Genomic DNA, 57,671 nt, shown 5'->3' with positions numbered 1-57,671 from the left:
TGCGTAATCATTATTTCAAAGTTACGATCAAGGATGTGCGTGTGAAGGGGTATGCCACCCCCGAGCTGGCTCTTGCCGGAGCAGCTGCCAACAATATCGCTCTCTCGGACGAGGTGCAGATGTATCCCTCATTCTCAGATGGGCTAGGTCGCCTAGAAATAGACAAGACATTCTTTGCTCTTGCCAATAATGAGCGTGAGGCCACTTTCAACGCCCGCTACTTCCCCAACCAGGCTACCTCCACTCAAGATAATAGTAAGCTCACGGTAAGGTCTACAGGAGACGCCGTTACAAGTGCAACTGTAGACGCGAGTGGTAAGATTACGCTCCATTTTGCGCCTCAGCCTGGGGAAGGAGGGGGAGTCCTTACCTCAGATGTGGTTGTAGGGGTGAGTGATAATGAAGACCTCAAACGCCTTGTACGCGTAGAGGTTCGTAGGCATTACGAGTATAAGAGCTTTAAGGCAAATGATCAAACGAACCTCTCAAACGTAAGGGTCACTAAGACGCAAGGAGCTAGCCTAAAGATTGAGTTCGTTCTCCCGGATGAGTTTAGCGAAGCATTGCTCCCCATTACTTTCAGAGTGTTTACCGATCATTTCTATCCATCTAATGGGCAAGGCTTTTCTTTCCAACGAGTAGAGGGAAGGACTTGCTATGAGTATACTCTCTCCAAGCCTATGCCTGCAGGGCGACGTATAGAGTGCAATCTCAAGTCGAATAAGTCAGGCTCGGCAGAGACTATAGAGGTACGTTCTGTTGAGAGGTATTTTGCCCCCAAAGAAATTCATGTCACGAATTAATGGTATTCGTTTTAGAGTGTTTCTGAAGTTCCCCCTCCCTTTCTATATGAAAGAAGGAGGGGGCTTCTTTTTGGGAGACTGCCCTTATCCATTTTCTTTTTAGCCTGAAACCTATTCCCATTACAGGCTATAAAATATTTCTCTGCTGCCTGAAAAATAAAAAGTTTCTGACCTGTATCCCTACTGGATATTAGCCTGTTTCCTTTACCCTTTCTCGTGAAGAAATTTTTGATTTTCTTGTCGTTCTGCACACAAGTGCGCTTTACGTAAAATCTTTTTGTAACTTTGGGTGGAATGAGAAGTCTCTGTTTAGCAGTGCTCTTCTTATTTGAAATCTCTCCTCATTATAGCCGTTTTGAGTCGAAAGAAGTTATTAGAACTCTATGAAAAGAAGAACTACAATTATGAGCCTCGTGGTTGCGATGATGGCTCTTTTTTCCTCTGCTTTTGGGCAGCCACTCTCTCAGCAGACTAAAGCAAAAACTCCATTTCTTGTTTCCCTCAGGACGAAACATCTTCTCCCCATGGGGGATAAAGATAAGAATGTAGAGCCTCGGAGGTCTCCTCTACGAGCTTCGAAGGCGGGAGTTATTACGATGGAGCACAACAAGCCTAAAGGGCAGACTGTCGTTATTGCCGCATCTATCCCCGACGGGCAGATGGACGGAGTAGAATTTGACCACAGCGAGTGGGATGAGTATCATATTAATGAAACTCGTTACTACAAATTCACCTCGGACAAGGTCACCTTTAAGGGATCGGATACCTACCCTCTTTCCATGCTCTCTGTGGAGAATTGTGCCATCACCAAAATCGACCTTACGAAGTGTCCTGAGTTAGCGGAGCTCTACATCAATAATAATCCGGATTTGCAAGAACTTGATTTCAGCAAGAATGCCGAGATGAAGACCATTGGAGCCGGATTTACGGGGCTTACTTCCGTAAACATTGCCAACCTAAAGAACCTGTCGGTGGCCTCTTTTGCTCCGGCTGCTCTAGAGGGAATTGATGTTACGGGTTGCGAAGGATTGAGATTTCTTCTCCTCTTTGGGAATAAAATCAAGGGAGAGAAAATGACCAAGTTGATGAATGATCTCCCCGATCGTAACAAAGATGGAATGGAAGAGGGTTGGGTCTTTATCACAGGCGATAATCCCAAGTATACTGAAGGGAATGTGTGTCTCGTGAGCGATGTGAAAATTGCACGAAAGAAGCATTGGAGAACAAAGACCGAAGACCGCAAAGACTACAAGGGACAAGACTACGTGCCGTCTTATACAGAAGATAAGATCACCTTTACCACCGAGATCCCCGTTCGTAAGGAGATCCATATGCGTATTAAGGGCGTAGATGATGCCGATTTTAATGTCGAAGGTGCCGAGTTTTGGCAATATCACTATAGGCGTGATGAGTATGTCTTGACGAGCCAAACTGTTACCATAACAGGTAAGGTAGGCTACCTCGATCTCACTGAGTGCCAGATTTCCTCTCTCAACATTTCCGGCAACAAGGAGCTGGAAGTGCTTATTTGTGCGGATAATCCAAAGATCAATTCTCTCGACCTTTCTCAGCATGTAAAGCTAAAGCGAGTGGACGTATCTCGCTGTCCTGTTACGGAATTGGATCTAAAGAATGCAAAAGACCTCGAAGCCTTTGTTGCCCTCTCAACCAAAATCAACAAAATAGATGTTGCTCCCTCGGATAAGCTTATAGAGTTACAATGTAGCAATACTTCGCTTTTTGGCGTAGACCCTTCTAAATGGAAAAATCTTGAAAACTTGACCTTGGCAGGGTGCAACTTGTCTCAAATCAATCTTTCTGAGAACAAGAAGCTGGAGATGGTGCAGCTACATGCCAATGAACTTGATAAGGTTGTTTTTGCAAGTCCTATGCTGTATAGTGCCACCGTATTCCTCAATAAGATACAGGGGGCCGATATGACGCGCATGATGCAGTCTCTCCCTCGTCGTTATGAAGGCGCTAATCCCCAAGCTGCTATTGTAGTGTATGGTACGGGGCTAGAAGATGAGAAAAATGAATGCTTAGACACCGACGTAAAGATTGCTCTGGATGCATTCTGGAAAGTCTATCAGGTAGATGCAGACTTCAAAGAATCCCCTTACAACGGCATTCCCACCGCCAATGCTCCTAAGATTTCGGGAGAGACCCCCATTGCAGTGTACCCCAATCCTACGAGTGATTTCATTTTCATTTCGGGGTTAACTGTCCAAGAGCCTGTCCAATTGTATGGTTTGGATGGGCAGATATTGCTCCAAACCCGGGCTATAGAGGGCTTTGCTCGCTTAGATGTACGAGCCCTTCCCTCGGGAGCCTACATTGTACGTTGCGGTAAAAATGCCTATTCGGTACAAATCTCTCATCGCTAATGCTCTTGGTGTAGCAAGATAAATTTGATAGAGAGAGGGGGATGCTCTGTTGTGGAGTGTCCCCCTTTCCTGTAAGAAGGAGATATACAGAGCTTCTCGTTCGGCCTAATCACAATAGGCAGAGCCCCTCATGCGTTATATTTATATGATTGCCTATATAGAAGGAAAAATAGATCGACTCTCCCCAACAAATGCCCTGCTTGATGTGGGAGGTGTGGGGTACGATATAAACATAACACTCACAGATTACACCGCTTTGCAGGGGAAACCCTCTGCTCGTCTGTGGATAACCGAGATCATTCGAGAGGATGCCCATCTCCTCTATGGCTTTGTGCGGGAGGAGAGTAGAGCTTTTTTTGAGAAACTCTGTTCTGTTTCGGGGGTGGGGCCTAGTATCGCTCGCCTTATTCTCTCCTCGTATACGCCCAACGATTTGGCAAGTATTATCGGTAACGGAGCCGTGGATTTGCTCAAGAATGTAAAGGGGATTGGGCTCAAAACAGCGCAACGTATTGTGGTGGATCTCAAAGGAAAGATCGACCTGAGTGCCTACGACCTCTCGGAGGGGGTGCCCGAGGGAGGAAATGCTCCCGAGGTCGCGGCTGTGAGCGACGAGGCTCAACGCGCCCTCAAGATGCTGGGATTCCCCGAGGCAGCTATCCGCAAGGCGGTAAAGGCTGTGCTTGGGGCGGATGCTCATCTCCCTGTGGAGGAGGTGATCAAGCAGGCTCTAAAGCGTCTTTGATTACCCTTTTTGCTAGCCGGTTCCCCATATGTCGCAGCAACAGAGACGTTGGTTTTTGGCTGTCCTAGCCCTAGCTCTCCTCGCTTTCTCTTCGTGGTGGGGAGGGGGAGCCTTGGTGCGTTCTCCTAGAGTGCCCTACCGCATTGCCTCTGTTGCAGATACTACCCATCGTCCCAAAGTACAGAAGACGCATCCCCAAACTGCCGAAGATATTGCTCGGAAGCATCCCATGGATTTGCGCAATCCATCCCAGCTAAAGAGCGAATTTATCTACGATGGAGCCACGGGCTGCTACCTATACGTGACCACTCTCAATGGAAAGCGCATCGGCACTCCCATTATTTACACCACAGAACAATACCTCGCTTACCTCAAGCGACGCGATGCCACAAGTTACTTTGCACAGCGCGATCGGGAGGGAGCCAAGGAAGAGGGGAAGCAGCAGTTCAATCCCTTCGATTTTGGTTTTGAGCTGGGACCTGCCGAAAAAATCTTTGGTCCCGGAGGGGTGAAATTGCGTACTCAGGGATCGGCAGAGCTACTATTTGGTGTAAAAACCAACGCAACGGACAATCCCTCCCTCCCTCAGAATGCTCGCAGTCATACCTTCTTCGACTTTGACGAGAAGATACAAGCCAATGTACAGGCTTCGGTAGGTACGAAGCTCAATTTTGGTTTGAATTACAACACAGAAACGACCTTCGATACCGATGCTCGTAAGCTCAAACTTGCTTATGAGGGAGAAGAAGACGATATTATTAAGCTTGTGGAGGCAGGGAGCGTTTCGCTACAACCCAAAAATTCGCTCATCCAAGGCGGAGCCTCTCTCTTTGGGATTCATACCAAAATGCAGTTTGGCAAGCTCCAACTCAGCATGGTGGTGAGTCAGCAAGAGGCAGAGACCAAGCGAGTGAGTTCGGAGCGTGGAGCACAAACCACACCATTTGAGTTTTCTGCAAACAATTACGACGAAAACCGCCACTTCTTCCTCGGGCATTACTTCCGCGATGGCTACGATCATGCCCTCTCTACCCTTCCGTTTGTTTCGTCGGGGGTGGTGATCAATCGTGTAGAAGTGTGGATTACCAACAAACGCGCACGCTTTGAGGAGGCGCGCAATATTGTTGCCTTTACGGATTTAGGGGAGCCTGAGAAGCTTACGGCGCCCGGGGTAATTGCCACGCATAAGACGGGAGGTGCGCCCGACAATAGTGCCAATTCGCTCTACGAGGAGTTGCTCTCTAAGCCGGATCTCCGCCGCATCGATCGCGTGGGGCAGCTATTGCAGGGGCATTTTGTGGGAGGAACCGATTACGAGAAGCTCGAGAGTGCTCGCCGCCTGACGCCTAATGAGTACACGCTCAACGCTTCGCTCGGTTACATCTCACTCAATACGCGCTTGAATGCTGACGAAGTGCTCGGTATCGCTTACGAGTATACCTATCAAGGGAAGGTCTACCAAGTGGGAGAGTTCAGTACAGACCGAAGTGAAAACAGCAGCGACAATCTTTATGTAAAGCTTATCAAAGGATCGGCCATGACCCCATCGGCTCCCTATTGGTACTTTATGATGCGCAACGTCTACACCCTAGGCTCCAATGTAAGTGACCTGCAACAAGATCGCTTCAAACTCGATATATACTATCGTAATGACGAGGCCGGGACGGCTCTTCCCTATCTTGATGAGGGGAATGCAAAGGGGAAACTTCTCCTACAATACCTTGGTATGGACCGCCTCGATAGCCGAGGAGAGGCCTATCCCGATGGGGTTTTCGACTTTGTGGAGGGCTACACTGTGCAGGCGCGCCGCGGATTGATTTTCTTTACCACGGTAGAGCCTTTTGGTAAAGCCCTGCGGAAGCGACTCGGGGATGATGCCATTGCCGATAAGTATGTATACCAAGAGATCTACGACAACACCTCCGTGGTGGCGCGACAGGCTGCCGAGCGCGATAAGTTTATCCTGCGAGGGGAGTACAAGGCGGCCTCCTCGGGGCAGATTAGTCTTGGTGCCGGTATTGCCAACGTTACGCCCGGTTCGGTGCGAGTTACAGCCGGGGGAGCTCTCCTTACGGAGAATGTAGATTACACCGTCAACTACGCTATGGGTACCGTGACTATCATCAACGAATCGATCTTGAATAGCGGTACACGCATTGATGTTTCCCTCGAAAATAAGGGACTCATGAACATGCAACGCAAAACGGTGGTGGGCTTCGATGCCAATTATAGCTTCAGCAAAGACCTCACCGTTGGAGCCTCTTTTATGCACCTCTCGGAGCTGCCTCTTACCACCAAGAGCGCCATAGGGGCGGAATCGATGAGCAACACTCTCTGGGGAGCCAACCTGAGCTATCGCACCGAGTGGCAGGGACTTACCAATTTGATAGACAAATTGCCCTTCCTCGATCTCACAAAACCGAGTGAATTGAAGCTGAATGCCGAGTTCGCCCACCTCATCCCGGGGCATTACGAAGGGCGATATGCCAAGGGGTACAGCTACATCGATGACTTCGAATCTTCCCAAGGGTATATAGATTTGATGAATCCCTATGCTTGGATGCTGGCCTCCACTCCGTATCAGGACGGAGCTTCGGCTTTGTTCCCCGAGGCGGCTCTTAGCAACGACCTTCGCTACGGCAATAGGCGCGCTAGGTTGTCGTGGTTTTATATCGACCCCATGTTCAATCGCGCCAATTCGTCTTTAACGCCTAGTTATATCCGCAATAATCCCGAATTCCTTAGCAATCACTATGTGCGAGAGGTAAGTATGCAAGAGCTCTTCCCCTACCGCGATTACGGGCAGAGTTATTTGAGTTATTTGCAGACTTTTAGCCTGTCGTACTATCCCCAAGAGCGTGGCCCCTACAACCTAAACGCCAATGCCCTATTGCCCGATGGCACACTCTCTAATCCGCAAGACAACTGGGGTGGGATTATGCGTAAGGTAGACCAGAGTGACTTTGAGGCCGCAAACATAGAGTATGTAGAGTTTTGGTTGCTCGATCCCTTCATCTACAATCGCGATGGGCAGGGAGGAGACTTGTACATCAACCTGGGAGAAGTGAGCGAAGAGGTACTCAAGGATGAAAAGAAATTCTTTGAGAATGGGATGCCCATCAACGACGATCCGCAAGCTACGGAGCGTACCATTTGGGGTAAAGTACCCCTAAGGCAGGGGGCAGGTTATGCCTTCGACAATTCGCCCGGGGCACGTGCAAAGCAGGATGTTGGGTTCAATGGACTTAACGACGAAGAGGAGAAGACTTGGCCGGCTTACGTAGATTACCTCAACGCGATCCGCAGCAAGGTGGGAGGAGCCGTGCTATCTCAGTGGGAGAGAGACCCCATGAGTCCCCTATCCGACCCCGCAGGGGATAACTTTATGCACTTCCGCAATGCCGCCTTTGATGCGGCTCAAGCTCCTATCCTCGACCGCTACAAGTACTACAATGGCGTGCAGGGCAATAGTGCCGAGGCGACCGACAACAACGACCCCTATAGCACGGCCAGCCGCTCCGTACCCGATGCGGAAGATATAAATCAAGACAATACTCTCAACGAAAATGAGAAGTATTTTGAGTACAAAATCTCGCTCAAACCTGCCGATATGGTGGTGGGCAAAAATCATATCGTAGACGTACGTCCGGCCACAGTCTCCCTAGCGAATGGCTCGAGAGAGACGGTCAATTGGTATCAGTTTAAGGTGCCGGTGCGAGGGTTTGACCGCAAGATTGGCGGTATTGCAGACTTCAAGACGGTGCGCTTTATGCGTATGTACCTAACGGGGTTCCGCGAAGCTACGTTCCTTCGCTTTGGTACCCTCAAATTGGTACGGGGGGATTGGCGTCAATACGATAGAGAGTTGCACGACCCCTCGCTACTGCCTGCCACTAAGGCGACGATGGAAGTCAGCGCCGTTAATATCGAAGAAAATGGGGACCGTCAGCCTATTAATTATGTGCTTCCTCCCGGAGTGTTGCGCAGTATCGACCCCTCACAGTCGCAGGCTACACAGCAAAATGAGCAATCGCTAAGCATGAAAATCCGAGATCTAGCCCCCGGGGATGCGCGCGCAGTGTACCGCAATACAGGGCTGGATCTCCGTCGATACAAAAAGCTAGAGCTCTTTACGCATGCCGAGCGCATACAGGATGCCGCCGATGCCGTTGGGGATGGAGACCTCTCCGTTTTCATCCGTTTGGGAAGCGATTATCGCAATAATTACTACGAGTATTCCATACCTCTCAAGCTCTCTCCCTATGGGCTTTATAGCTCCGATGTAGCCGCAGACAGGCGTACTGTGTGGCCGGACGAAAATAAAATGACCATCCTCTTTTCGCACCTTACCGACCTTAAGGGCGAGCGAAATATGGAGAAAAGCAAGGGTAATCCCAAGGCAGACTTCTCTCTGCGCTACGCCGCTCCCGACCCTGAGAACCCCCGTAATACCATCACCGTAGTGGGTAATCCCTCGCTCTCCAATGTGAAAACCATCATGATAGGGGTGCGCAATGGAGGGCAAGGTAGCAAGAGTGCGGAGGTATGGGTCAACGAATTGCGTTTGAGCGACTACCTCGAACAGGGCGGTTGGGCAGCCAATGCCGATATGCAGTTGCAGGTAAGTGACTGGGGAAGTGTGACGGCAAGAGGGATGATACAAACCGCCGGATTTGGTGCATTAGACCAGTCTCTCTCTCAGCGTCGGCTCGAAGATTTACAGCAAATCAACGTCTCCTCTAATTTCGAAATGGGGCGTTTCTTCCCCGAGAAGGCACACGTATCTATCCCCCTCTACTATGCATACAGCAATGAGGTGATAACTCCGCGCTATAATCCTCTTGACCAAGACGTCTTACTCTCGGAGGCTCTCAAAGCCACCACAAACAAGTCGCAGAGAGACTCGATACGGCGCATGGCGATAACAGAGACACGTACGCACTCTCTTTCTCTGAACAACATACGGGTGGATGTAAAAAGCAAAACCCCGATGCCCTACGACCCTGCCAACTTCTCTTTTAGCTATAACTACAACCAACGTAATCACCAGACGCCCGATCTTGTTTACGACTCGAGGCGCGATTGGCAAGCGGGGCTTACCTATGACTATTCGCCCATAGTCCCCCCCCTCAAACCCTTTGGTTGGATCAAGTCGGGGAGCAATCTCGTCTCCTCACTCAAGAGCTATCAGATCAATTGGTTGCCTTCGAAGATTGCTCTCTCTTCTCAGATGGTGCGCAACTACAGCGAGCAGCAAGTGCGCAACTACATACCGGGGGTAGCCAATGCACCCTCTTTGCCGGCTACATTTGTGCAAAACTTTTTGTGGAACCGAGCTCTCACACTCAATTGGGCACTGACTTCGGATATTCAATTCTCCTTCCGCTCGGGTACCAATGCACGTATCGAAGAGCCTCATGTACAGGTCAATCGTCAGTTAGAGCCCGACCTTTACAAGATTTGGCGTGACTCGGTTAATCGCAGCATTGCCGAGCTGGGGCGTCCTCTAAAGTACGATCAAACGGCAACCCTTACCTGGAAGCTGCCCTTTGCGCTCATCCCATACATGAGTTGGATTAACGGCTCTTTAAGTTATACCGGTACTTACAATTGGGATTTGGGAGCGCAGCGAGCCGATGGCGTTTCTTTTGGTAATATTATCCGCAATGAGGCACGTATCGACGGATCTTTGGTGCTGGGCTTTATGCAACTCTACAGACAAATTCCCTTCTTAGCCCAAGCCGAGAAGGCGTTGAACGCTACCCCGTCCAATACAACAATCCGCAGACGGCAGCCCGAAGCTCAAAAACCCGAAAAAGCTTCGGCTCCTCTCCGATATACTCAGGACATTACGCTCCGTGCCGATAGTGCCATTGTGGTGCGTCACAACCTGGGGAGCCGTAACCTAAAGGTCTCTGCTCGCACCGCTTCCGGCAAAACGTACAAACTCAAGACGCGCACGATAGACAACAATTCGCTGGAAATCCAAAACCTCGATACGGTACAGATTGCCCTCTCGATAGAGAACGAAAAGGCGCGCAAGAAGGCAACCCAACCGGACGAACCCTCTCGCTTTGTGCAGCATCTTGCCTACACTCTTATGATGGTGCGCGACATAAACATTACCTACAACCACACCAATAATCTCAACCTACCGGGCTTCATGCCACAGATAGGCAGCGTAGGAGGGCAATCGCGGCAGGGTGATCTCCTTGCTCCGGGGCTTGCTTTTGCCTTTGGGCTCACGGACAATAGTTTTGTAGAGGAGGCGGCTCGTCGTGGATGGCTTACGCAGTTGCAGGAGAATGTAAGGCCCTCCGCCTATTCGCAAACCGACAACCTTGGGATACGTGTTACGCTAGAACCGATCAAAGATCTCCGTATTACCCTCAATGCCAACCGCAACAGTACGCAACGCGAGGAGACCCAATTTGTTTTTGAAGGCATGCCACGCACTTGGGGCGGATCCTTTATGATGACCACCATCGGGCTCGGAGACTTTTTTGCTACAGCTCAGGCGAGTGACGGATACGCCTCTGCTGCCTTTAGCCAATTCCTCGCGTTCCGCTCCATTATTGCGGAGCGACTGCGAGAGCGTTACGAGGCTCATGCTCCTTCTTCCTCCTTTACGGTACGAGAGAATAGTGCAGATGTACTGATACCGGCCTTCCTTGCCGCCTATACGGCGAGCGCACCGGGCTCTGTCTCTCTCTCTCCCTTCCCCTCCCTCAAGAGTCTGCTCCCTAACTGGAGTATCACCTATACAGGATTGAATAAATCCCCTCTCTTCTCGGAGCTCTTCCGCAACTTCTCCCTCTCGCATACCTATACTTCTACCTACACCGTGGGTAACTATGCTTCCCTCCTAGGTTGGAATGCCATTGGTGAGGACGAAACTCCTCTCGGCTTTTTGAGGAAAACTGCAGCCGATGACCTCTCTTCTGGCTCCTCAACTGCGGGACAACGTATTGCAGCTATGCCCTACGATATTCCCTCCGTTGCCCTACAAGAGGGTTTTAATCCTCTCATCGGGTTGGAGATTACCTTCAAGAGTGGGATGACGCTCTCCTCACGTTGGAATAAACGTCGCGCCCTTAACCTCAATATCACAGCATCCCAGTTGATTGAGTCGTCGTCTAACGAGATTTCTGCCGGGATTGGTTACAAGGTCGACGACTTCTTTAAGTGGCTAGGGATTAAGCGCAAGAGGCCCTCTGGTCGCAAAGCTAAAGATGCCCTCTTGACCTCGGGCGGCTCCATGACGTTGCGTCTGGACTACAGTTACAGCCGCACCTCTATGCTGATTCGTAAGATACAAGAGAACTTCTCGCAAGCCACCAATGGCAATATCGCTCACACCCTAAAGTTTAGTGCGGACTATGCCCTCAGCCGTATGCTTACCCTGCGCGCCTTCTATGATTGGAACATGAATTATCCGCTCGTAAGTACAGCCTCGTTCCCCACACGTAACAGGAACTTTGGTGTCTCACTCCGCATCAATCTAACGCAATAGCTTGGTTATAACCTCCTCTTCTCCTCGGAGAAGTCCTAAAAGAAAGATCGTCAATGAACTCTACCTTTACCGGCAAAAGACTTTTTCTTCTCGATGCCAGTATGCTCATTTATCGAGCTTACTTTGCCTTTATTCGTACCCCCCGATTCGATAGCAAGGGAAACAATACAAGTGCTCTTTTGGGCTTTGCCAATAGCCTCATAGAGATTATTAAAAAGGAGAAGCCCGACTACTTGGCAGTGGTCTTCGACCCTGCCGGAGGATCCTTTCGTCACCGAGAGTATGCTGATTATAAAGCACAACGCGATGCAACGCCGGAAGGAATCCTCTGGGCATTCCCCCAAGTGAAGCGTTTGCTCGAAGCCCTACGAATCCCGGCCATAGAGGTACCCGACTATGAGGCAGACGACGTGGTAGGCACCCTCTCTCAGCGTGCCGAGAAAGAGGGCTTTGAGGTCTATATGGTTACTGCGGACAAGGATTATGGGCAGCTTGTTACCAAGCATTCTCTCATGTATCGTCCGGGGACTAAAGGGGCTGAGGTGTGGGGCGAGGCCGAAGTTTGTGAGAAGTTTGGCCTTGTGCACTGCTCGCAAATGGTCGATTACCTTGCCTTGGTGGGGGATGCTAGCGACAATATCCCCGGATGTAAGGGTATCGGGCCGAAAAAAGCATCGGAGCTACTTACCCAGTTTGGAAGTATTGATGCCATTTACGAGCACCTCGACGAGCTATCCCCTTCCCTCAAAAAGAAACTTGAGGAGGGGCGGGAGAATACCCTTTTATCGCGCTATTTGGCCAAGATTTGTACCGAGGTACCCATGGAGGTGGAGTGGGAGACCTTCCGCCATTTAGAGCCGAATGTGCCCCAGCTCCAGGCTCTGCTCGCAGAGTTTGAGATGCACACGCTAGCCAAGCGTTTGCTCCCAAGCGAGGGCGATACAGCCGATTGGGGAGGGGGGCTCTTCTCCTCTAGCTCTACCAGTCAAGACGAGGGGAAGGAGCCATCAGAGGCTAATTCTCTTTTCTCTCCTGAGCAAACAGCCTCTCTACAAGGGCTTACGACATTGAAAGATACAGCGCACACCTACCACGTGGTACGCACAAGGGAGGAGCAGAAGCAGCTTTGGGCGCGCCTTGCCGAGAGCAAACAATTTGCTTTCGATACCGAGACGGATGGGCTCAATCCGCTCACCGCCTCTATTGTGGCAGCCTCATTTGCTCCCGAAGAGGGCGAAGCCTACTATCTTCCCCTTCCCCAAGACTTTGATGAGGCTTGCACCATCCTCCAGCCGCTCGATGCCCTCATGCGTAACACTGAGATACTCAAGATGGCTCAGAATGCGAAGTTCGACCAAAAACTTTTGGCTCGCTATGGGGTCTCGTCCGCCACTCCGCTCTTCGATACGCTTGTGGCGCATTATCTTATCGCTCCCGATCAGAGGCATAACCTAGATACCCTAGCGCAGCAGTATCTAGGCTATCGTACTATTGCTTATAGTGACCTGTCGGAGAAAAAGAACTTCGACTTGCGCCGAGATGTTGCAGAGGAGCTTTTGGTGGATTATGCCGCCGAAGATGCCGATGTGGTACGCAGGCTCTACCCCCTTCTTCGGGAGAAGCTAGAGCAAGAGCAGCAAGAAAAACTTTTTTGGGAGGTAGAGATGCCCCTCGTCGGAGTGCTGGAGCGCATGGAGCGTGAGGGCGTACAATTGGATGTACAGAGACTGCATGAGGTCTCCGAGAAGCTCACGAATGACCTCCGCGAGACGGAAGACGCGATATTCCACTGGGCTGGTCACTCTTTCAATGTCAGTAGCCCTAAGCAGGTGGGAGTGGTCTTGTTTGAAGAACTGGGCTTGCACGCCAAGGGTAAGAAAACAAAGACAAACACCTACTCTACAAGCGAAGAAGTGCTCTCCAAATGTGTGGATCAGCACCCTATTGTGCAGAAGATCTTGGATTATAGAGGGCTGAAAAAACTCATTGGCACCTATACGGAGGCTCTTCCCGAATTGGTCTATCCTGATGGTCGCTTGCGTACCTCGTACAACCAAGCCGTGACCGTAACGGGGCGGCTCTCCTCGAGTGATCCTAATCTCCAAAACATCCCCATTCGCTCCGCTATGGGGCAAGAAATTCGCTCTGCTTTCGTGCCTCGCAGCTCGGAGTTTACTTTTTTGAGTGCCGATTATTCGCAAATAGAACTTCGCCTCATGGCTCACTTTAGTCAAGACGAGCATTTGATAAAGGCTTTTGTGGAGGGGGAAGATGTACACCGCTCTACCGCCGCACGGATCTACAACGTGGCTCCGGAGGAGGTTACGCCCCTGCAGCGATCCCATGCCAAGACTGCCAATTTTGGTATTATCTACGGCATATCTGCCTACGGATTGAGTCAGCGTCTCAATATCGATCCTTCCGAGGCTTCTGCCCTTATCTCCAGCTACTTCGAGAACTATCCCGCTGTGCGTGCCTATATGGATGAGTGCGTGCAAAAGGCAAGAAAGCTCGGCTATACCGAAACTCTTTTGGGGCGCAGACGTTACCTGCCTGACATCAATAGTCGCTCGGCCACTGTGCGTCAATTTGCTGAGCGCAACGCTGTAAACGCACCTATTCAAGGGACGGCTGCCGATCTTATCAAGGTGGCTATGATACGTATAGACGCAAAAATGCGTGAGCGAAACATGAAGAGTAGAATGATAATGCAGGTACACGACGAACTTAACTTCGATGCCTATTTGCCCGAAGTAGACGAGTTGCGAGCCTTAGTGCACCAAGAGATGTGCCAAGCCATCCCCAATCTTAGAGTACCCCTTGAGGTGGAAATCGGGGTAGGGAGTAGTTGGCTCGAAGCTCATTAAAGACTTGTTTTATGTCAGAAAATAGAGAGGAGGGTGCCACGTAGAGGGTGCTCTTCTCTTTTTTGTACCTATCGACTCCCTTAATTGCCGGCTGGAAAAGAAACATCTTTAGGGTGGAAATCCGGCCGCTCTAGGGCAAGAAACTTTCTGCTGCTGCCTGAAAAATAAAAAAATTTAGGCTGCCATTCTTTTTATTTCCAGGCAGTGTTTTTGAGAGGGTTTCACAGAAAAAAATATCCCTCTGCTCTAGGCGGAAAGGGATCTCTGGTGTGTAAGGAAAGGAATTTTTTAGCGGTCGAAGAGGGTGAGGTAGGCCGTACGCAAAAGAATTTTGACGTCACCTATAAAAGAATGATGCTTGACATACTCGAGGTTGAGCTCAATCTTCTTGGGCATGATCACCTCCTTAAAATAGATTTCCGGGCACTCTTGTTCACCGAGGAGCGCGTTTTCGTGGCGGAAGTAAATCGAGGCCGGGCTTGTGATGCCGGGGCGTACGGCTAGGATGGGTAGGTAGAGATCGGGGTACAACTCCACCTGCTGGCGAACGAGAGGCCGAGGGCCTACCAGGCTCATATCTCCCTTTAGTACATTGATTAGCTGGGGTATCTCGTCAATCTTTAGCTGGCGAAGCCATCGTCCCAGCCTCGTGATGCGAGGGTCGTTGTCCCCCACGGTAATAAGCTGATCCTTGCCCCAATCTTGGTGGTGCATGGAACGGAATTTATAGAGAACGAAGTCTTTGTTGTTGCGTCCTACACGTGCTTGGCGAAAAAATACGGCCCCCCGAGAGTCGCATTTAATAAGGATGGCTACAACGATAAAAAGGGGAGATAACAGAATTATCCCAATCAGACTTATTAATACATCGAGTAGCCTCTTTATCATGCGTGTGGTGTGTGTATTACTGCATGTTGCCTATTTATGTCCCTGCAAAGATAATAAACCCGTATGATATTTTGCTCCGGAATACAATCTTCTTTGTGATATGAGAGTTGAGGGTTCCGCTCAAAGGGGGGGGAACTTTCCTCTGAAAAGACTTGTGTTGCTCGGCAAAAACACCTCAATGTATGGCTTTGTGTTTCATTTTTATTGCTTAGTGGTCATTGATCAAAACAATTTGGTATATTTGCAGGGCATATAAGAATAAATAAGCAGTTCTCTCTCCCCTGTGTGTAATCATGTAGGCACAGGTTAGAAGACGTTAGCAAGAAAGGGAAAGAGGAGAAGAGGAGGGAGAAGACATAAAGAAGAGTTCTTATAATTCATAATAAAACACGTATCGAGATGAAAAAACAAACTGTATTATGGACGGCTGTGCTCCTCCTCGCGACATGGGTAGCCCGTGGGCAAACTACCTACCCCATGTCTTTGGTGGTAGAGGGGCAGGCTCCGGCAGAGCGTGAGGTAGTCGAGCTATCTAAGATCTCCAAGGTCACCTTTTCCGAAGGTAAGATGCTACTCCTTGCAAAAGATAATGCGGAGCTCCCCAAGGGTGGTGTGTTCCCTCTTAAAGAGATCACTAAGTGCCTATTCTCCACGCAGTATGCTCCTACGGGGATTCTCTCTCCTTTAGTAGTGCCCGGGCTTATCACATGGCGTGATACTGAGGAGGCTCTCTACCTCGAAGGGCTTGATGCAGATCTCCTCCATAGTGTAGCTGTTTACGCTGCTAATGGGGCTGCTATTGCTTCTTACCCCAGATTTAAAGCTGGCACCCCCATCTCTACAGCACAGTGGGCGCCCGGTGTTTATCTCATTCTTATCAACAATCAAACCATTAAATACATAAAGAAATGAATAGACTCTATACTTTTTTTGTAGGTGCATGTGTTGCTGCCGCTTCTTGCTTTAGCTCTCATGCCCAAGTGCGTGAGCGCATGGTAGTCTATCCCAAGGGAGGTTCTCCTGTTGGTTATTGGGTAGATCATACAGATAGTGTTATGTTCCTGACTGATATGCCCGATCTTAATGCAAGCCTTAAAATAACGGAGCCTGCTACCCCTACAGTGGGTGGGATGCACCTTGAGTTTGACTTCGGGCTTGATGTTAAGAAGGTAAGAGTGGCATTCCCCGAGCAGTTTCAGTTCCGTGGAGGTATTGATGGAATGACACAGGATCAGCTTATGGATGCCTTCTCAAGGATGGAGTCGCACTGGGTTACTCCCAATGGTCCTAAGATGGAATTCAACCTCACGGGTCTACAACAAGGTTACTCCTATTACGCCATCTTCTATGGTCAAGATGAGTATGGTTGTCCGGGAGAGGTGAAGTATGTTCCTTTCGAAGTCCCCAAAGCAGCTCTTGTAGGAGCTCCTAAGGTAAAGGTTGAGTTTACCCATATCGGTAGTACAAGCTTGAAGATTAAGTTTACCCCTAATGACGATGTCTTAGGCTACTTTTACCTCGTAATGCCCGTGGATGATCCCAATCGAGAAATGCTGATGCAGATGATGGGTATCCCTGATCTAAAGCATTATGTGACTATATTTGGTGTTGATTTTGATACTAAAAAGCAACATGTTGGCGAGGAAGAAAAAGAGATAAAGGACCTTGCCAGTGGTACAGAACATGGTGTGTACCTTGTAGTTGTGGACAAAAATGGTCAGTATAGTGAGGTCTCTGACAGCGACAGAGCTACGACCAAGGTATTAGGTACAGAGCAAAAAGCGCACATTACACTCACCCTCAAAGAAAAGACGGCTAACTCAGCTAAGTTTGTCTGCAAGCCTGACGAAAACACAACCGTGTATCGTGTAGCTGTGCTAGAGAAGGCTAAGTATAATCAAGAAGTGGTTGAAAATGCATTCAAAGAAACCCCGGATGAAGACATGAACTTGCCGCTCTTTGCCGAGGAAAAGACGTTGAACGCTAATGGACTTACCCCTAATACAGACCATATAGTGGTAGCTATGCCCCGTAACCTCAAGAAGGAATGGGGAGATCTTGTTACTCTTGAGTTTAAGACGGACGAAGGTGCTGCACCGGGATCTGCCCTCAAACTTGAGGTCGTAGGTGGAGGTAAAGCCTTTGTTGCTCCCACGGCAACTCCTCTTGAGATGACCTCTGCTAAAGTATCTCTAGAGCTTACAAAGTAATTATCCTCTCTTAGGATTTATCGGAGGTGCTCCTAGGGCTACGGCTCTTGGGAGCACCTTTTTTATAGCGTTATTCGTACCTTTGCACCGTATTATTGTTTTGTATCTCTAGAGAAGGATTCGCTCCATGAAAGAAGCTCCTACCCCTATATCTGCCACCCAAAAGCGTGGTGCATTAGTCTACTATTTTGTGCTTTTGCTCCTCTTCGTTGGGGCTATTTGGGCTACGGCAGCTGTGGCTACGCCTATCCTATCTTCGGGAGATTTGGCAGGCTCCACTTCGGGCGGATTGCGAGGGGCTTTCACGGCCTTTGGCGAAGGGGTACAGCACCATGTGGCTACCACTATTGGGCGTCTGTTGCTCCAAATCGTGGTTATCCTGTCGGTGGCTCGTGGGGTCGGGTGGCTCTTTGCACGGCTTGGGCAGCCTACGGTTATTGGGGAGATTATTGCAGGTATCCTGTTGGGACCGAGTCTCTTGGGTATTGTCGCTCCGGATCTTTCGGCGTGGCTTTTCCCTGAGGAGAGCATAGTCAATATCGAGCTTCTGAGTCAATTCGGGCTTATCCTCTTTATGTTTACCATTGGGATGGAGCTGCGTATTGCCGACATCAAAGCCCAAGCGCGCAACTCGATTATAATCAGTCAGTCGGGTATTTTTATCCCATTTATTTTGGGATTGCTACTGAGCATCGTGACTTATGAGCGCTACGCTGCCGAAGTTGCCTTCTTCCCCTTGGCTCTTTTTATCGGTATTTCGATGAGTATTACAGCTTTCCCCGTATTGGCTCGCATCGTGCAAGAGCGCAATATGAGCCGTACCTATCTTGGGAAGTTGACTCTTAATACCGCCGCTGCCGGGGATATTATGGCATGGCTCATGCTGGCCGCCATTATGGCCATAACCCAAAGCGGAAGCGTTGCCAGTGCGTTCTTCAATTTTCTTTTCCTGCTTCTCTATATGGGACTGGCCTTTGGGGTATTGCGCCCTCTCTTCTCTCTCATTGGGCGTATGTACAACAAAGAAGAGCTGCTGGGCAAGGGGCTGGTTGGTATTATCTTCATCCTGTTGCTTTTGAGTGCTTATCTTACGGAAATCCTGAGCATGCACGCCCTTTTCGGAGCCTTTATCTTTGGGTTGATTATGCCGGAGGACGTGAAGTTCCGGCATGTGATGACCGAGAAGGTGGAGGATGTGTCACTTAATATTTTCTTGCCACTCTTTTTTGTTTCCTCGGGGCTTCGAACCGAGCTTGGGCTCATCAATTCGGGTGAACTCTGGTTGCTTTTGCTCCTCTTTGTGCTCGTCGCTGTTGTGGGGAAAGCAGGGGGAACCTACGTTGCCGCACGCGTGTGTGGTATAGATCAGAAGGATAGTCTTTACCTCGGGGCTTACATGAATACCCGAGGACTCATGGAGCTTGTAGTGCTCAAGATTGGGCTGGATATGGGGGTGTTGCCTCCCGTGTTCTTCGCAATTTTGGTATTGATGACACTCGTCACAACGGTGATGACCACCCCTATAATTCACCTTATCGATTACCTCTTTCTACACTTCCATCGCCCAACCAAGGAGGCTGTGGCTCGCCTTTCGCACCGCATCCTTATCGCATTTGGTCGCCCCGAAACGGGGGCGCTTCTCCTGCGTTTGGCTCGGCAGTTGTTCCCCGACGAAAAACTCTCGTCCGGGGTTTCGTTGTTGCACGTTACTATGAGCAATAATGTGAATGTAATTAACGAAGAGACTTTTTTTGCCGATAACTTCCATCCCGCCTTGCGCGAAGCTCGCCACCTTGGTCTCTCTGTAGAGCCTATCTACAGGGTAAGTGACCAAGTGACAAGTGAGATCATTGATCAAGCGAATCTGCCCCATCATAGCTTCTTACTCGTGGGGGCAGGGTTAAGCCTCTCCAGTGAAGAGGAGGATCGCAATGTGGTCTCTTACCGAATGCTTTTGCAGAAGCGTTGGCGCAAATTCTCAATAACCTCTCCCGAGGTACTCCTCAATGCTCGTACCCTCTTCAATGATAAAATGACCCGATTTGCGGAAGAAACGAATTGCTCGTTGGGCGTTTTTGTCGATAGGCACTTTGGCTCTCTCAAACGGGTTTTGCTTCTCGCAAAGGACGCAACCGACAGGGAGGTGCTTTTCCCCCTTGCTCGCCATCTCTCCAAAGCGCACAACGCTTCTATTGCCATTTTGCCTTTGTCGCTCGGAGAAAATGCCCCTGCCCTCGATTTGGGGCTCGTACCGGAGGAGGCGAATCTGCTCACTTCCGGAGATGGAGTGGGGGTGCTGCGTGGGTATGACTTCCTCTTCATTTCTTACGATACGTGGGGACTTCTTACGGAGGTGCGCCCCGAGATTTTGCAGGAGTTGCCCAGTACCCTCATCGTTCGTGCCCTTGAGAGGAATGCCGATCCACTGGCGATCCCTGCAACAAAGAATATGTTTGAATGACTCTTCTCACAAGTAAATAAAATGCTATTTATGTCCTTTTTATCTCGTCTTGCTACACGCTTTTATCGGAATTCTTGGGTTGGAGTTTTCATCATTCTCCTTGTTCTCTGCTCCAATTTCCGCTATTCTTTTATCAATACAGACCCGAGGGTCGACTCGACACTCCTCTCCCTCCCCGAAACTTTTGGGTGGGGATTTTTCATTCCGCTCCTTGTTGCTTTCGTGCCCGATAGGTACCGAGTGTTGCGCCATTGTCTAATTGGCTTTTTCCTGTTCCTTGCCTCGCTACTTTTTTTCGGGGAGCAAATTCTCATCTCCGGCTACAAAACGATTTTTACGGATAGCATTGCGCTTAATATTTTGGCGACGAATCCTCGTGAAGCCGCAGAGTTTATGGCGGGAGCCAGCCTCGTAAAATATCTCTTTCTACCCCTCTTGCTATTTATTGCGAGCCTTGCTATTGCCTATGTCGTTTACCGTTTTTCTCGTAGGAAAAAGGGGGAGATAAGTGCCTATTGGTTGGCTGCCCCTCTCGTGGTTTTATTGGGAGGTGGTTTCTATTCCTCCTATCTCATTATTACGAGTTACCGCAGTAATTACCCCAACTATAAAGTGATGACTCCCATCACTCGACTTGCGACAGGGGTGATGAAGTGCGCCGAGGAAATGTCTTCTGTAGAGGAGACGCTGGAGGCTTTACGCCGAGTAGACTGTGGAGAGGTGCATCAAGACCCCTCTTTTTCGGCGCATTCGCTGGTGCTTGTTGTGGGGGAATCTGCTACGCGTGCCTACCATCATTGCTACGGCTTCCCCTTGGCGAATACTCCTTTTTTGGATAGTCTAATTGCAAGCAAAGAGGTGATTCTGTTCGATAATGCCGTGGCTCCGGCTCCCTATACGGCGGCTTCTTTGTCCCAAGTACTCACCTTTTTCCAACGGACGGATACGCTCTCTACGTGGGATGCTACGCCTACCCTGCCGCTCGTTTTGCAGAAAGCCGGCTACTATACCTATTGGCTGAGCAACCAAGAGAAGCAGGGTTTGTTTATCCAACCTGTGGCAGCGATTGCCTCCACTTCGGATAGTTTGTACTACGCTAATGTGCGATCTTCTCGCGATTGGTGGGCTCAGGAGTTGAAACTGGATGGGGATGTCCTGCCCCATTTGCTGACGAGTAAAACACCCTCACTGCCCAAGAATAAGATTTTTGAACTCGTGCATTTGATGGGTTCGCACCCCTCTTGCAAAGAGCGTTATCCGAGTAATTTTGCCCGATTTAAGCCCGAAGATCTCCCTTCTCCTCTCAAGGATCAGAGCCAAAACGAGGCAATTTGCGAGTATGCCAATAGTATCCTCTACACGGACTATATGCTTCATGAGATCATTCAACGCTATGCGCAAGAGCCCTCTGTGGTAGTCTATGTGGCAGATCATGGTATCCTTACGTATGACCCCGAAGCCGGCGATATGAGTGATGTCTTTGGGCACGCTCCGCACTGGAAGTCAATCTCAGTGCCCTTTATGGTGTACATAAGTCCCAAAATGCGTCAGCTCCATCCCGATCTGGTTTCGCGTCTGGAGGCGGTGAAGCATCAGCTCTTTACTACCGATGTATTGCCCTATTTCCTTTGCTCCCTTATGGGGATTCGTGTGGAGAAGTACCCTACCTCTTCGCAAGACCCCCTCTCTTCTAAATATGTTGCGGCAGACTCAGTGGTTGTGACTTGGCAAGATGTGCCTATCGTTGTACGTGCAACGTAGTCTCCCTCTTGTGCGTGGCAAACGCTTTTTATATATCTTTGCTTAGGAGTTGGTAGCTTGGTTTCAGGCACTTCTCCGAGGGAGGTTGAGTGTGCACATCCCTACCCAATAAAAGGGCCGGAGACGCTACTTCCCATAGTATGGCAATGATAATAAAAAGAATATCACTATGAATTATCTAACAAACGATAAGTTAACGCTCATTGGAGCTGCCGGCATGATCGGCTCCAACATGGCGCAAACGGCCGCCATGATGCGCCTTACTCCAAACATTTGTCTCTACGATCCATTCGCCCAAGGGCTGGAAGGCGTAGCAGAAGAGATGCGCCATTGTGCTTTTGAGGGGCTCAATCTAACATTTACTTCGAGTATAGAAGAGGCTCTCCGTGGTGCTAAATATATTATCTCCGCAGGGGGAGCTCCGCGCAAAGAGGGTATGACCCGTGAGGATCTTCTTCGTGGTAATAGCCAAATCGCGGCGGAATTGGGCGACAATATCAAGCGTTATTGCCCGGATGTACAGCACGTGGTTATCATATTCAACCCTGCTGATATTACAGGGTTGGTTACGCTCATTCATTCCGGATTGAAGCCTTCGCAAGTAACCACGCTGGCGGCTCTCGACTCCAATCGTCTGCAAAGCGAGCTCGCAAAGCACTTCGGAGTACTCCAAAGCAAGGTAACTCTCTGCCGCACCTATGGCGGTCATGGCGAGTCTATGGCAGTCTTTGCCTCTACGGCAGCTGTGGATGGAACACCCCTGCTCTCGCTTATTGGTACAGAGAAGCTCTCGCAGGAGGAGTGGACGGCTCTCAAGGAGCGCGTTGTAAAAGGAGGTGCCAATATCATTAAGTTGCGGGGGCGTAGTAGCTTCCAAAGTCCCTCTTATGTGGCTGTGGAGATGATTGCCGCTGCCATGGGTGGCGAGCCTTTTACGCTACCTTCGGGGTGCTACGTGTCTCATGCTGATTACGGCAAAGTGATGATGGCGATGGAGACGCGCATCGACAAAGATGGGGTGCATTGCCTTGAAACGAAGGGGACCGACGAGGAAATGGCCGCCCTCAAACAGAGTGCAGAGCACTTGGCCGCCATGATTGCTCAGGTGGCTGAGATGGGTATAATCCCCCCTGTTGCAGATTGGGCTACGCTCAATCCGAATCTCTAAACCTATTCCTTATCCCAATAAAAGAAGTCCCCTTGCTCAAGCTGTTTGGGCAAGGGGATTTTTTCGTTTAGTGGCAGTCGTGATGGAGGCAGGCCACACCCGAGTCGGATAATGTGCCTTGGAGGTAGTCTTTTACGACCTTTTCTACAGGACCGCTGCACCCCCTGATTACCTCGATGCCATGGTCTGCAAGTTTTTTCTTTGCTCCGTCTCCCATGTTCCCTGCAAGCATAAGACCTACGCCCATCTCTTGCAACGTCGCGGCGATGTTGCTTTTGCAGCCACACCCTTGGGGGGAAGGAAGCGTGGTCGAAGCTTTGATTTCTCGGTCTTCGATGCTGAAAATCGTGTAGTAGGCACAATGCCCGAAGTGATCGTCCACGCTATTGTCTCGCGTGGGCACTGCAATTTTGATCATAGTCTTGTACTAGGTTTGATTCAACTAACGCAAAGATAAGGATATTTCAGGGAGTAGCCAATTTAGACCACCCTACGGCGTTTTTATCCCATCGTAAGGGGGAGGCTCTCTCCTGAGCTAGGGAGCGGGAGCTCTTGAGTCTCCTCTTGTTTGCGGGGTTTGCAGAGAAATCGGTTTTGTTTTAGGTGTGAAATGTTCGGATTTTGCTGCCCTGCGCTTTTTTCTTTTTAGGGCAGGAATAAAATGTTTCATGGGCTGTTTTTTGCAAAAACTCAGGCAGAAGTCGGAGTCCTTTCCGGCTGATTCTTTTTTAGAAATCAGCCTCCTTTTCGCTCCCTTCTCGCCCTGAAAATGGGGGAGGGATGGGCGCGAAAGAAAATCAGCGGGGATGTTGCCTTTCCGGATTTTTATTGTACCTTTGCACCGCAATCTCGCAGGGAGCATAGCCTGGTTTGCCTTCTTAGAGTGGGGTTGTAGCTCTAAATGAATTGTCCCGTGGTGTAATGGTAACACGTCAGATTCTGGCTCTGAAATTGAGGATTCGAATTCTTCCGGGACAACTTGGGCTGATAGCAAAAGAAGGGGGTGGTGTAGGTACACTTCTTTGTGGGGCTGCTCTCCTTCCTATTATGATGTCGCATCTTTCCTTCCGTGGGTTAGATGCGTTTTTTATTTTCCTTAAGATGATGGTGCTATGAGTATTGTTTCTTACGAGGTGGAGCTCTTCTTTTGCCCATATCTCTGTAAGCTCAAGAAAATGCGCTAACTTCGCCGACGAAAAGACTAAACTACTAAAGAATAAATCATCATGGCAAGTGCAACGAAAATTGTAGAGTGCGTACCCAATTTTAGCGAGGGACGCGACCGCGAAAAAATCGAGAAGATTGTAAATCCTTTCCGTACACGTCAGGGCGTTAAGTTGCTTAATTATAGCAACGACGAAGACCATAACCGTCTTGTTGTAACCGTAGTAGGTACTCCGGAAGCAGTGAAGGAATCGCTCCTCGAAGCAGTGGGTGTAGCTGTTGAGGTTATCGATATGACTAAGCACTCGGGGCAACACCCCCGTATGGGTGCTGTGGACGTAGTTCCCTTCATCCCCATCCGCAATATGGAAATGGACGAAGCTATCGCCCTCTCTCGTGAGGTTGGCGAAATCATTGGTACTAAGTATGGTGTGCCCGTATACCTCTACGAAAAGAGTGCAACAGCTCCCCATCGTGAAAATCTTGCCAAGGTGAGAAAGGGCGAGTTCGAAGGAATGGAAACCAAAGTGCACGAAGCTGAATGGCTCCCCGACTTCGGTCCCGCAGATCGTCACGCTACGGCAGGTTGTGTGGCTGTAGGTGCTCGTATGCCTCTTGTTGCCTACAACGTAAACCTCAATACCAGCGATGTTGCTATCGCTGATGCTATTGCCAAGAGAGTACGTCACATCGGTGGTGGTCTCCGCTTCTGCAAGGCTATGGGTGTAGAGTTGACCGATCGTCACATCGCACAAGTATCTATGAACCTTACCGACTTTACCAAGACCAGCGTATATCGTGCTCACGAAATGGTACGTATGGAGGCAAAGCGTTATGGTGTAGAGATTGTAGGTAGCGAAGTAATCGGTTTGCTTCCTATGGCTGCTCTTATCGATTGTGCAGAATATTACCTCGGGATCGAAAACTTCTCACACGATCAGATCCTCGAGCTCCGCATGATGGAGTAATATTGGAATGAGCTAGGAATATCTCTCGGGAGGGTGGTACATATCGCTTGCTCTCCCGAGAGCTTCCCTTGTTTTATATAGTGTACATGAGTCATAATCTATACGTAAAAAATATAGGCAAGGTAGCAACGCCTAAGGGGAATAAGGCGATCCATGGGAAAGCCATGGGAGAGCTAGATATCCTTATGGGGCCTGCAGCTATCGTAATCCGAGATGGAATTATTGCCTATGTGGGAAAGGAGTCTGAGGTCCGCGGCGACCTTATCCAAGATTGTGCTGTCTACGACGCCCAAGGGGGTGCCGTAGTGCCCGGTTTTGTTGATAGCCATACTCACCTTGTCTTTGGAGGATTCCGCGAAGAGGAGTTCCAGATGCGATTGCGTGGAGCTTCCTATATGAGCATTATGCAAGCAGGGGGAGGGATTGCCAGTACTACCAAGGCAACTCGCGAGGCGAGTGTGGAAGAGCTAGAGGCCGCCGCCCAGGTTCACCTCCGCGCTATGCTCTCTATGGGTGTGACCACGGCTGATGCCAAGAGTGGCTATGGCATGGATTTGGAGACCGAATTGCGCCAGTTGGAGGTGATTCAGCGTCTGCAAAAATCGCAACCCATCGCACTTCACGCTACTTTTATGGGGGCGCACGATACTCCTCCCGAGTTCAAAGGTCGCTCCACAGACTACATCGAGTATTTGGTACAGACGGTACTCCCCGAGGTTAAGAGCCGAGGGCTTGCCGAGTGCTGCGATATATTTACAGAAGAGGGAGTCTTCGACCACGAGCAAACTCGTCGCTTGCTCAATGCTGCTCGCGCTATGGGCTTTACCCTCAAGATGCACGCCGATGAGATTGTGCCCTTTGGTGGTGCCGAATTGGCTGCGGAGCTTGGGTGCCTCTCTGCCGACCATTTGCTTCAAATCTCAGAAAAGGGAATTGCCGCACTCGCTAATTCTAATACGGTGGCTACCCTATTACCCTGCACGGCTTTCAGCTTAAAAGCCGCCTATGCTCCCGCTCGTAAGATGATAGACAACGGCTGCGCTGTGGCTGTTGCCAGTGACCTTAACCCCGGGAGCTGCTTTAGTGCATCCATCCCCCTCATGTATGACCTCGCGTGCATTTACATGAGCATGACAGCCGAAGAGACCCTTACGGCACTTACGCTCAATGGTGCAGCTGCTATCGGGCGTGCCGATAGAATTGGTAGTATCGAGGTGGGTAAAGAAGGAGACCTCGTGGTACTGGGGTATCCTTGCTATAAATTCCTTTCGTATCATATCGGTATGAATATCGTACACTCTACTATAAAGGGTGGTGCGGTTTATACCAATCACATAGACTGATTTTAATACTTAACAACCAGCAATATGCTTACCGAACTAACTGTAAAAGGCCTTCTTGCCGAGACTGCGGGCGATGCTCCCGTACCTGGTGGTGGAAGTATCTCTGCCCTCAATGGAGCCATTGCTGCCGCTCTTGCTGAGATGGTAGCCAATCTTACTATAGGCAAAAAGAAATATGCCGACGTACAAGACGAAATGGCAGAAATCGCTAAGAGCGCAGCTGCTCTACAGAAGGAACTCGTACTCGATGTAGACCGAGACAGCGAAGCTTACGACGGCGTTTCTCAAGCCTTCAAACTCCCCAAAGAAACGGACGAAGAGAAGGCAATCCGCTCAGCTGCCATCCAAGAAAATACCAAAAAGGCTGCTCTTGTGCCTATGGAAGTAGCTCGCCGTGCTAGTGCGCTTTTGCCCACTATTGAGGCTGTGGTAGCTCGTGGCAACCAAAATGCAGTAACCGATGGTTGTGTAGCTATGATGTGCGCTCGTGTAGCTGTGGTAGGTGCCCTCTTCAACGTTCGCATCAACCTCACCTCTATCAAAGACGAAGAGTTTGTAGCTCGCCTTCGAGAAGAAGCAGATCGCCTCGAAGCTGATATTCTAGCTCGTGAGGCTGCTGTTATTGCTCACACAAAGAAGGCTTGTGAATAATAAAGACATGGCACAGACATTTTATATTGGGAGTGAACCCCTTACCCTCGCCCTTTGTGAACGCTATCTCAAAGAGCGTTTCCCCCTAGCATTAGGAGACGATGCACGTGCTCGCATTGAGCATTGTCGTAACTATCTTGACAATAAAGTAAAAGAGAGCGACCGCCCTATTTACGGTGTAACCACGGGCTTTGGCTCGCTTTGCAATCGCTCCATCTCGGCTGAGGCTTTGACTACGCTCCAAGAAAATCTCGTAAAGAGTCACGCTTGTAGCTGTGGTACAGAGGTAAATCAGGATATCGTGCGTTTGATGTTGCTCCTCAAGGCACACGCCTTGCAATTAGGGCACAGCGGGGTGCAGGTGGTAACGGTAGAGCGCATCCTTGATATGCTCAACAAGGATATTATCCCCATCGTATACGATAGGGGTTCTTTGGGTGCATCGGGCGACTTGGCTCCCCTTGCCAATCTTTTCCTCCCCCTTATCGGTGAAGGCGAAGTGCGTGTAGCCGGTGGCGAAAAGCGTTGCGCTCGCGAAGTCTTTGCTGAGCACGGACTTAGCACGGTTACTCTCAAGAGCAAAGAGGGTCTTGCCCTCCTCAATGGTACGCAGTTCATGAGCTCGCATGGGGTATATGCCCTCATCAAGGCTCATCGTATCGCCCGTCTTGCGGACTCTTGCGCCGCCCTCTCTCTAGAGGCTTTTGATGGGTTGGATGCTCCTTTTGCAGATGCTCTTCACACTATTCGTCCGCACAAGGGTCAGCTCACCGTGGCTCGTCACCTCCGCTCTCTTCTAGAGGGAAGCGAATTGATCGCTCGCCCCAAAAAGCAGGTACAAGACCCCTATAGCTTCCGTTGCGTGCCCCAAGTACATGGAGCCTCTAGAGATGCTATTGACTATGTTACCTCTGTGGTTGAGACCGAGATTAACTCTGTAACGGACAATCCTACGGTATTCCCCGACGAAGATAAGGTGGTATCGGGTGGTAACTTCCACGGACAACCCCTTGCCATCGTGTACGATTTCCTCGCTATTGCTTTGGCTGAGTTCGGAAATATCTCTGAGCGTCGCGTTGCTCAATTGATCCTTGGTTTGCGCGATCTCCCCGAGTTCCTCGTTGCCAACCCCGGGCTTAACTCCGGTTACATGATCCCTCAGTACGCCGCCGCTTCTATGGTAAGCAAAAACAAAATGTACTGTTTTGCTGCCTCTAGCGACAGCATCGTTTCGAGCAATGGTCAGGAAGACCACGTTTCCATGGGGGCGAATGCGGCTACTAAGTTGCTCCCTATCATCGAAAACTTGGAGATCATCTTTGGTATCGAATTGATGAATGCGGCACAGGCTTTAGAGTTCCGTCGCCCTGCTAAGTCTTCTCCCAAAATCGAAGAGATGTTGGCAGCATTCCGTCAGGTTGTGCCCCGAGTTGAGGATGATATTGTAATGTACAAGCTAATACAGCAAGCAACAGAGTTTGTTCGCACCTATGCCTTTGCCTAAAAGAGGCTAAGGACAAATTCTTATCTAACGGGGGTCGTCTCCAGAGGTGTTTTCTCGAAGAGCGAGGGAAGCCTTGGAGGCGATCTCTTTTTTATGACTCTCAGTATAGTTAGTTGGTTTTTAGCGAATTATTTGTACCTTTGCAGGACACGTGTCTCTACAAACAGGGCACTTGCAATAGGCGTTTGCGATGGGCGCTTGGGCAGGAGGCCTCTGTGGATAGGGCATTGTGTATTAGTTTTAAGTATAACAATTTAGATCCATCGCATTAATTATTGATGAGCAATCAAGAACATCTTACACCTAATCCAGATTTCGACTGGGGGATGTATGAAAAAGGGACAACCCTAAGCGAGGCAGCCCGCAAAGAGCAAGAAGCTAAGTATGAAGAAACCCTTAACTCTCTCAAAGTTAATGAGGTAGTTGTTGGTAAGGTGGTTGAGTTCGTAAAGAACGACAAGACTATCCGCGAAGTACTTGTAGACGTAGGTTACAAGTCGTTGGGCGTAGTTCCTTACACAGAGTTCCGCTACAATCAAGACCTTAAGATCGGCGACGAAGTAGAAGTGTACGTGATCAGTCAAGAAGACCGCTCCGGTGCACTCGTACTCTCTCACCGTCAGGCTCGTCTCGAGCGTGCATGGGAGCGTATCAACGAAGCTCAAGAAAAGGACGAAGTTATCCTCGGTTTCATCAAGAGCCGCACCAAGGGCGGTATGATTGTGGACGTGTTTGGCGTGGAAGCTTTCCTCCCCGGTTCACAGATCGATGTTCGCCCCATCCGTGACTACGATGCTCTCATTGACAAGACAATGGAGTTCAAGATCGTAAAGATCAATCAGGAGCAAAAGAATGTCGTTGTATCGCACAAGATCTTGGTAGAAGCCGAGCTCGAGCAACAGAAGCGCGATATTATCAGCAAGCTCGAAAAGGGTCAAGTACTCGAAGGTACCGTTAAGAACATCCTTCCTTTCGGTGTGTTTGTAGACCTTGGTGGTGTAGATGGTCTTATCCATATTACCGACCTCTCTTGGGAACGCGTATCGCACCCCAGCGAAGTGGTAGAGCTTGATCAGAAGATCAATGTAGTAATCCTCGACTTCGACGAGAACAAGACACGTATCGCTCTTGGTCTCAAGCAACTCACCCCCAACCCCTGGGATAACCTTGACCCCAACCTCAAGCCTGGGGACGTGCTCAAGGGTAAGGTGGAACTTATCACAGATTACGGCGCATTTGTAGAGATCGCTCCCGGTATCGAAGGGCTTATCCACGTAAGCGAAATGTCTTGGGCTCAGCACCTCCGCAGCGCACAAGACTTCCTCAAGGTAGGCGAAGAAGTAGAAGCTGTAATACTCACTCTCGACCGCGAAGAGCGCAAGATGAGCCTTGGTATGAAGCAACTTACTCCCGACCCCTGGGCAGATATCGAAGAGCGTTATCCTGTAGGCTCTCGTCATCAGGCTAAGGTTCGCAACTTTACCAACTTTGGTGTATTCGTAGAGATCGAAGAAGGCGTAGATGGTCTTATCCACCTCAGCGACCTCTCTTGGACTAAGAAGGTAAAGCACCCCAGCGAAGTAACCGAAATCGGTGCGATGATCGAAGTTGAAGTTTTGGAGATCGACAAAGAAAATCGTCGTCTCAGCCTTGGTCACAAGCAGACCGAAGAAAATCCTTGGGATGCTTTTGAAGATACCTTTACGGTAGGTTCTATCCACGAAGGTGTGATCACAGAAATCATCGACAATAAGGGTGCTGTTGTAGCTCTCCCCTATGGAATCGAAGGTTTTGCTACTCAAAAGCACCTTGTAAAAGAGGATGGCTCTAAGGCTCAAGTAGACGAAAAGCTCCCCTTCAAGGTTCTTGAGTTCAACAAAGACAAGCATCGTATCATTGTATCGCACAGCCGTACATTCGAAGACAAGCAACGCAGCGAACGCGCTTCTGAAGGCGCAGAACGCAAGCCCGCTCGTCGTGCAGAAGAAACAGCAGCTCAGGCTCCTGTAGAAAAGGCTACACTTGGCGATCTTGGTGCTCTTGCCGCTCTTCGTGATCAACTCGACGAGAACAACTAATAGTAAACTCCGCTTCCTCCCTCTGTCGTGAGGGGGAGGAGGAACGATTTTATGACCCCACGCTCGGGAGGAATCCTGGGTGTGGGGTTTCTTTTGTTACCTAGGAGTTATCAACTATCTTTGTGCTATAGCAACGAAAGAATAAGCAAGATACTATGGGAAAGAAGCGTTTGGTAGTCCTCACAGGGGCCGGGATGAGTGCCGAGAGTGGCATATCAACATTCCGAGACAGCGATGGTTTGTGGGAGCAGTATCCCGTACAGAAGGTGGCCTCAATAGAGGGATTTCGTGAGAATCCTCAGTTGGTACTCGATTTTTATACAGCACGGCGGCGAGATTTTGTAGGCTGCGAGCCCAACGCCGGTCACTATGCTTTGGCCGCATTGCAAGAGGATTGGGAGATGACCATCATAACCCAAAATATCGACGACTTGCACGAGCGAGCCGGTAGTCGGCACATGATCCACTTGCATGGCGAGATTTTGAAAAACTGCTCTGTAGCCCATCCCGATATTACTTACCCTGTGGATATGGAGCATCCCGAGATCAAGGTGGGGGATCTTGCCCCCGATGGCAGTCAGCTACGTCCCTTCATTGTTTGGTTTGGCGAGGCTGTGCCTATGATTGCTCCGGCGGCAGAGGCGGTTTGCCAAGCGGATTGTTTTGTGGTGATTGGCACTTCGCTCAACGTTTATCCTGCGGCAGGGCTTCTTGCCTATGTGCCCCATGCCACGCCTATTTATTTGATAGATCCGAAGCCTGTGGAGAGCTCCTATCGAAAAGATATTGTCTTTATACAATCTACGGCTTCCGAAGGGGTCGCTAAACTTGCTACCCTTCTCGCAAAATAAGACTCTCCTTCCACCTCTTCTCCCTCTTCTCTTTTTGAGGATATTTCTGCTCGCCCGTGGGGCTCTTCTTGCCCTGCAGGTAGAAATTCGTAACTTTGTTCCACAAAACTAAGTAGGTAACAACGAACTATACATCCCTATATAAGATGTCTCCCATCGAATCACTTAATCAAGCTATTACTAGTACATTGGGGAAGCTTTATGGCGCAACCCCGAGTCCGGATCAAATCCAAATACAAAAAACAAGAGCCGAGTTTGCAGGGCATTATACCCTTGTTGTATTTCCTCTGCTCAAGCTCTCTCGCAAGAAACCCGAGGAGACGGCTACCGAAATTGGAGCCTCCCTCAAAGCCGAATACCCCTGGATTACCGATTTTAATGTGGTAAAGGGGTTCCTAAACTTGAGCCTCTCGACGGCTCTTTGGCTTGAGCTTTTGAGTACGATTGATGGCGACAGTGCATGGGGGCATACCGCCGTTACAGAGCAGTCGCCTCTTGTAATGGTAGAGTACTCTTCCCCCAATACCAATAAGCCTCTGCACCTGGGGCATGTCCGCAACAATCTGTTGGGGAATAGCCTTGCCCGCATCCTTACAGCCAACGGCAAGCGAGTGGTGAAGACCAATATCGTAAATGATAGGGGTATTCACATCTGCAAATCTATGCTTGCATGGCAGAAGTGGGGCAATGGCATTACGCCCGAGAGTGCCGGTAAGAAGGGCGATCACCTCGTAGGAGACTTCTATGTTGCTTTTGATAAGCACTACAAAGCCGAGGTGGCAGACCTCATGGCGCAAGGCATGACCAAGGAAGAGGCCGAGGCGAAAGCCCCCTCTATGGTAGAGGCGCGCGACCTACTCCGCCGTTGGGAGGCAGGGGACGAAGAGGTGCTTGCCCTCTGGCGCATGATGAACCAATGGGTGTACGATGGTTTCGATGAGACCTATCGCCGTTTGGGGGTTGACTTCGACAAGATTTACTACGAGAGTGAAACCTACCTCAAGGGGAAGGCCGAAGTGCTCCGTGGTTTGGACGAAGGCCTTTTTGTAAAGCACGAAGATGGTAGTGTGTGGGCAGACCTAACGGCCGATGGTTTGGATGAAAAAATCCTCCTCCGCTCCGATGGTACGTCTGTGTACATGACCCAGGATATTGGTACTGCCAAGATGCGTTACGAGACCTATCCCATCGACCAAATGATCTACGTTGTGGGCAATGAGCAAGAGTACCACTTCAAGGTGCTCTCCATCCTTCTCGATCGTTTGGGATTCTCTTTTGGCAAGAGCCTTGTGCACTTTAGCTACGGAATGGTGGAGCTACCCAACGGTAAGATGAAGAGCCGTGAGGGTACTGTGGTGGATGCCGACGACCTAATGGACGAAATGATTGCCTCGGCACGAGCCATCGCTCAAGAGGCAGGGCGTGCAGCTCTCCTCCCCGAAGACGAGATGCAGGAGGTAGCCCGCCGTGTGGGCTTAGGTGCTCTCAAATACTTTATCCTTAAGGTGGATCCGCGCAAGAATATGACCTTCAACCCCGAAGAGTCTGTGGACTTTAACGGCAATACGGCATCGTTCATTCAGTACACATATGCCCGTATCCGCTCTCTTGTAGAGAAGGCGCGTGTAGCCGGAGAAGCTCCCGAGGCTCCTCTTACCCCAGAGGCAGCCGTTCGGTTAGACAATGCTCATTCCGATCGCGAAGTTGCCCTTATCCGTCAGCTCTCTGAGTATCCCTCTATTGTGGCAGAGGCCGGGAAGAGCTTCAGTCCTGCCCTTATCGCCAACTATGTATACGAGCTGGTAAAGGGGTACAATTCGTTCTATCACGATTGCCCTGTACTGCGTGAGGAGGACTATTCGATACGTCATACTCGCCTCTATATTAGCCGTATTGTAGCCGACATTATTGCCCGCGCTATGGATCTATTGGGTATCGAAATGCCCGAGAGAATGTAACTACTCCCGAATGACACTCTCTACTTATCCCCTGCCCGAAACTCTGCAAGAGGTGCCACGCGATGCCTCTATCGCCGTTTTGGCGTCGGGTGGCGTCGATAGTTCGGTGGCGGTGCATCTATTGCTACAAGCCGGCTTTCGTCCCGACCTGTTTTACATCCGTATCGGGATGGAAGATGAGGAGGGCTTTATTGATTGCCCTGCCGAGGAGGATATGGAGATGGTTACCCTTCTTGCGCGTAAGTACCAGTTACACTATGAGGTGATAGACCTGCACAAGGAGTATTGGGAGCGTGTGGTAAAGTACACGATAGAGAGCGTGCGTCAGGGATTGACCCCCAACCCCGATATGATGTGCAACAAACTCATCAAGTTTGGGGTCTTCGAGGAGCGGGTGGGGCACCGATACGATTACATTGCCACAGGGCATTATGCCTCTACCGCACGGGTGGATGGGAAAACTTTTCTCGCTACCGCTCCCGATCCTGTAAAGGATCAAACCGATTTCCTTGCCCAGATTAATTTCAAACAAATATCCAAACTCCTCTTTCCCCTAGGGTGCCTTACCAAGCAGCAGGTGCGTATGGTGGCGGAGGAGGCCGGCCTTGCCAATGCCCACCGAAAGGATAGTCAGGGCATTTGTTTCTTGGGAAAAATCAATTACAACGACTTTATTGAGCGTTACCTAGGCAAGCGACCCGGCCGTATCATTGAGTACGAAACGGGCAAAACGCTGGGTACACATCAAGGCTTTTGGTTCCACACTATCGGGCAACGCAAAGGCCTGGGCCTTAGTGGCGGGCCCTGGTTTGTAGTAAAGAAAGACTGCAAACGAAATATCATACTTGTGAGCCGGGGGTATGACCCGCTTACCCAATATGGTACCGAGATTTTTGTGGATAAGTTCGATTTTATCACCGAAGATCTCTTTGCTCCCGAGGGGGCTGTTGGCAATAAAGAGGGGGCGCAGGTGGTGCCTATTACGCTCAAGATCCGTCATACTCCCGAGTTCGTTCGGGCTACTATCCGCCGTCTCGAAAAGGGGTATCACATTGTGAGCGAGACCCCTATCCAGGGTATTGCTCCCGGGCAATACGCTGTAATCTACGACACCGAGAGCCGCCTTTGCTTCGGGAGTGGTATGATTGTAAAAGGGAAATAAGTTGTACTCAAAATATGAATAGACGCTTCACCCATATTGTAGGAGGCTTGATGCTTCTTGTCCTTATCTCTGCTTGCAGGCAGAGTGGTCATCAGTTTAGTGTCCGTGGGGAGCTGACCGATACCCTCAACTCTATGCTCTACCTCTACGAAGTGGTGGGAGAACCCCAACTCGTGGACTCTGTTAAGATCGAGAAGGGTCGCTTTACACTCCATCACACGGCAAGTGGCGATGCCAAACTTTATCAGCTCTCCACCTCGGTTGGATCGCTCTACTTCTCCGCCGATAGTAGTACACAACTGCAAATTACTTCCTCCAAAGCTGAGGGAGCGATGCCTTTCGAATTCGTAAATGCAGATGAAGAAAACAGGGCGATCTACGCCATACAGCAGGAGGTGCGTGCCTTTGAGATGACAACTAGACAGACGCAAGATGTGGCTACGCTAGATTCACTTGTGTCGAATCTTCGCCAGCATTTGCTTCAAGATTTTATCTATGCCCAGCCTCGCAGTATGGCGGCTATTGTAGCCCTCTTGCAGGCTCCTTTCAATATCCCCCTCTTCTTCCCCGAGTCGGGCAATAAGGAAGATATCCAAGCCTATGGGGCAGTGGCAACGGCTTTTGAGACCTTCCGCCCCAATAGCGTTTACACTCCAATGCTCAAAGAGAAGGCACTCTTGGGGATGGCCATTAAGTCTAAGGCACAAACACAACAGGCTCGCGAGCGGGAGCTCCTCTCGCAAGCCAAAGAGGTGGCATTCCCCCCGATTCACTTGTACGACAGCAAAGGCGTGGAGCGTTCGCTTGCTGATGTTGCAGCCCAACACCCCAAAGTAATTCTTGGCTTCATCGCTTTGGGAGCCGAAGATGCGCCCTCAGTCGTCTCTCGATTGCGTGGTATTTACGAGCGAGAAAAAAGGGAGGGATTGGAGATTTTTCTCGTCTCTTTGGATCAGGATAAGAGCCTGTGGTTACAGTCCGTTCGTACCTTGCCTTGGATCAATACATGGGATCCGGAGGGGCGTTCTGCCTCTAGTTATGGGGTGCAAAGATTGCCTCTGTTTTTCATGATTCAAGGGGACGAAGTGCGAGAACTGACTCTCTAGGGATTTTCGTCTTTCCCATCTGCTCCCTAAGATGAAGAATGAGTTTTTTACCGAAGTCTCTTGGCAAGGGATCCCTCTAGAGAGTAGGGCGCGCTATACCCATGGGCTACTCTCCCTCGGCTCTTGCTTTAGCGATAATATCGGCAATTGGCTACTTCAGCATCAATTTGACATCTCGGTAAATCCTTTTGGCACCCTCTATAACCCTTTATCTCTAGCTAGGGCGCTCAATATCCTTGCGGATGAGTCTTTCCATTTTACCCCTCAGCACCTATTCTACGATGGGGAGCGGTACAGAAGTTTTATGCACCATAGCCGCTATGCCCACGCTCAAGAAGAGGTTGCCCTAGAGCAGATGAATCGCGATCTTGAGGTGGGGAGGGAGAAACTTTTGAGGGGCGATTGGCTTTTCTTGACCCTCGGAACCTCTTTTTATTACGAGCTAAGGGAGACGGGCGAAGTAGTGGCGAATTGCCATAAATGCCCTGCCGGAGATTTTCGGCAACTGCGTTTGAGTGCTGAGCAATCTGCCCAAGCTCTCCTAGAGGCTCTCACCCCTATCCTCCAACGAAACGAGCAGCTCCGCCTCCTCATCACGGTAAGCCCCATCCGCTATCGTAGCTATGGAGCTGTGGAAAACATGCGAAGTAAAGCCGATTTGTTGCGTACGGCCGAGCAGATCGAAGGGGTATTTCCCTCTCGAGCCTATTACTTTCCTGCCTTCGAAATCATGCTGGACGAGCTCCGAGACTATCGGTTTTATGCTCGAGACTTAGTCCATCCCTCCGAATTGGCCATCGATTTTATCCGACAAAAATTGCTCGCAGGTTGGCTCCATCCCGACGAAAACCCCCATGTGAGAGAGGCTGAAAAAAACTTCCGCCGCAGCCAACATCGTCCCCTTTTGTAGTCTATTCGAGAGGGTGAGATGGGCTAAAATCAACCGAAGAAATAGAAGAAAATCTTATCGGCAATAGGGATGAGTATGGAGGTAAAGAAGCCCATAATCCCAATAGCAAGCCCTCCGATAGCCCCCTCTACAGCGCCTAGTTGGATGGCGGTGAGCGTACCCATACCATGAGCCGACGCCCCCAAGGCAAGCCCTTTGGCTATCTTACTCTCAATCTTTAGTAGACGGAAAATGGGAGGACTCACGAGCCCCCCAAAGATGCCGGCAATAACCACCACAACGGCTGTGAGTGCCGGGATGCCTCCCGATTGTTCTGCAAGAGCCATGGCAATAGGGGTTGTTACCGATTTGGGTTGCATGGAGGCTGCAATCGCTCTATCGGCTCCAAATAGGTAGGCGATGGCTACGACGCTTACAATCCCCACTACCGCCCCCACAAAAACAGAGGTGAGAATGAAAACAACACGCCCCTTGAGGTGGGCACTCTCTTTGTAGAGCAAGTAGCCCACAGCCACCACAGAGGGGCCGAGAAGGAAGCTAAGAAGGTGGCTCCCCTTTTCGTAACTCTCGTAGGGGACTGAGAAGGTAAGCAACAGCCCTATGAGCAGTCCAATGGTCACGAGTAGGGGGTGAAAGAGGGGGAAATGTACCCGACGATAAAACCATTGCGCCCCCAGATAAATCCCTAGCGTGAGGGGCAAAGTAAAATAGGGATTCGATAAAATTTGCTGCATCATAGGGAGCCCTCCTTACGTCGTTTGCGTTTCTCTGAGCGTTGTTCCATGGCCTGTTCGCTCCATGCCACCACAGCAAGTACGAGTACTGTACTAAGTACCATAGAAAGCACAATAGCAATCCAATAATCCCGAATAAGGTCGAGTTGCGTGATCAATCCCACTCCGGCAGGGACAAAGAAAATCCCCATATTCTTGGTAAGAAAAGAGGCCACATTCTCCACCTGATGAGGCCGTACAATATTTGCCTTTAGCCCTGCAAATAGGAGGATCATACCCAAAACACTCCCGGGGATAAAGTGCCCAATGAGGATGCTAAGTGCCTCCCCAAAAGCGTAAAATAGCAGGATACAGAATATCTGTTCTAGATGATTTGTCATTTTTGACCTGTGGTGTGGTTACCGAGGCATTTCGCTGAGGAGCAGTTCTGCCTCTTCTAATTGATGGAAAAATTCTTCGCCAAAAGCTCGTATAAGAGGCTCTTTGAGGGCTTTGTAGACAGGTATCCCGAGCTTTTTGCCGAGGGCACATGCCGGGCGGCAAATCTCCCAATGGTCGTAATTAAGCGCTGTAGAATACTTGTATTTGTGTACCCGTATGGGGTAGAGATGGCAGCTGATGGGCTTGGGGAAGGTGCTCTTGCCTTCTCGATAAATCTTCTCAAAGGCACAAAGACAACGCCCCTCCTCGTCGTAGGTTGTAAAGACACAATCTCGTCCATTGACGAGCTGGGTAACTTCGTCTCCCGAGGCATCTATGTAGCTAATCCCCTTGCTGTGTATTACCTCCAAAGCATCTGCACTGAGCAACGGCTCTACCAGAGGAAGTAAATGACGCATCGTCATGGCTTCGGCATGCTCTAGGGGAGCTCCGCTATCGCCCTCTACGCAGCATATCCCACGGCACGCCTCGTAGTCGCAAACAAACTGCACCTCTAGGATGTCTCGGCTCACTATTTTATCCTCAATTTGTATCATAAGCAAGAGTCTTTTAGGGGTAGGGGGAGCATGGCGTTAATGGGTTGGATTTGGTCGTATCCCTCTAGGTCTGCAACTCGGATGGTGCAGGGAGTGAGTAGCCCCTCTTGGATAAGATATTGTCGCTGTACCCCCTCCAAAAGAGGCGTATCGGGGGTGTACCATCGTCCCTCTCGGTGGAAAGCGAGATTGGCAAAAGAGCAATCAGTAATTCGCCCCTCGCTGTCCACTAAAAGCACTTCGTCTGCCGCGCATCCCTCCTTGAGGCGATTGAGTACCTCCCGATCCGTACTCTTGTAGGAGTATGTGTACCCAACGGGCAGTGCCATAGGGGCAAAAGAGTGAATAATCCGTGGGGTATAGGGCGTAAAACTTAGCTCACGAATGGTCTCTCGATAGACGAAGCGGCACTTTACTCGCCCCTTTCTGAGAGGTTCGGGGCAGAGTTGTTCCAAAGGAGGCATTGGCGGACAAACGAACCCCAAGTCGCGTGCCGTTCGCTCCATACGTGCTTGGTGCAGGGGCTGCAATTGTACCTTCCCATCCTCAAGGCGAAGGGTCTCTATAAACTCCTCCATACGCTCCATTTAGAAAAAGGGGAGGTAAACTTTGGCAATAGCCTCGCGGTACTCGTCGTGGCAAAGGCTGTTGATGGTAATACCCCCTCCGCTGTGGTAGTGGAGAGATCCATCGGGATGTTCGGCAATAAAACGAATCAGCACACCCGTATCAAGATCCTTGCCATCGAAATAGCCAAATACTCCGGTATAAAAACCGCGGGGCTCTCCCTCTGCTTCTGCAATGGCTTGTAGGGTAGCCTCTTTGGGGGCTCCCGATATAGAACCTGCGGGTAATAGCGTGAATAGGATATCCCCTAAGTGCTCTGAGGCGTCTGGGGCCAGGTCGGCCGCAATCCGCGAGCTTACCTGTAGCAGTTCGCCTTGGAGTGTCTTTACCCGATCGATGTAACGGAAGTCCTCTACGCGCACGTTTGTAGCCACTCTGGCAAGGTCGTTGCGCATCAGGTCTACGATGGTATAATGCTCGGCAGTCTCTTTGTAATCTTGTAGAATATGCTCTCGGGCGTTGGGCGTAGCGGCATCTATGGTACCCTTCATGGGGTTCGTTTCAATGGTCTTGCAGCCTCTTTGGGTGCGAATGAATCGCTCCGGAGAGAAGGAGACGAATCGCCCGGGTACCATCAACTTATAGGGAGCTTCTGCTCGAAAAAAGATCTCCGAGAGGGAGAGAGGTGTCTCTATGGGAGTGGAGATGGTGAGGTTTGCGAGAAAGGAATCTCCCCTCGAGAGTGCCTCTTGGATACGTGCAAACTTACCTTGGTAGCACTCCTCGGATAGGGGGTGTGCCACGAGTAGAGGAAGGTGAGGGAGCGGAGGAAGCTCATCCGTAAGGGGGGCGTTGGTATAGGCACCCACCCTAAAGAGTACTTCTTGTTGAGCCAATGGCTCCTCCCAAATCCAGCCTTCGCAAACGGCAAAATCGACGGCAAAAAGAAAAGGTTTCTTTTGCGATCCTAAAAGATTTATGGCTCGACGCAGGTCGTGAGCCGCCATGGGGGCAGAAGGACTAATTGCTCTCTCTAACACGACCGCAAAGGTACATCATACGGAGCAAAAAGCCCTTACCCTCACACTCCCCTCGGCTGAATAGAATAGTGATGGATACTCAGAGTTAGATATTGTGGGCTGTGCGGTAAGCCACAATATCTTCGATGGTAAGTACCGGCATATTGTGCTTCTCCCCAAAGCGAATAATCTCGGGGAGGCGAGCCATAGTGCCGTCTTCGTTGGTCAACTCGCAGAGTACAGCGGTATCTCCCAAGCCTGCAATACGCACAATGTCGATACTGCCCTCGGTGTGCCCTCTACGCTCCAAAACACCATTCTCACGAGCACGAAGGGGGAATACATGCCCCGGATGAACGAGATCTTCGGGGCGAGCACCGGGGCGAGCTGCTGTCTGAATCGTGCAGAGACGGTCCCGTGCCGAGACGCCTGTAGTAACGCCCTCTCTTGCCTCTATGGAGATGGTAAAAGCGGTTTGATTTTTGCAGGTGTTGTTTTGCACCATGGGCGGGAGCTCCAGCTCTTGGCACTTCTTATCCTTCATACATACGCAAATAATACCGCTGCACTCGCGTATCATGAGGGCAATATTTTTCTCTGTTAGATTGGTGGTGGGATAGATAATATCCCCTTCGTTTTCTCTGTCTTCGTCATCTACAAGCAAGATGCCGCGCCCCTCTTGTAGGGCTTGGGTGGCAGTGGCAATGCGTTGCTCTACTGCCTCAAGGTTGTTCCCTTCTTTCATTTTATCTCCGCATTAGTATATCTGTAGTTTACTCATTGTCGATACTAAAGGGAGAGGGAAGTATAAGCTGCAAAGGTATTTGAGGGGTAGGATGAAGGCCTCCCATAGAGAGGGAGGAGAGACTGCCCACGCAAGAACCCCAACCCACACGCCTATACGGCAAAAGGTTGGTTTCTCAAGATTCAAATACCATCCGGACTATAACCGTCGGTTATGGAATTACACCATATCAGTCCCCCCTATAAAGAGCCTCTTCTATATAGATGCTCCCAAAAAGGGGAGTTGTGGACTATCACCACCGGTAGGGATTTACACCGCTCCTCTTTAGAATCTCCCACAAAGGTAGTACATTCTAGAGTAATAATGCCCTAGAGTGTAAGTCTTACTTGCCTTTGGATAATAAAGAAAAGCAGCATCATCCTCAAGCGGATAATGCTGCCTTTCCAACATGAAAAACTCAAAGATATACACAATCTTTTGTCTGTCGGGGTACCGCGATTCGAACGCGGGACCCCCTGCTCCCAAAGCAGGTGCGCTAACCGGACTGCGCTACACCCCGAAATCTTTAAGCGGCACAAAGGTACGCATTATATCTCAATCTGCAATCCCATCACCCCAAGAAAAACCCCTCGGGGGAGGTGATGCAAGAGGGAGGAGTGACCCGGGTGGGATTCAAACCCACGACCTTCAGAACCGGAATCTGACGCTCTATTCAGCTAAGCTACCGAGCCTTATTGCCTCTTTGTGCCCTGCAAAGGTACATTTTTCTTCCCAACCGCTTGATACCACCTTGCTCAAGAGTAGAGACGATAGCCCCCATTTGCCTAATATACAGAAAGAAAAAGAGCTCCCTTACACCCCCTAAAGTCGGAGGGGATGGGAGCTCCTCATTCTGTGGTGCCACACACTCTCTCTTGTGGATTCGTTTCTGTGTGGATAACCTCGCTCCCTATTTATCCTCTTGGATGGGAGCAAGAGTGGATGTTATTATTTGTGTGAATTCTCTTTTTCGCCAATACACCTCATTTCTTGTGTCGTAGTGCGAGTAAAGGTATAAAAAGGAGGTCGCTGTCTCAATTGTACTACTTGAATTCCCCGGGTAGAGCTGGTCGGAAAAGAAGCCTGCGGAGCAAGGGTGGGGAATACTGCCTGGTTTTGGATTAGAAGTCAGCTGGAATGGGAGTGCCTTTTGGGGTGAGATTTTTTCTTCTCTTTGCCGAGAAACATTTTTTTCTTGCCCTAATTCGGAAAACTTTTAGACCTGTGATTTTTTCGTGTTTCACAGAAGGGGGCTTTTGATACATGATAAAACAAAGAGAGGGCGGCAAGAGCTGTATGGGAGTTGCCCAATAAGACTCTGCCGCCCCCTCTCTGTTGTTTCCCTCCTTTGGGATGAGGAGGGAGAGGATTTATACGGATTTCTTTTGTGCTATCTAACGACTGCCTTGTAGTTTTTCTCCGTTGTGTGGAGGATGTAAATGCCCCTATTTAGGGAGACAAATCGGGGCACTCCGGCGTTAATAGTCATCTTACAGATAAGGAGCCCCGAGAGGTCGTAGATGGCAAGTTGTGTATCACGGTCTGCCGATAGTATCAGTCCGCCCTCTGTTTGCTCTACCACTAGATCTCCTGAATCCATTGCCTCGGGGAGAACTGTATTATTGGGGTTTACAACAGGCATAAAGTCCGAAATCTCCGATACGTAGTTTTGGAACATGCGCGTTCGGGTGGCCGTTACGTTGTACACAAAGTTCTGTCCATCAAGACCATGCTCTATCTTAAAGGAATTATCGCCGGCAACAAAGTTGGTTTGGTAGGGAGCGTAGCCGTGTTCTCCTTTGTTGATATTTTGATAAACAGCCATCTCGTCAATGTAGAAGGGTTTGCCTCTAAGGCTCATAAATCCGATGCGGATGCGCTCTCTTGTATTGAGCTCCTTAGGGGGAGCAAACTGTACTGTGGACGAGATTATACCAGCTTTCTCGGGGAAGGGGATGCGCATAAACTCATCTACTTTGTTGTCTGTGTACTCTTTCATAACCATCACGAAAAGGGTATCGCAATCCACGGTACTTTGCGCCTTTACAGAGACCTCAAAAGCACCCTTATCGGGCGTGAGGTAAAGAGCCGGTGATACGACCAATCCGGCGGTTGAGCTGTATGGAGCCGTCTCTTTAACGCCCATCATGCCCTTGGCATAGGCAGGGAGCTGCACTATCCAATCGGTCTTTGTTACTCCCTCTTTGGCTAGGAATACAACTTTATCTTCCGGTTTGACGGGCTCTTCTACGCTTCCCTCCGTTATGGTATCGAAGGTCTCACGAAGAATCTCCTGCTTGGGAGCGCCCGGTTTGTGGGTTAGATCTTTGTAATTATTGAGCTGATAAAGCCCGGCGTTGTAGATCTTCTCCCATTGGGCTACATAGCTTGTAGGCGTTATCTGAGAAGCTGCATACACTGCCGGCTTTATACCTTTAATCCCATCTACCCAAGTAGGGTATGTTGGCTCAGAGAGGGCTTCTCCATCTTTTGCGCGTACGTAGTAGAAGTGCTCCTTTGAAGTGTCGTATTCGGAGACTTCGTACTCTGTTGCAGTCAACTCTTTATCCTTATGGATATAGTAGGGTACGGGCTTACTACCATAGGTGTAGGTTATATCATCGACATAAAAAGAGACGCTATTCTTTTGAATCAGCTGAAGACGCACCTGCTCGATGTTGTAATTTTTGAGCACCTCGCTATCGAACTTGTAGAATCCCCCCTGCTCTTGCATCCACAGGTTGGGTAGGTTGGCAATGGCTACCCATTTGCCATCTGAGAGCACAGATACCTCTAGTAGGGTGTAGGTGTAGTCTGTCTCCTGCTCTATGGAGGAGGGTTTTACCCAAAAGGATAGCTCTGTGATGGGGGCAATCGTCTTGGGTGACACTATAGAATCGTCTACTGCATCAAAGACCAATGCAAGGGGAGAAGAATGAAAGTTCCCCTCAGTTTGTATTACATCTTGAGAGCCATGAGAGGAGAGGTCGATGGTCCACCCTTCGGGGTAGTTAGGTTGTGCTGTATCTATCTTGCCATTGCCATCTGTCTTGATACCATCAAAACCCTCTACAACCGTTGTAGGTGGGATGACCTCTTGGGGCATATCAAGGTAGTAGAGCGAGAATAGGTAGCTCTTGGCATCGGGCGAGGCCTCCCATCTTGCCTTAAAAGAGGTAGAAGAAGTATTGAGTGGGGATAGAGCCTTTGGGGGGATGAGGGTTGTTTGCTTTCTCTCCACCACAATGTCATCAATAAGCATATCGCACTCAAGCGGCTGCAACTGGAACATGTTTTTCGTGTTGAAGGTTGCCTTATCCGACACCATCTCGTACTGTTGCCACTCGGTGGTTAGGTCTACATCTTTGTTGTCCACAGGCCCCTGTGTATTGTCACATAGGGCAATCCAAAGTTTCCCTTCCGATTGTTTCCCCGGCAGGAGCTTTGCTCGGAAGGTGATCTTTACCACACCATAGAGAGCCATCTCCGGGGTTTGGAGGTGCCCTGCCACTCCGTCGTCGGTTAGTTTAAGGTAAGCACACCCGCCTGCTTGGTACACGAAGTTACCCCTCCATCCGGACTGGTGCATGATGGCGGAATTGAGGTTGTAGCTATTGGCACTCCCCCCTTCTGTTTCGTTATGTGGAGTGGTTTCGCTGCCTTTAGTCCAGAGAGAGAAGTCCTCTTTTACTACTTCTTTGAAAGGGGGCTCCGTAGCTTGGGCGATAGAAATACTCCCGATCAGAGCCACAAAAAAAGAGAAGACGGCCATCCTCATAGTGGAATATCTGTTTTTCATACAAACTTATTGTGTTTGATTGTGAGGTTGATTTTTGAAAACAAAAACCCTCAGAGTCCCTCGTCCTGCGGTTATTGCACGAATCGTCGAAACCGAAGAATGAGGCTCTCTCTGAGGGTACAAGTAAGATCATTTACTCCGCATCTACAAATAGGCGTACCGAGTTCTTGAGCCTGCTCATATAGCGGCCAACATCCGAAGAGGAGTCGCCAAAGAACATTCCCCAAGCATAGAAGGGACCATTGTCTGTAGCTGACCAAAAATAGCCCTCAGACCCTCTAAATACAACTGATCCGGACGAAGTGACCATACCCGAGGCAGGGAATTGTCTCACCACTTCCTTCTCTCCCGTCCAAAAAGAGTCCTTGGCAATATCCTCAATGGTAGTCGTTAATGGAGTAGCTAGGGGCCGTGCTGTGATTTTTAGAACTCTATGTCCGTCATTGGGTACTAGCTCGTAGCGCCATGCCGAGACAAGTTCTGTTCCCTTGTAGCGAAGGGCATATACGATACCATCGCCTGCGGCGTGGTAGTCATTGGTCGACGTAACTTCTTTTCCTGCTACGGATACTGTTTCCGAGATATCCTTCTGATCGTAGGGTATGGCAAAGTTGATATAATCAACGGGACTCTTGTCGAGAGGAATAATAGACATCCATTCTGCTTGAGTGGGAAGATGGTAGTTTGCTCCAGCTATTGTAACCTTGCTTGCTTTCTCCATAGCTTCTTGATAAGTAAAGTATCCGCTCACGTCGGTTGCCTGTGTGCTAACGAAGTTATTACCCTCCTCGTTGATATTGTATTCTGCTACGTACTCAAGGGGGAGTTTTGGCTCCGTTTGAAGCGCCCTGGTGGTGAACTCTTTTTGTACAAGAGGTCCCCACTTGTCGTCCGCATTCTTGGCAAGGGCGATAGCTATATAGGTGCTTGCCGGATCGAGCTCTTCCCAAATCCAAGTATGGGGTTCTGTATAGAAGGGGAGTTGGGCTGTCTCCGGAGTGTCTCGCAAATATGCGAGCATTTCCTCTTCTGTCTTGGTGCCTTTCGGGAAAATAGCCTCCCTAAAGGAGGAGGTATTGACGTCGGGCGTGGTCGTGATGGTTGCCGTTTGCTCGGTAATCTCCGTTACTTCGATAGTACAAGACGCAGTCTCGGAGGTGCCCTTGGGTTTTGTAATCACCTTAAAGGTATCGTAGAGATCGGAGTATTGCCCTTCGGCATCAATTAGAACCACATAGAGGGTATACTCTACATTCTTTTTTAGTTCGCTAAAGGTCTTTTCTTTTACCCCTTCGTATGGCTTCCCCGTTTCAGGGTCTACCCCGAATTGGACACCATAGTGTTTCAAGTCGGGGATCCCAAGCTCCTGCATCTTCTGGTCACGTGCGGGGTTGTTGGTCTCTTCGCATAGATAGAAGTAGCCTTTTACATCCCCATTGGGTATCAACTTTGCCTTGAATCCATTTGCCTTCACATCCGAGAAAGGCACCTGCATACTCGGTTCTCCTTTTAGTGAACCTAGGGGCACGGTGAACTGGATACGCGTAACGTCCCCGGGGCAACCTAACTCATCGTAGGGCAAGAAGAGAGCCGTATAGCTATACCCTCGCTGCATACTCGGTAGGTCGTACTGCTTATTCCCCTCTGTCTCCAGGATTTGCAATCCTGCGCGTGCTGCCTCCTCGGGATCGAATAATTGGAGGCACTGATACTCATCCATCTTTGCTACCTGATGAGCCTCAGGAAGCACAAAAGAGATGCGCCGTACATTTTGCCCTACAGCACCTACGGTTAGTTTCATGGCTCCTGTTGTACCATTGGGATGTGGGGCAATCTGCGGATGGAGTGCAAGGTCCACCTTGTCCGTTAGGAACTTGATACTATCAAGATGTTGGACGCGGTATGGGATGACCTTTCCGTTCTTGGTGTACAAGAGCATGCGCTCACCACTCTGTGCCTGTGCTATAGTGGGACGGAGTAGCCCGAGGAACCCTACAAGGAGGGTCAGTAAGAGTAAAGATCTTTTCATTGTACTAAACCTATTTGTTTGTATTAATAAGATTCCAAACTATAATATCATAAGTAGTATTTCTAGGGGCAAATATAATAAAAATCCACTCCCTTCGACAAGAAGAGGGTGAAAAGGAGGAAGAATTAGAATGTGTAGGGGGCGAAGCTGGCTGCCCTCGGATCTTGAGGAGGTGTAAGCGACAATTCTCACCTACACACTGTAGCTAATGAAAATCCCTCCTCAGCTAGCTGGGGAGGGATTCGGTTATTACAACTTAGGACGTCTGTTATTAGTAACCTTTGCTATCGCCGATATTGGCATACTGAGCGTTGAGCACACGCCCTTTTTTGTCGAGTGCCATAACAATAACTCCAAGATCTTGTTGTTTCCAATTGCCCTCGGGAGTAAAGATGTACTGCCCGGTATGGATGTCGCCCTCAAACTCTACGCCAAACCCGAGAGGGGACTTATTGTAGAAATCTCGGAGTACGTGGTCAAATCTTTGGTTCCTAATAGGATTTCCCTTGTCAGGGAAAACAGAATTGACCTGATCGGCATGTAGGTTGTTTTCGTAGAGGGCAATACAGAGACGAACTTCTGATGTAAAGGTTGGTTGACGGCGCACTTTCGTTTTTGCCACAACCTTGCCATTCTCGAGTCTCACGTCCAACGCAATACCAACTTGGGTAGTAAAGTCGGCAAACGTCTTCTGAATTATTTCAAAATTGAGCGTTGAGGAATACATGCGATTAGCCCTAATCGTAGGGAATCCTCTTATGCCCTGGGCTGCGGAGAGTGGCTGAACTAGTTGGTCGACAGCGAAGGGATCACTCCTCCCTGAGTGAATCTCGAGGGTCACGAACATAGGATCCTTGTCAGCCTCTTCCAGTATTGCGTGGGCTCTAGGGCAATACTGGCACCAAGTGCCTGTCCAGTCTTCGAGCAAGACGTGTGGAGTGGGTTTGAAATCCTCCGGTTCTCCCTTTGTTGCTGTCACCTCAATCTCGGGCGAAAACAGCTCTCCATATTGAGCTTTGAGCTCGAATGTCCCTGCTTCTTTGGGTTGGAATGCAGCACCCTCTAGCTTCTCTCCATTGGCAAAGTAGGTAACCTCTTTGAGAGGCTCCCCTCCCTGATTGTCGGCGTCATAGCAAGAGAGGGCTACCTTATCCATACCATCTACCAATACTATGGTCTTATCCACTTTGAGGATAATAGCCTTTACCTCAGCTTTTTCTTCGCGAGCATTGACGGTAATTTCGTTGGAAATGATCTCCCCAACCATGGCTACAACTTTGTATTCTCCGGGGATCTTGGTGGAAAATTCTGCCTTGTCTATCTTTTTACCGTTGACCTTGTATATAGCTTTTTGAGAATAATCTTGATTGGATTGATCACGTACCGTAAAGACCGCTTTGTCCTCGCCATTGGCTACGATAGTGAGCTTATCGGCACTAAGTGTAAGCTTGGTTTGGGTGGGTTTCACCGACCCATCACATGCTGCGAGCAGCATGGTCACAAGTAAGAAAAAGATGCTACTGATTTTTTTCATTTGGGGGTATTCTAGTGTATTTGTACTTATTTCTTGGGAGAACTATTTTGCCGTGCAAAATCCTTAGGAGCCTCCGATTTGTCCTCCCTTTTGGTGGGGTAAAAAGAAAATCTCAGCCTTTATATCGCAAAGATAGGGGAAATGTTGAATAACACGATGCTACACCCGAAGAGTTGAAGCCAATCTCCCACTTCGTCGCTTCTCTGTGAAATGGAGAAATTTCTCTGCCCTAGATTTTGCGAGATACAGACCTAAAACAAAAAGATTTGCAGGCTCTGCCTTTTTCTTTTTAGGGCAATTAGGAGGAGAGTTATAGAGCAGGAATAAAAGATTTCTAGGTCAGTTTTTGGAGGAGAAAGTCGTGCTATTTGCTTGCTGATGGAGCGGCGATTAGATACACAACAGGGGGAGTTTTTCTCTCTTTGTCCCTCCCAAAAAAGATCCGCTTAGCAAAAAGCTTTGTATATTTGCGGAGCCGAGTAAACGTTATCGGTATTGTATTGTCAAAGGATAATAGGATAGTAAAGTAATATACAATGCTATGAAGAAAGTTGTTTTTCTACTGGTTACCCTCCTTTTCTCTTTAGGAGTAGCCTTGGCACAGAACGATAAAAAAGGGAATGGTGCCGTTATAAGTGCAGATAAAACCGAGTTCGACTTTGGAACCATCAAGGAAGTAAATGGCCCCGTAAGCCACGTCTTTGTGATTAAGAATGTGGGTACGGCTCCTCTCGTTATTACCCGAGTAAATGCAGCGTGTGGCTGTACTAAACCCGAGTTTTCGACCGAGCCTGTCGCTCCGGGCAAGGAGTCTAAGATCAAGGTTACCTACAACCCTGCCGGTCGTCCCGGTCAGTTCGTAAAGACCGTCGCCGTTTATAGTAATGGCAAAGACGGGGCCTTTACGCTTCAGATAAAAGGTACGGTAGAGTAAGTCCGTACAGAGAAAGATTATTTCCTCCCTCTGAGGGCAATCCTTTCTATGGACTACCCTTAGGGGGCGGTTTTTGCCATAGTTATGAAACGAATAATACGCCTTGGGATACTTTTTCTGATCTCTTCTGTACTCTCCTTTGGGGCTTACAGCCTGTGGGCGCAGGGGGTAATGGGAGAAGCAATCCCTGCAATAACTTTTGCAGACTCCGTCCACAACTTTGGTTTGGTAGCGGAAGAAAAAGGCCCTGTTGGGTGCGTTTTCTCCTTTACGAATACGGGGAATGCCCCACTCGTTATTACCAATGCTACGGCAGATTGTGGCTGTACTACCCCCTCTTATACACGGGAGACCGTAGAACCCGGAGCTAAGGGCGAGGTGCGAGTGAGCTATAATCCTGAGGGGAGACCCGGTACTTTTGTCAAGAAGGTGCGTATCTACTCCAATGCCGGAGAACTGCCCAAAGAACTTGTAATCAAGGGAAACGTGACTACGCTTGGGGGGAATGAGGATCGAAAATACCAGCTACGAGTGGGAGGGCTTCAGGTAAGCAATCAACACCTCGCATTCCCCATCGTTTCTGCTGAAGGCGAGGCCGCAATTCGTTTGGTAGTCAATAATCCTACCAATCAACCCATAATGGTACGCCTCCGCAAGGTACCCAATTTCGTTTCCATCAGTAAGACAGAGTTTACTTTAGCACCCAACGAACCCGAGGAACTTTATCTCACTTCTTTGGTTTCTCCTAAGGAAAAACCGGCTCTTCGTCAGGGTGTTTTGCGTCTTGAGGCATGGGATACTCAAGGGGGTGTTCGTGAGCGTACCGATATTAAAGTGAGTATGCCTGTAGTCCCCGATGAGCTTATGATGGCTACCGGGGAGGCTCCCAAAATGGATTTGCTTACCTATTTCGATTTTGGTGAACGCCCGGCAACGGAGACCATCAAGGGGCGTATCTCCATAGAGAATAAGGGGGATGCTCCTCTCGAAATCTATAGTATCGTATCGGACAACAAGGCCATAAAAATCAAGGCGAAGAGTAAGACCATAGCCGCTGGTGAGAAGGGCGAATTGGTTTATAGCGTGAATATGCGAGAGGTCGCTCGTCAGGGAGGGAAGCTCTCGCAGAATGTTGATATTTTGGTCAACGACCCTCATGGCCCCCTTCGTAAAGTGCGTTTTGAAGCGGCAGTTAGGAAGTAAATTCGTTGCCGAAAGCGAATAAGACAATTATCCCCATGGAAGATAAGCACCACCACCCGGAGAATGACCCTGCCTACAAGGGGCTTAAGGTACAGAGTGGGGTGGCATCTGCGCCTCCCATTGTCAATCCGCACTTCCGGAGACGTCGTCTGCCGGAGTTGTCTGTTGAGCAGTATGTGGAGGCGATTGTGGCAGGGGATATCACGCGTTTAAGTCAAGCCGTTACTCTTGTGGAGAGTACGCTGGAGGCACATCGTGCGAAGGCACAGGCTATCATAGAGGGGTGCCTACCCTACGCCGGCAAGAGCATCCGTATCGGTATCACGGGCGTGCCCGGGGCAGGCAAGAGTACAAGTATAGACTCCTTTGGTATGCACCTTATTCGCCAAGGGCGTAAGCTTGCTGTTTTGGCTATCGACCCTACTAGCGAAGTCAGTAGAGGGAGTATCTTAGGAGATAAGACGCGTATGGAGCAACTCGCTCGTGAGCCGAATGCGTTTATTCGCCCGAGTGCTGCCGGAGATTCACTGGGGGGTGTGGCGCGAAAAACGCGCGAAACCATTATTTTGTGCGAGGCTGCCGGGTTTGATACGATCTTTGTAGAAACTGTGGGTGTAGGGCAAAGTGAAACCGCCGTGCACTCCATGGTAGACTTCTTTTTGCTCATCCAGCTTGCCGGTACCGGAGACGAACTGCAAGGGATCAAAAGGGGAATCATGGAGATGGCAGATGGTATTGTCATAAACAAAGCCGACGGAGAGAATGTAGACGCTGCACGACTCGCCGCTGCCCACTTCCGCAATGCGTTGCAACTCTTCCCCCAAACCGAGTCGGGGTGGGAGCCTAAAGTGCTTACCTATAGTGGCTACTATGCGATTGGTATTAAGGAGATCTTTGACATGATCGACAAGTATCGCCACTACACCGTAGACACGGGTTACTTCGAGCTCAAACGTCAGCGTCAAGCCAAATGGTGGATGTACGAGGCTATCAACGATGCCCTCAAGCATTCGTTTTTCCACAACGAGGCGATCGAGAAGCTCCTCCCCGAGATGGAGCACGCCGTGCAGACAGAGAGTATAACGCCCTTTGTTGCGGCTCATCGTCTCCTCTCTTCTTATTACAATAGTATATCACAAGGAACAACATATAATGAATAACGAACCCGAATCTTTTGAGTACGACGATAGCGAAGCTGTCGCCTATATCCGTAAGAAACTCTCTCCGGCTCTAAAAGAGCGTCTCAGTGATGATGATATTGTTTACTTCGTCGACTTGATCTACGAATACTACGAAAGCCGTGGCATTATAGAGGAGTTTGAAGACGAGAGTGACGATTCGGTAGTGGATATTGACCTCTCGGAGATTGTGGAATACATTATCAAGAATGCCAAGAAGGACCAAATCGGTTCTTTTTCGGAAGAGGAAGTCTTGTCGATTGTAGAGGCCGAAATGGATTTCTGCGGCTTTGAAGAGGGGCAAGAAGAGGCTTAGTAGATGGGTAAAAATAAACTCTCTAAGTTTGCAGATCTAGAGACCTTTTCGTGCGTTCTTCAGTACCCTTATGCGCGTCTAGAGGCTGAGGGATTCCCCTATAAAGGCTCTTGGCGTACCGAGTATTTTGCCTCACCCTCCTCGCCTCTTGTTATAGAGCTGGGCTGCGGTAGAGGAGAATATACAGTGGCGCTTGCAGCGAGTAACCCCGGGTCGCTCTACGTGGGATTCGATCGCAAAGGAGCGCGTCTGTGGGCTGGTGCCGGGGTGGCTCATCGTACAAAAATGCCCAATGCTGCTTTTGTGCGTACGGATATAAATTTGCTCGATCGCTTCTTCTCGGAGGGAGAGGTTAGTGAGATTTGGATTACTTTCCCGGATCCCCAGATGTCGAAGACAAGGGCAAGATTAGTCTCTTCGTTTGCCTTTCGGCTTTACAGACGTATCCTAGCAAAAGAGGGTATTATCCATCTAAAGACCGATAGTCCTTTCCTCTATCAATATACGCAAGACCTCCTAGCAGTAAACGAAATTTGCCCACGCCTCGCTACAGAAGACCTCTACGGCACGGGGCGTAATGTGCTAGAGCAGATCCCCAATACACAGACGGCCTACGAGGCGCAGTGGCTGAGTCGTGGTAAGTCCATCAAATATATCTCTTGGCAATTGCCCCACAGAGAGACTTTTGTAGAGCCGGCGGAGGAGCCGGAGCATGACGATTATCATAGCTTCTCTCGTGGCGTAGTCTCTCCCCCTTCTTTTGAGGAAATAGAGAATAACAGATCTAAATAAATATGGCAACTCAATTATATCCGGCACTCATTATAGAGGCATTGAAGCATGTGCGCTACCCCGGTAGCGGTGTGGATATTGTCTCTTCGGAGATGCTGCAAGACGACATCCGCATAGAGGGATCCAAGGTATCCTTCTCTATCAAGTTTGCTAAAAGCAACGACCCCTTTAAGGCTTCTGTAATTAAAGCTGCAGAGCAAGCGATCTTGACGTATATAGCTCCGGATGTGGAGGTTCGTGGGAACGTAAAAGCTGTTTTTGACGAGCCCCAAAAGGTGGAGCGCGATAACCCTCTAGAGGGCGTACGCAATACGCTCGCTGTCTTTTCGGGCAAAGGCGGAGTGGGTAAGAGCACCCTTACCGCCAATCTTGCCGTAGCTCTCGCTCGCAAAGGCTATCGAGTGGGTTTGCTGGATGCCGACATTTATGGTCCCAGTATGCCAAAAATGTTCGCTTGCGAAGATGCACGTCCTGTGATAGAGACCGTAGAAGGGCGGGGGGATACCATCCAACCCATTGAAGTGGCAGAGGGTATTAAACTTCTCTCTATAGGCTTCTTTGTGGATCCCGACAAGGCTCTTTTGTGGCGCGGTTCCATGGCTTCGAATGCGCTTAGTCAGCTAATTAAGGATGGCAACTGGGGAGAATTGGATTACCTCCTCATTGATATGCCTCCCGGTACAAGCGATATCCATCTTACCCTTGTGCAGACCATCGGTTTGAGTGGGGCTATCGTTATAACGACTCCTCAGGAGATTGCCCTCATCGATGCTCGTAAGGGTATTGACATGTTCCTCACCGATAAGGTAAATGTGCCTGTATTGGGTATTGTAGAAAATATGTCTTGGTTTACCCCCGAGGAGCTCCCCAACAATAAATACTATATCTTTGGGAATGGGGGTGGAGCACGCCTTGCTGAAGAGCTTGGCTTGCCGCTCTTGGGACAAATCCCCCTCGTGCAAGGGGTTTGTGAAGCAGGGGACGAAGGAACTCCTGTGGCTCTGGGCGAAAATACGCTCCTTGCAGAGTATTTTTCCGAGTTGGCCGATCGTGTGGCAAAGCAGGTGGCTTTGCGCAATGAGACCTTGCCCGAAACAAAAAAGGTAATTGTCTCGAAGCATTAATAAATAGTAGAGAATAGAAGCAAAATCTCTCTTTGGTAGACCGGTCTGTCGCTGCTTAAAGGCTAAAGCCTTGAGGAGAGGAAAGTCCGGGCAACATAGAGCACCATGCTTCCTAACGGGAAGGCACCGAGTATCCCCCTCTGGGGAATGCGAGGTGTAGTAGCGTAACAGAGAATAACCGCTTATCGGGGTTCTTTAGAACCTATTTCGATGAGTAAGGGTGAAAAGGTGAGGTAAGAGCTCACCGGGGTGGATGGTGACATTCGCTGCCGTACGTCTCATGGGTTGTAAGATCAAGTACACCGGCATATAGGAGTTGCTCGCGCCTTGCCGGGGGGTAGATTGCTAGAGCCATGCGGCAACGTATGGCGTAGATTAATGGCAGACGCTCGGTCGCTTTTCTCTCGTAGAGAGGCTACAGAGTACAGAACCCGGCTTATAGGTCTATCAAAAAGAGCCCTTTTTGCTTTCTTATTGTGGGGTAGGATTCCACTCCCCATATCCACAACATCGTTATAGTTACTCATAAAGAGATAGATACATGTATCACCTCCCTGTACTTTGTCGCGAAGCTGTAGAGGCTTTGCTTACTCGCCCCAATGGAGTCTATGCCGACGTTACAATGGGAGGTGCAGGGCATACGAGCGAGATTCTTCGACGCCTGGGCGATAAAGGCCATTTGTATAGTTTCGATCGAGACCGAGATGCCATTGCCAATGCTCCGGTAGACCCTCGTTTTACTTTTGTTGCCTCCGATTTCCGTTATCTCTCGCGCTGGATGCGTTATTTTGGCGTTGAGCACCTAGATGGAGTGCTGGCGGACTTGGGGGTCTCTTCTCATCATTTTGATACTGCCGAGCGAGGGTTTAGTTTCCGCTTTGAGGGTGTTTTGCCCGATATGCGCATGAATAATCGAGCTGGGCGCACGGCTGCCGATCTTCTCAATACCTATAGCGTGGAGGCTCTCTCCAACCTATTCTATTACTATGGAGAGCTCAAAGACGCTCGCCGCATTGCCGCTCTTATTGAGAAGGGACGCCCCTCGACAGGGTACCGCACCATAGAGTCTTTGCTGGAGGTCTTGGCTCCCGTACTACCTCCTCAACCTCCTCTAAGACGTAAAAAATTGAGTCAGCTTTTCCAAGCACTACGGATAGAGGTGAACGATGAGCTGGGGGCATTACGCTCATTGCTTACGAGCCTTACCAGTCTCCTCGCTCCGGGCGGTCGGTTGGTAGTCCTAACGTACCATTCCCTCGAAGACCGCTTGGTAAAAGAGTGGGGAAAAGGATTGTTGGGGACCTCTCAGAGTGTGGAAGATAATGACCCTATGACGGCCATTTACGGGCAAAAGCGGAGCGAAATAGAGGTAGTGAACCGCAAGCCTATTCTACCAAGCGATGCAGAAATCGCAGAAAATCCTCGCGCCAGAAGTGCCAAAATGCGCATTTTACAACGCCGCTAGACGCCTATTTCAATATCTTTTTTAGTCTTTGAGGTTTTACTCCTAAGGGGCAGGGAAGAGATTATTAGGCCTAATTCGTCTCTATAAGGCAACTAGGTCAATAAAAACCTATAACTTTGCGGTCGTGGAAAAAAGTAACTGATATATATAATAGTAACAACAGATGCAGAACAAAGGATTTGTGATATTTATCACGACAGCTTTGGCCATTATCTGTGCCTTCTACCTCTCATTTACCCCGGTGGTGCAGCACTATGAAAAGCGCGCCGAGGCTCTTACGGCAGCAGGTCAAGATGGTAAAGCCTACCTAGACTCCATGGCAAACGAAAAGGTTTGGTTTGGATACACTCTCAAAAAAGCACGTACACAACAGATCGGCCTTGGGTTGGACCTCAAGGGCGGTATGAACGTGGTACTTCGTCTGAATGCGAAGGATCTTCTCCGGAATTTGTCTGGGAAAAACGAGGATCCTAAGTTCTTAAAGGCTCTCGATAACGCCGTTAAGAGTACTCATTCGGGTGACTTTATTGATAAGTTTGTCGCAGAATACAAGGCTCTCGCACCCGAGGGGCAGCTTGCTGTAGTCTTTGGTAATGGTAGTCTTCGTGAGGAAATCTCTGCACGTAGTACCGATGCGGACGTGATCAAAATCCTCAAAGCAAAATACGAAAGTGCTTCTGAGGCTTCTATCAATGTACTTCGCACCCGTATCGACCGCTTCGGGGTTGTTTCTCCTAATATCCAAAAAATCGAGGGAGAAGGACGTATCCTTGTTGAGCTCCCCGGTGTAAAAGAACCGGAGCGTGTACGCGGTCTTCTCCAACAGAGCGCAAACCTCCAATTCTGGCGCACTTATACATACGCTGATGTAGAGAGCGATCTTATCACGGCTAATGAGCGTCTTGCAGCTCTCTCCGGAGCTCCCGCAGTGGAACCGGAAACTGTTTCTGTAGCCGACTCTGCCGCAACGGAAGCTACTCCCGCAGTGGCCAATGCTTCAGATTCTAATGCAGTTGCTGAGCAACGCGCTCGTGAGGCCGTAGAGGCAATGGATAAAAAGATGGCCGAAGGCACTAAGCTTTTCGACCTTCTCCAGGTGGTAAACCGCGGAACCGTAGTGGGTCTTGCTCGCAACGCCAACCGTGTAGCTATCGACAGTATGCTCGAAGTGGCACATGAGCGTGGCTTTATCCGTGAAGACCTCATGCTCCTTTGGGGCAACGATCCCTATGTAGATCCTCAAACAAAGAAGGAAACCGATATTTACGAACTCTATGCAATCCGTGGTAACCGCAATGGTGATCCAGACCTCTCCGGAGACGTTGTAACAGGAGCAAAGAGTGAGGTAAGCCAAGGTATCGCCAGCAAGGGTCCTGTTGTTACTATGACCATGGACGAAGAGGGTGCTCGCAAGTGGGCTCGTCTGACAAAGGATAATATCGGTAAGGCTATTGCCGTAGTACTCGACGGCGTAGTATACTCTGCACCTAACGTTAATAGCGAAATTACGGGTGGGCGTTCAGAAATCTCCGGTCACTTCACAGTAGAGCAAACAACCGACCTTGCCAACGTTCTCAACTCGGGTAAGATGGAAGCTTCGGTAATGATCGAGCAAGAGAATGTGGTAGGTCCTACCCTCGGGGAAGAGTCTATCCGCTCTGGGATTATTTCGTTCTTCATCGCATTGGTACTCCTAATGGTGTACATGTGCCTTGTTTATGGCTTAATCCCCGGTCTCATTGCAGACGGTGCTCTCATTGTTAATAGCTTCTTTACGCTTGGTATTTTGGCTTCGTTCCACTCCGTGCTCACGCTCTCCGGTATTGCCGGGCTTGTGCTTACACTGGGTATGGCCGTCGATGCTAACGTGCTTATCTTTGAGCGTATCAAGGAAGAGCTTAGAGCCGGCAAGTCCATGACGCGTGCTATCGCCGATGGTTATGGCAACGCTTTCTCTGCTATTTTCGACTCCAATATCACCACCATCATCACGGCAGCTATCCTCTTTATCGTGGGTACGGGCCCTATCAAGGGATTCGCGACCACGCTTATGATTGGTCTTGTTGCTTCTTTCATCACAGCGGTATTCCTTACACGTATTGTGGTAGAAGCTCTTGATAAGAAGGGGAAAATGAGCAAGGTGACCTACACAACATCTCTTTCTAAGAATGTATTGGTAGATCCCAAGTTCAATATCTTAGGGAAGCGTAAGATGGGTATTGCCATCCCCTCTATCCTCATTATTGCCGGTATTGTAGGGCTCTTTACCCTCAAGCTCAATATGGGTATCGAATTCTCGGGAGGACGCAACTATGTAATTGAGTTTGACCAACCGGTACAGGTGGCTCAGGTGCGTGACGTGCTCGCTGCTCCGTTTGACAATAAGCTCGTTGTAACCTCTATTGGTTCGGATGGTACTCAAGTACGTGTTGCCACCAACTTTAAGGTAGATGAGAATACAGCTGAAGTAGAAGACGAAATCAACACGATTCTCTACGAAAATACCAAGTCGCTTTACAAGAATGCTCCAGACAGAGATACATTCCTCTCTACGGGTATTGTAAGCTCTCAAAAGGTGAGTGCAAGCATGTCGCACGACATTGCTCGTAAGGCACTTATTGCGGTGATCTTGGCTCTCGTCTTCATGGCGGCATACATTTTGTTGCGCTTCCGTCACTTGTCATACTCATTGGGAGCCTTTGCTTCTGTATCGGCAAC

Annotated in this window: 40 protein-coding genes, 3 tRNA genes, 1 other RNA gene and 1 riboswitch (1 of these 45 running past the window's edge); of the genes, 30 read left to right on the top strand and 14 right to left on the bottom strand. The window is 49.6% G+C overall.

Annotated elements, in window-relative coordinates; translation table 11 throughout:
* Positions 1 to 803, top strand: partial view of a hypothetical protein gene (locus ACTTHR_RS03645; protein ID WP_442605225.1) — the 3' portion only. 829 nt of this gene lie to the left of the window's left edge; the window shows 803 of its 1,632 coding nt (coding positions 830-1,632); its start codon lies off the left edge, out of view; the stop codon is at positions 801 to 803.
* An 11-nt stretch (positions 804 to 814) separates the two neighbouring features.
* On the opposite strand, the gene ACTTHR_RS03640 is transcribed toward ACTTHR_RS03645, so the two are convergent.
* Positions 815 to 1,054, bottom strand: a complete 240-nt coding sequence (locus ACTTHR_RS03640; protein WP_442605224.1) for a hypothetical protein — start codon at positions 1,052 to 1,054, stop codon at positions 815 to 817.
* A 132-nt stretch (positions 1,055 to 1,186) separates the two neighbouring features.
* Here ACTTHR_RS03640 and ACTTHR_RS03635 point away from each other — a divergent pair, with 132 nt between their 5' ends.
* From ACTTHR_RS03635 to polA, 4 genes are all read left to right on the top strand, one after another.
* Positions 1,187 to 3,190, top strand: a complete 2,004-nt coding sequence (locus ACTTHR_RS03635) for a T9SS type A sorting domain-containing protein (protein WP_442605223.1) — start codon at positions 1,187 to 1,189, stop codon at positions 3,188 to 3,190.
* Between the two features lie 145 nt (positions 3,191 to 3,335).
* Positions 3,336 to 3,935, top strand: a complete 600-nt coding sequence (gene ruvA, locus ACTTHR_RS03630; RefSeq protein WP_442605278.1) for a Holliday junction branch migration protein RuvA — start codon at positions 3,336 to 3,338, stop codon at positions 3,933 to 3,935.
* 28 nt (positions 3,936 to 3,963) lie between these two features.
* Positions 3,964 to 11,448: a cell surface protein SprA gene (gene sprA, locus ACTTHR_RS03625; protein WP_442605222.1), complete on the top strand. Its 7,485-nt coding sequence runs from the start codon at positions 3,964 to 3,966 to the stop codon at positions 11,446 to 11,448.
* A 53-nt stretch (positions 11,449 to 11,501) separates the two neighbouring features.
* Positions 11,502 to 14,315: a DNA polymerase I gene (polA, locus tag ACTTHR_RS03620; RefSeq protein ID WP_442605221.1), complete on the top strand. Its 2,814-nt coding sequence runs from the start codon at positions 11,502 to 11,504 to the stop codon at positions 14,313 to 14,315.
* A gap of 288 nt (positions 14,316 to 14,603) precedes the next feature.
* On the opposite strand, the gene ACTTHR_RS03615 is transcribed toward polA, so the two are convergent.
* Positions 14,604 to 15,200, bottom strand: a complete 597-nt coding sequence (locus ACTTHR_RS03615; RefSeq protein WP_442605277.1) for a sugar transferase — start codon at positions 15,198 to 15,200, stop codon at positions 14,604 to 14,606.
* 402 nt (positions 15,201 to 15,602) lie between these two features.
* Here ACTTHR_RS03615 and ACTTHR_RS03610 point away from each other — a divergent pair, with 402 nt between their 5' ends.
* From ACTTHR_RS03610 to ACTTHR_RS03590, 5 genes are all read left to right on the top strand, one after another.
* Positions 15,603 to 16,115, top strand: a complete 513-nt coding sequence (locus ACTTHR_RS03610) for a hypothetical protein (protein WP_442605220.1) — start codon at positions 15,603 to 15,605, stop codon at positions 16,113 to 16,115.
* Positions 16,112 to 17,413 carry a hypothetical protein gene (locus tag ACTTHR_RS03605; protein WP_442605219.1) on the top strand — a complete coding sequence of 434 codons (1,302 nt, stop codon included), beginning with the start codon at positions 16,112 to 16,114 and terminating at the stop codon, positions 17,411 to 17,413. The genes ACTTHR_RS03610 and ACTTHR_RS03605 overlap by 4 nt, the downstream gene beginning before the upstream one ends.
* 127 nt (positions 17,414 to 17,540) lie before the next feature.
* Positions 17,541 to 19,874, top strand: coding sequence for a cation:proton antiporter (locus ACTTHR_RS03600; RefSeq protein WP_442605218.1), 2,334 nt, complete (start codon positions 17,541 to 17,543; stop codon positions 19,872 to 19,874).
* 30 nt (positions 19,875 to 19,904) lie between these two features.
* Complete coding sequence (locus ACTTHR_RS03595) at positions 19,905 to 21,635, top strand: sulfatase-like hydrolase/transferase (RefSeq protein ID WP_442605217.1); 1,731 nt, start codon at positions 19,905 to 19,907, stop codon at positions 21,633 to 21,635.
* A 169-nt stretch (positions 21,636 to 21,804) separates the two neighbouring features.
* Entirely contained in the window at positions 21,805 to 22,803 is a 999-nt protein-coding gene (locus tag ACTTHR_RS03590; protein WP_442605216.1) for a malate dehydrogenase, read from the top strand.
* A 67-nt stretch (positions 22,804 to 22,870) separates the two neighbouring features.
* On the opposite strand, the gene ACTTHR_RS03585 is transcribed toward ACTTHR_RS03590, so the two are convergent.
* The gene (locus ACTTHR_RS03585) at positions 22,871 to 23,221 is read right to left on the bottom strand and encodes a NifB/NifX family molybdenum-iron cluster-binding protein (protein WP_377457532.1); all 351 of its coding nucleotides are present in this window, start codon (positions 23,219 to 23,221) and stop codon (positions 22,871 to 22,873) included.
* Positions 23,222 to 23,710: 489 nt separating this feature from the next.
* On the opposite strand from ACTTHR_RS03585, the gene ACTTHR_RS03580 reads away from it, so the two are divergent.
* The 11 genes from ACTTHR_RS03580 (at position 23,711) to ACTTHR_RS03530 (ending at position 36,498) form a co-directional block, all read left to right on the top strand.
* A tRNA-Gln gene (locus ACTTHR_RS03580) sits at positions 23,711 to 23,781 on the top strand.
* A gap of 248 nt (positions 23,782 to 24,029) precedes the next feature.
* Positions 24,030 to 24,935 (top strand): glutamate formimidoyltransferase, encoded by a 906-nt coding sequence (gene ftcD, locus ACTTHR_RS03575; RefSeq protein ID WP_004332682.1) that lies wholly within the window; start codon positions 24,030 to 24,032, stop codon positions 24,933 to 24,935.
* A gap of 86 nt (positions 24,936 to 25,021) precedes the next feature.
* Entirely contained in the window at positions 25,022 to 26,278 is a 1,257-nt protein-coding gene (gene hutI / locus ACTTHR_RS03570; RefSeq protein ID WP_442605215.1) for an imidazolonepropionase, read from the top strand.
* A 24-nt stretch (positions 26,279 to 26,302) separates the two neighbouring features.
* On the top strand, positions 26,303 to 26,929 hold the full coding sequence (locus ACTTHR_RS03565; protein ID WP_304284601.1) for a cyclodeaminase/cyclohydrolase family protein: 627 nt from the start codon (positions 26,303 to 26,305) through the stop codon (positions 26,927 to 26,929).
* 7 nt (positions 26,930 to 26,936) lie between these two features.
* Positions 26,937 to 28,433: a histidine ammonia-lyase gene (hutH, locus tag ACTTHR_RS03560; RefSeq protein WP_304284600.1), complete on the top strand. Its 1,497-nt coding sequence runs from the start codon at positions 26,937 to 26,939 to the stop codon at positions 28,431 to 28,433.
* Positions 28,434 to 28,711: 278 nt separating this feature from the next.
* A complete protein-coding gene (gene rpsA / locus ACTTHR_RS03555; RefSeq protein WP_442605214.1) occupies positions 28,712 to 30,511 on the top strand; it encodes a 30S ribosomal protein S1 in 1,800 nt (599 codons plus the stop codon).
* A gap of 155 nt (positions 30,512 to 30,666) precedes the next feature.
* Positions 30,667 to 31,362 (top strand): SIR2 family NAD-dependent protein deacylase, encoded by a 696-nt coding sequence (locus ACTTHR_RS03550; RefSeq protein ID WP_442605213.1) that lies wholly within the window; start codon positions 30,667 to 30,669, stop codon positions 31,360 to 31,362.
* Positions 31,363 to 31,508: 146 nt separating this feature from the next.
* Complete coding sequence (gene argS, locus ACTTHR_RS03545; protein ID WP_442605212.1) at positions 31,509 to 33,320, top strand: arginine--tRNA ligase; 1,812 nt, start codon at positions 31,509 to 31,511, stop codon at positions 33,318 to 33,320.
* Between the two features lie 10 nt (positions 33,321 to 33,330).
* Entirely contained in the window at positions 33,331 to 34,482 is a 1,152-nt protein-coding gene (mnmA, locus tag ACTTHR_RS03540; protein WP_442605211.1) for a tRNA 2-thiouridine(34) synthase MnmA, read from the top strand.
* A 14-nt stretch (positions 34,483 to 34,496) separates the two neighbouring features.
* Positions 34,497 to 35,588 carry a DUF4369 domain-containing protein gene (locus ACTTHR_RS03535; RefSeq protein ID WP_442605210.1) on the top strand — a complete coding sequence of 364 codons (1,092 nt, stop codon included), beginning with the start codon at positions 34,497 to 34,499 and terminating at the stop codon, positions 35,586 to 35,588.
* Positions 35,589 to 35,619: 31 nt separating this feature from the next.
* Complete coding sequence (locus ACTTHR_RS03530) at positions 35,620 to 36,498, top strand: GSCFA domain-containing protein (RefSeq protein WP_442605209.1); 879 nt, start codon at positions 35,620 to 35,622, stop codon at positions 36,496 to 36,498.
* A gap of 29 nt (positions 36,499 to 36,527) precedes the next feature.
* Here ACTTHR_RS03530 and ACTTHR_RS03525 read toward each other — a convergent pair whose 3' ends face one another.
* The 11 genes from ACTTHR_RS03525 to ACTTHR_RS03475 all read right to left on the bottom strand — a co-directional run bounded on the left by ACTTHR_RS03525 (position 36,528) and on the right by ACTTHR_RS03475 (position 47,941).
* Positions 36,528 to 37,232 carry an LrgB family protein gene (locus tag ACTTHR_RS03525; protein WP_040580242.1) on the bottom strand — a complete coding sequence of 235 codons (705 nt, stop codon included), beginning with the start codon at positions 37,230 to 37,232 and terminating at the stop codon, positions 36,528 to 36,530.
* Complete coding sequence (locus ACTTHR_RS03520) at positions 37,232 to 37,612, bottom strand: CidA/LrgA family protein (RefSeq protein ID WP_304284590.1); 381 nt, start codon at positions 37,610 to 37,612, stop codon at positions 37,232 to 37,234. Before ACTTHR_RS03520 ends, ACTTHR_RS03525 begins: the two co-directional genes overlap by 1 nt.
* 18 nt (positions 37,613 to 37,630) lie before the next feature.
* Positions 37,631 to 38,209, bottom strand: a complete 579-nt coding sequence (locus ACTTHR_RS03515) for a DUF3109 family protein (RefSeq protein ID WP_304284589.1) — start codon at positions 38,207 to 38,209, stop codon at positions 37,631 to 37,633.
* Positions 38,206 to 38,787, bottom strand: coding sequence for an aminotransferase class IV (locus ACTTHR_RS03510; RefSeq protein WP_304284588.1), 582 nt, complete (start codon positions 38,785 to 38,787; stop codon positions 38,206 to 38,208). Before ACTTHR_RS03510 ends, ACTTHR_RS03515 begins: the two co-directional genes overlap by 4 nt.
* Before the next feature lie 9 nt (positions 38,788 to 38,796).
* Positions 38,797 to 39,783, bottom strand: coding sequence for an aminodeoxychorismate synthase component I (locus ACTTHR_RS03505; RefSeq protein ID WP_304284587.1), 987 nt, complete (start codon positions 39,781 to 39,783; stop codon positions 38,797 to 38,799).
* Positions 39,784 to 39,901: 118 nt separating this feature from the next.
* Positions 39,902 to 40,540 (bottom strand): 3,4-dihydroxy-2-butanone-4-phosphate synthase, encoded by a 639-nt coding sequence (ribB, locus tag ACTTHR_RS03500; protein WP_304284586.1) that lies wholly within the window; start codon positions 40,538 to 40,540, stop codon positions 39,902 to 39,904.
* Positions 40,541 to 40,717: 177 nt separating this feature from the next.
* A riboswitch (FMN riboswitch) is annotated at positions 40,718 to 40,874 on the bottom strand.
* Positions 40,875 to 41,024: 150 nt separating this feature from the next.
* Positions 41,025 to 41,099, bottom strand: a tRNA-Pro gene (locus tag ACTTHR_RS03495).
* Between the two features lie 98 nt (positions 41,100 to 41,197).
* A tRNA-Arg gene (locus ACTTHR_RS03490) sits at positions 41,198 to 41,271 on the bottom strand.
* 698 nt (positions 41,272 to 41,969) lie between these two features.
* On the bottom strand, positions 41,970 to 44,378 hold the full coding sequence (locus ACTTHR_RS03485; RefSeq protein ID WP_442605208.1) for a T9SS C-terminal target domain-containing protein: 2,409 nt from the start codon (positions 44,376 to 44,378) through the stop codon (positions 41,970 to 41,972).
* Positions 44,379 to 44,511: 133 nt separating this feature from the next.
* Complete coding sequence (locus ACTTHR_RS03480; RefSeq protein WP_442605207.1) at positions 44,512 to 46,407, bottom strand: hypothetical protein; 1,896 nt, start codon at positions 46,405 to 46,407, stop codon at positions 44,512 to 44,514.
* A gap of 271 nt (positions 46,408 to 46,678) precedes the next feature.
* On the bottom strand, positions 46,679 to 47,941 hold the full coding sequence (locus ACTTHR_RS03475; protein WP_442605206.1) for an Omp28-related outer membrane protein: 1,263 nt from the start codon (positions 47,939 to 47,941) through the stop codon (positions 46,679 to 46,681).
* A 541-nt stretch (positions 47,942 to 48,482) separates the two neighbouring features.
* On the opposite strand from ACTTHR_RS03475, the gene ACTTHR_RS03470 reads away from it, so the two are divergent.
* From ACTTHR_RS03470 to secDF, 9 genes are all read left to right on the top strand, one after another.
* The gene (locus ACTTHR_RS03470; RefSeq protein WP_442605205.1) at positions 48,483 to 48,875 is read left to right on the top strand and encodes a DUF1573 domain-containing protein; all 393 of its coding nucleotides are present in this window, start codon (positions 48,483 to 48,485) and stop codon (positions 48,873 to 48,875) included.
* 84 nt (positions 48,876 to 48,959) lie between these two features.
* Positions 48,960 to 50,078: a DUF1573 domain-containing protein gene (locus ACTTHR_RS03465; protein ID WP_442605204.1), complete on the top strand. Its 1,119-nt coding sequence runs from the start codon at positions 48,960 to 48,962 to the stop codon at positions 50,076 to 50,078.
* A gap of 35 nt (positions 50,079 to 50,113) precedes the next feature.
* On the top strand, positions 50,114 to 51,238 hold the full coding sequence (gene meaB / locus ACTTHR_RS03460; protein ID WP_304284578.1) for a methylmalonyl Co-A mutase-associated GTPase MeaB: 1,125 nt from the start codon (positions 50,114 to 50,116) through the stop codon (positions 51,236 to 51,238).
* The gene (locus ACTTHR_RS03455; protein ID WP_004332724.1) at positions 51,231 to 51,572 is read left to right on the top strand and encodes a hypothetical protein; all 342 of its coding nucleotides are present in this window, start codon (positions 51,231 to 51,233) and stop codon (positions 51,570 to 51,572) included. The genes meaB and ACTTHR_RS03455 overlap by 8 nt, the downstream gene beginning before the upstream one ends.
* Before the next feature lie 3 nt (positions 51,573 to 51,575).
* Complete coding sequence (gene trmB, locus ACTTHR_RS03450; RefSeq protein ID WP_442605203.1) at positions 51,576 to 52,364, top strand: tRNA (guanosine(46)-N7)-methyltransferase TrmB; 789 nt, start codon at positions 51,576 to 51,578, stop codon at positions 52,362 to 52,364.
* 2 nt (positions 52,365 to 52,366) lie between these two features.
* Entirely contained in the window at positions 52,367 to 53,488 is a 1,122-nt protein-coding gene (locus tag ACTTHR_RS03445; RefSeq protein ID WP_314863598.1) for an Mrp/NBP35 family ATP-binding protein, read from the top strand.
* 32 nt (positions 53,489 to 53,520) lie between these two features.
* Positions 53,521 to 53,943, top strand: an RNA gene (gene rnpB / locus ACTTHR_RS03440) — RNase P RNA component class A.
* An 86-nt stretch (positions 53,944 to 54,029) separates the two neighbouring features.
* Positions 54,030 to 54,953, top strand: a complete 924-nt coding sequence (rsmH, locus tag ACTTHR_RS03435; protein WP_442605202.1) for a 16S rRNA (cytosine(1402)-N(4))-methyltransferase RsmH — start codon at positions 54,030 to 54,032, stop codon at positions 54,951 to 54,953.
* Positions 54,954 to 55,116: 163 nt separating this feature from the next.
* The coding region (secDF, locus tag ACTTHR_RS03430; RefSeq protein ID WP_442605201.1) for a protein translocase subunit SecDF at positions 55,117 to 57,671 on the top strand (2,555 nt) is incomplete at its 3' end.

The organism is Porphyromonas endodontalis (genome assembly GCF_052173515.1).
Taxonomy (GTDB): Bacteria; Bacteroidota; Bacteroidia; order Bacteroidales; family Porphyromonadaceae; genus Porphyromonas; species Porphyromonas endodontalis_A.
The sequence above is the reverse complement of the archived record's forward strand: the minus strand, read 5'-3'. Positions and strand labels throughout refer to the sequence as shown.

What these genes read in the sequence shown, in the direction of transcription:
- argS (WP_442605212.1), top strand. Translation starts at nt 31,509, where the DNA reads ATGTCTCCCATCGAATCACTTAATCAAGCTATTACTAGTACATTGGGG.
- ACTTHR_RS03610 (WP_442605220.1), top strand. Translation starts at nt 15,603, where the DNA reads ATGAAAAAACAAACTGTATTATGGACGGCTGTGCTCCTCCTCGCGACA.
- hutH (WP_304284600.1), top strand. Translation starts at nt 26,937, where the DNA reads ATGGCACAGACATTTTATATTGGGAGTGAACCCCTTACCCTCGCCCTT.
- ACTTHR_RS03485 (WP_442605208.1), bottom strand. Translation starts at nt 44,378, where the DNA reads ATGAAAAACAGATATTCCACTATGAGGATGGCCGTCTTCTCTTTTTTT.
- trmB (WP_442605203.1), top strand. Translation starts at nt 51,576, where the DNA reads ATGGGTAAAAATAAACTCTCTAAGTTTGCAGATCTAGAGACCTTTTCG.
- ACTTHR_RS03530 (WP_442605209.1), top strand. Translation starts at nt 35,620, where the DNA reads ATGAAGAATGAGTTTTTTACCGAAGTCTCTTGGCAAGGGATCCCTCTA.
- ACTTHR_RS03470 (WP_442605205.1), top strand. Translation starts at nt 48,483, where the DNA reads ATGAAGAAAGTTGTTTTTCTACTGGTTACCCTCCTTTTCTCTTTAGGA.
- ACTTHR_RS03510 (WP_304284588.1), bottom strand. Translation starts at nt 38,787, where the DNA reads ATGGAGGAGTTTATAGAGACCCTTCGCCTTGAGGATGGGAAGGTACAA.
- ruvA (WP_442605278.1), top strand. Translation starts at nt 3,336, where the DNA reads ATGATTGCCTATATAGAAGGAAAAATAGATCGACTCTCCCCAACAAAT.
- hutI (WP_442605215.1), top strand. Translation starts at nt 25,022, where the DNA reads ATGAGTCATAATCTATACGTAAAAAATATAGGCAAGGTAGCAACGCCT.
- ACTTHR_RS03590 (WP_442605216.1), top strand. Translation starts at nt 21,805, where the DNA reads ATGAATTATCTAACAAACGATAAGTTAACGCTCATTGGAGCTGCCGGC.
- polA (WP_442605221.1), top strand. Translation starts at nt 11,502, where the DNA reads ATGAACTCTACCTTTACCGGCAAAAGACTTTTTCTTCTCGATGCCAGT.
- rsmH (WP_442605202.1), top strand. Translation starts at nt 54,030, where the DNA reads ATGTATCACCTCCCTGTACTTTGTCGCGAAGCTGTAGAGGCTTTGCTT.
- ftcD (WP_004332682.1), top strand. Translation starts at nt 24,030, where the DNA reads ATGGCAAGTGCAACGAAAATTGTAGAGTGCGTACCCAATTTTAGCGAG.
- sprA (WP_442605222.1), top strand. Translation starts at nt 3,964, where the DNA reads ATGTCGCAGCAACAGAGACGTTGGTTTTTGGCTGTCCTAGCCCTAGCT.
- ACTTHR_RS03635 (WP_442605223.1), top strand. Translation starts at nt 1,187, where the DNA reads ATGAAAAGAAGAACTACAATTATGAGCCTCGTGGTTGCGATGATGGCT.
- ACTTHR_RS03465 (WP_442605204.1), top strand. Translation starts at nt 48,960, where the DNA reads ATGAAACGAATAATACGCCTTGGGATACTTTTTCTGATCTCTTCTGTA.
- ACTTHR_RS03445 (WP_314863598.1), top strand. Translation starts at nt 52,367, where the DNA reads ATGGCAACTCAATTATATCCGGCACTCATTATAGAGGCATTGAAGCAT.
- ACTTHR_RS03520 (WP_304284590.1), bottom strand. Translation starts at nt 37,612, where the DNA reads ATGACAAATCATCTAGAACAGATATTCTGTATCCTGCTATTTTACGCT.
- meaB (WP_304284578.1), top strand. Translation starts at nt 50,114, where the DNA reads ATGGAAGATAAGCACCACCACCCGGAGAATGACCCTGCCTACAAGGGG.
- ACTTHR_RS03515 (WP_304284589.1), bottom strand. Translation starts at nt 38,209, where the DNA reads ATGATACAAATTGAGGATAAAATAGTGAGCCGAGACATCCTAGAGGTG.
- mnmA (WP_442605211.1), top strand. Translation starts at nt 33,331, where the DNA reads ATGACACTCTCTACTTATCCCCTGCCCGAAACTCTGCAAGAGGTGCCA.
- ACTTHR_RS03505 (WP_304284587.1), bottom strand. Translation starts at nt 39,783, where the DNA reads ATGGCGGCTCACGACCTGCGTCGAGCCATAAATCTTTTAGGATCGCAA.
- ACTTHR_RS03525 (WP_040580242.1), bottom strand. Translation starts at nt 37,232, where the DNA reads ATGCAGCAAATTTTATCGAATCCCTATTTTACTTTGCCCCTCACGCTA.
- ACTTHR_RS03595 (WP_442605217.1), top strand. Translation starts at nt 19,905, where the DNA reads ATGTCCTTTTTATCTCGTCTTGCTACACGCTTTTATCGGAATTCTTGG.
- ACTTHR_RS03480 (WP_442605207.1), bottom strand. Translation starts at nt 46,407, where the DNA reads ATGAAAAGATCTTTACTCTTACTGACCCTCCTTGTAGGGTTCCTCGGG.
- ACTTHR_RS03565 (WP_304284601.1), top strand. Translation starts at nt 26,303, where the DNA reads ATGCTTACCGAACTAACTGTAAAAGGCCTTCTTGCCGAGACTGCGGGC.
- ACTTHR_RS03475 (WP_442605206.1), bottom strand. Translation starts at nt 47,941, where the DNA reads ATGAAAAAAATCAGTAGCATCTTTTTCTTACTTGTGACCATGCTGCTC.
- ACTTHR_RS03605 (WP_442605219.1), top strand. Translation starts at nt 16,112, where the DNA reads ATGAATAGACTCTATACTTTTTTTGTAGGTGCATGTGTTGCTGCCGCT.
- ribB (WP_304284586.1), bottom strand. Translation starts at nt 40,540, where the DNA reads ATGAAAGAAGGGAACAACCTTGAGGCAGTAGAGCAACGCATTGCCACT.
- ACTTHR_RS03550 (WP_442605213.1), top strand. Translation starts at nt 30,667, where the DNA reads ATGGGAAAGAAGCGTTTGGTAGTCCTCACAGGGGCCGGGATGAGTGCC.
- rpsA (WP_442605214.1), top strand. Translation starts at nt 28,712, where the DNA reads ATGAGCAATCAAGAACATCTTACACCTAATCCAGATTTCGACTGGGGG.
- ACTTHR_RS03600 (WP_442605218.1), top strand. Translation starts at nt 17,541, where the DNA reads ATGAAAGAAGCTCCTACCCCTATATCTGCCACCCAAAAGCGTGGTGCA.
- ACTTHR_RS03585 (WP_377457532.1), bottom strand. Translation starts at nt 23,221, where the DNA reads ATGATCAAAATTGCAGTGCCCACGCGAGACAATAGCGTGGACGATCAC.
- ACTTHR_RS03455 (WP_004332724.1), top strand. Translation starts at nt 51,231, where the DNA reads ATGAATAACGAACCCGAATCTTTTGAGTACGACGATAGCGAAGCTGTC.
- ACTTHR_RS03535 (WP_442605210.1), top strand. Translation starts at nt 34,497, where the DNA reads ATGAATAGACGCTTCACCCATATTGTAGGAGGCTTGATGCTTCTTGTC.